Origin of the sequence: Pseudomonas sp. 10S4, from assembly GCF_034344865.1 — a bacterium.
Lineage (GTDB): Bacteria > Pseudomonadota > Gammaproteobacteria > Pseudomonadales > Pseudomonadaceae > Aquipseudomonas.
On record NZ_CP133774.1, the window covers coordinates 3449709 to 3506036 of the forward strand.

53 protein-coding genes, 1 tRNA gene, 4 pseudogenes and 1 riboswitch (2 of these 59 running past the window's edge) are annotated in these 56328 nt (G+C 56.6%); of the genes and pseudogenes, 32 read left to right on the plus strand and 26 right to left on the minus strand.

Going from position 1 to position 56328, the window contains the following annotated elements; translation table 11 throughout:
• The 6 genes from RHM58_RS15980 to RHM58_RS16005 all read left to right on the plus strand — a co-directional run.
• A protein-coding gene (locus tag RHM58_RS15980; RefSeq protein WP_322270729.1) for a hypothetical protein crosses the window boundary here: on the plus strand, positions 1-699 show its 3' portion. 30 nt of this gene lie to the left of the window's left edge; 699 of the gene's 729 nt are visible here — the last part of the coding sequence; its start codon lies beyond the left edge, outside the window; the stop codon is at positions 697-699.
• A 6-nt stretch (positions 700-705) separates the two neighbouring features.
• Positions 706-1122 carry a fosfomycin resistance glutathione transferase gene (fos, locus tag RHM58_RS15985; RefSeq protein WP_322270730.1) on the plus strand — a complete coding sequence of 139 codons (417 nt, stop codon included), beginning with the start codon at positions 706-708 and terminating at the stop codon, positions 1120-1122.
• A gap of 65 nt (positions 1123-1187) precedes the next feature.
• Positions 1188-1826 carry a LysE family translocator gene (locus RHM58_RS15990; protein ID WP_201201413.1) on the plus strand — a complete coding sequence of 213 codons (639 nt, stop codon included), beginning with the start codon at positions 1188-1190 and terminating at the stop codon, positions 1824-1826.
• 90 nt (positions 1827-1916) lie between these two features.
• Entirely contained in the window at positions 1917-3266 is a 1350-nt protein-coding gene (locus tag RHM58_RS15995; protein WP_201201421.1) for a sensor domain-containing diguanylate cyclase, read from the plus strand.
• A 116-nt stretch (positions 3267-3382) separates the two neighbouring features.
• Positions 3383-3541, plus strand: coding sequence for a KGG domain-containing protein (locus RHM58_RS16000; RefSeq protein ID WP_082356627.1), 159 nt, complete (start codon positions 3383-3385; stop codon positions 3539-3541).
• Positions 3542-3615: 74 nt separating this feature from the next.
• On the plus strand, positions 3616-4119 hold the full coding sequence (locus RHM58_RS16005; RefSeq protein WP_201195290.1) for a DUF4142 domain-containing protein: 504 nt from the start codon (positions 3616-3618) through the stop codon (positions 4117-4119).
• Between the two features lie 48 nt (positions 4120-4167).
• On the opposite strand, the gene RHM58_RS16010 is transcribed toward RHM58_RS16005, so the two are convergent.
• The gene (locus tag RHM58_RS16010) at positions 4168-4578 is read right to left on the minus strand and encodes a low affinity iron permease family protein (RefSeq protein ID WP_322270731.1); all 411 of its coding nucleotides are present in this window, start codon (positions 4576-4578) and stop codon (positions 4168-4170) included.
• Between the two features lie 301 nt (positions 4579-4879).
• Between RHM58_RS16010 and RHM58_RS16015 the strand changes: the two genes are divergently transcribed.
• The gene (locus RHM58_RS16015) at positions 4880-5965 is read left to right on the plus strand and encodes a type I restriction endonuclease (protein ID WP_322270732.1); all 1086 of its coding nucleotides are present in this window, start codon (positions 4880-4882) and stop codon (positions 5963-5965) included.
• A gap of 51 nt (positions 5966-6016) precedes the next feature.
• Here RHM58_RS16015 and RHM58_RS16020 read toward each other — a convergent pair whose 3' ends face one another.
• A complete protein-coding gene (locus RHM58_RS16020; RefSeq protein ID WP_322270852.1) occupies positions 6017-6556 on the minus strand; it encodes an AidA/PixA family protein in 540 nt (179 codons plus the stop codon).
• A gap of 123 nt (positions 6557-6679) precedes the next feature.
• On the minus strand, positions 6680-7183 hold the full coding sequence (locus RHM58_RS16025; protein ID WP_201201424.1) for an inclusion body family protein: 504 nt from the start codon (positions 7181-7183) through the stop codon (positions 6680-6682).
• A gap of 427 nt (positions 7184-7610) precedes the next feature.
• On the opposite strand from RHM58_RS16025, the gene RHM58_RS16030 reads away from it, so the two are divergent.
• Positions 7611-7940, plus strand: coding sequence for a hypothetical protein (locus RHM58_RS16030; protein WP_322270733.1), 330 nt, complete (start codon positions 7611-7613; stop codon positions 7938-7940).
• 96 nt (positions 7941-8036) lie between these two features.
• Positions 8037-8807, plus strand: a complete 771-nt coding sequence (tam, locus tag RHM58_RS16035) for a trans-aconitate 2-methyltransferase (protein WP_322270734.1) — start codon at positions 8037-8039, stop codon at positions 8805-8807.
• A gap of 238 nt (positions 8808-9045) precedes the next feature.
• On the opposite strand, the gene RHM58_RS16040 is transcribed toward tam, so the two are convergent.
• The gene (locus RHM58_RS16040; protein ID WP_322270735.1) at positions 9046-9774 is read right to left on the minus strand and encodes a class I SAM-dependent methyltransferase; all 729 of its coding nucleotides are present in this window, start codon (positions 9772-9774) and stop codon (positions 9046-9048) included.
• 392 nt (positions 9775-10166) lie between these two features.
• Entirely contained in the window at positions 10167-10430 is a 264-nt protein-coding gene (locus RHM58_RS16045; RefSeq protein ID WP_322270736.1) for a short-chain dehydrogenase, read from the minus strand.
• A gap of 498 nt (positions 10431-10928) precedes the next feature.
• On the opposite strand from RHM58_RS16045, the gene RHM58_RS16050 reads away from it, so the two are divergent.
• Positions 10929-11387: a hypothetical protein gene (locus tag RHM58_RS16050; protein WP_322270737.1), complete on the plus strand. Its 459-nt coding sequence runs from the start codon at positions 10929-10931 to the stop codon at positions 11385-11387.
• Between the two features lie 105 nt (positions 11388-11492).
• On the opposite strand, the gene RHM58_RS16055 is transcribed toward RHM58_RS16050, so the two are convergent.
• The 12 genes and pseudogenes from RHM58_RS16055 to RHM58_RS16110 all read right to left on the minus strand — a co-directional run bounded on the left by RHM58_RS16055 (position 11493) and on the right by RHM58_RS16110 (position 25450).
• Positions 11493-11566 (minus strand) — tRNA-Gly (locus RHM58_RS16055).
• A gap of 180 nt (positions 11567-11746) precedes the next feature.
• Positions 11747-12631: an alpha/beta fold hydrolase gene (locus tag RHM58_RS16060; protein ID WP_201201449.1), complete on the minus strand. Its 885-nt coding sequence runs from the start codon at positions 12629-12631 to the stop codon at positions 11747-11749.
• 311 nt (positions 12632-12942) lie between these two features.
• Positions 12943-13635, minus strand: a complete 693-nt coding sequence (locus tag RHM58_RS16065; RefSeq protein WP_201201450.1) for a pseudouridine synthase — start codon at positions 13633-13635, stop codon at positions 12943-12945.
• A gap of 33 nt (positions 13636-13668) precedes the next feature.
• Positions 13669-13896 (minus strand): cysteine-rich CWC family protein, encoded by a 228-nt coding sequence (locus RHM58_RS16070; protein ID WP_201201452.1) that lies wholly within the window; start codon positions 13894-13896, stop codon positions 13669-13671.
• 10 nt (positions 13897-13906) lie between these two features.
• The gene (locus tag RHM58_RS16075; protein WP_322270738.1) at positions 13907-15394 is read right to left on the minus strand and encodes a sensor domain-containing diguanylate cyclase; all 1488 of its coding nucleotides are present in this window, start codon (positions 15392-15394) and stop codon (positions 13907-13909) included.
• A gap of 205 nt (positions 15395-15599) precedes the next feature.
• Positions 15600-17378 carry an allophanate hydrolase gene (atzF, locus tag RHM58_RS16080; RefSeq protein WP_201256417.1) on the minus strand — a complete coding sequence of 593 codons (1779 nt, stop codon included), beginning with the start codon at positions 17376-17378 and terminating at the stop codon, positions 15600-15602.
• A 24-nt stretch (positions 17379-17402) separates the two neighbouring features.
• Positions 17403-21040, minus strand: a pseudogene (uca, locus tag RHM58_RS16085) (urea carboxylase).
• 331 nt (positions 21041-21371) lie between these two features.
• The gene (locus RHM58_RS16090) at positions 21372-22013 is read right to left on the minus strand and encodes an urea amidolyase associated protein UAAP2 (RefSeq protein WP_201255625.1); all 642 of its coding nucleotides are present in this window, start codon (positions 22011-22013) and stop codon (positions 21372-21374) included.
• Between the two features lie 11 nt (positions 22014-22024).
• Complete coding sequence (locus RHM58_RS16095) at positions 22025-22750, minus strand: urea amidolyase associated protein UAAP1 (protein ID WP_201255626.1); 726 nt, start codon at positions 22748-22750, stop codon at positions 22025-22027.
• A 13-nt stretch (positions 22751-22763) separates the two neighbouring features.
• Entirely contained in the window at positions 22764-23552 is a 789-nt protein-coding gene (locus tag RHM58_RS16100; RefSeq protein ID WP_322270739.1) for an ABC transporter ATP-binding protein, read from the minus strand.
• On the minus strand, positions 23549-24364 hold the full coding sequence (locus RHM58_RS16105; RefSeq protein WP_322270740.1) for an ABC transporter permease: 816 nt from the start codon (positions 24362-24364) through the stop codon (positions 23549-23551). The genes RHM58_RS16100 and RHM58_RS16105 overlap by 4 nt, the downstream gene beginning before the upstream one ends.
• A gap of 17 nt (positions 24365-24381) precedes the next feature.
• Positions 24382-25450 (minus strand): annotated as a pseudogene (locus RHM58_RS16110) (putative urea ABC transporter substrate-binding protein).
• Between the two features lie 62 nt (positions 25451-25512).
• A riboswitch (guanidine-I (ykkC/yxkD leader) is annotated at positions 25513-25613 on the minus strand.
• A gap of 282 nt (positions 25614-25895) precedes the next feature.
• Here RHM58_RS16110 and RHM58_RS16115 point away from each other — a divergent pair.
• From RHM58_RS16115 to RHM58_RS16175, 13 genes are all read left to right on the plus strand, one after another.
• Entirely contained in the window at positions 25896-26171 is a 276-nt protein-coding gene (locus RHM58_RS16115) for a hypothetical protein (protein WP_201255630.1), read from the plus strand.
• A 210-nt stretch (positions 26172-26381) separates the two neighbouring features.
• Positions 26382-26786: a hypothetical protein gene (locus RHM58_RS16120; RefSeq protein WP_201255631.1), complete on the plus strand. Its 405-nt coding sequence runs from the start codon at positions 26382-26384 to the stop codon at positions 26784-26786.
• A gap of 188 nt (positions 26787-26974) precedes the next feature.
• Positions 26975-28204 (plus strand): glycosyltransferase family 4 protein, encoded by a 1230-nt coding sequence (locus RHM58_RS16125; protein ID WP_322270741.1) that lies wholly within the window; start codon positions 26975-26977, stop codon positions 28202-28204.
• Between the two features lie 20 nt (positions 28205-28224).
• A complete protein-coding gene (locus RHM58_RS16130) occupies positions 28225-29082 on the plus strand; it encodes a hypothetical protein (protein ID WP_322270742.1) in 858 nt (285 codons plus the stop codon).
• A gap of 18 nt (positions 29083-29100) precedes the next feature.
• Positions 29101-29430: a glycosyltransferase gene (locus RHM58_RS16135; protein WP_322270743.1), complete on the plus strand. Its 330-nt coding sequence runs from the start codon at positions 29101-29103 to the stop codon at positions 29428-29430.
• Positions 29431-30383: 953 nt separating this feature from the next.
• A complete protein-coding gene (locus RHM58_RS16140; RefSeq protein ID WP_416195328.1) occupies positions 30384-30641 on the plus strand; it encodes a glycosyltransferase in 258 nt (85 codons plus the stop codon).
• A gap of 37 nt (positions 30642-30678) precedes the next feature.
• Complete coding sequence (locus RHM58_RS16145; protein WP_322270744.1) at positions 30679-31020, plus strand: hypothetical protein; 342 nt, start codon at positions 30679-30681, stop codon at positions 31018-31020.
• A gap of 578 nt (positions 31021-31598) precedes the next feature.
• A complete protein-coding gene (locus tag RHM58_RS16150; RefSeq protein WP_322270854.1) occupies positions 31599-31868 on the plus strand; it encodes a glycosyltransferase in 270 nt (89 codons plus the stop codon).
• Positions 31869-31905: 37 nt separating this feature from the next.
• The gene (locus RHM58_RS16155; protein WP_322270745.1) at positions 31906-32763 is read left to right on the plus strand and encodes a hypothetical protein; all 858 of its coding nucleotides are present in this window, start codon (positions 31906-31908) and stop codon (positions 32761-32763) included.
• A gap of 2 nt (positions 32764-32765) precedes the next feature.
• A complete protein-coding gene (locus tag RHM58_RS16160; protein WP_322270746.1) occupies positions 32766-35042 on the plus strand; it encodes a hypothetical protein in 2277 nt (758 codons plus the stop codon).
• The gene (locus RHM58_RS16165) at positions 35009-36346 is read left to right on the plus strand and encodes a calcium-binding protein (RefSeq protein ID WP_322270747.1); all 1338 of its coding nucleotides are present in this window, start codon (positions 35009-35011) and stop codon (positions 36344-36346) included. Before RHM58_RS16160 ends, RHM58_RS16165 begins: the two co-directional genes overlap by 34 nt.
• Positions 36343-37419, plus strand: coding sequence for a calcium-binding protein (locus RHM58_RS16170; protein WP_322270748.1), 1077 nt, complete (start codon positions 36343-36345; stop codon positions 37417-37419). Before RHM58_RS16165 ends, RHM58_RS16170 begins: the two co-directional genes overlap by 4 nt.
• A 12-nt stretch (positions 37420-37431) precedes the next feature.
• Positions 37432-38361 (plus strand): hypothetical protein, encoded by a 930-nt coding sequence (locus RHM58_RS16175; RefSeq protein WP_322270749.1) that lies wholly within the window; start codon positions 37432-37434, stop codon positions 38359-38361.
• An 81-nt stretch (positions 38362-38442) separates the two neighbouring features.
• On the opposite strand, the gene RHM58_RS16180 is transcribed toward RHM58_RS16175, so the two are convergent.
• A complete protein-coding gene (locus RHM58_RS16180; RefSeq protein ID WP_201201457.1) occupies positions 38443-39555 on the minus strand; it encodes an enoyl-CoA hydratase/isomerase family protein in 1113 nt (370 codons plus the stop codon).
• A 132-nt stretch (positions 39556-39687) separates the two neighbouring features.
• Between RHM58_RS16180 and ung the strand changes: the two genes are divergently transcribed.
• Positions 39688-40380, plus strand: coding sequence for a uracil-DNA glycosylase (ung, locus tag RHM58_RS16185; protein ID WP_201201459.1), 693 nt, complete (start codon positions 39688-39690; stop codon positions 40378-40380).
• 181 nt (positions 40381-40561) lie between these two features.
• Here ung and RHM58_RS16190 read toward each other — a convergent pair whose 3' ends face one another.
• The 5 genes and pseudogenes from RHM58_RS16190 to RHM58_RS16210 form a co-directional block, all read right to left on the minus strand.
• A complete protein-coding gene (locus tag RHM58_RS16190) occupies positions 40562-41599 on the minus strand; it encodes an AbrB family transcriptional regulator (protein WP_201201461.1) in 1038 nt (345 codons plus the stop codon).
• Positions 41592-43105: pseudogene (locus RHM58_RS16195) on the minus strand (tripartite tricarboxylate transporter permease). The gene RHM58_RS16190 and the pseudogene RHM58_RS16195 overlap by 8 nt, the downstream one beginning before the upstream one ends.
• 1 nt (position 43106) lies before the next feature.
• Positions 43107-43565, minus strand: coding sequence for a tripartite tricarboxylate transporter TctB family protein (locus RHM58_RS16200; RefSeq protein ID WP_201201465.1), 459 nt, complete (start codon positions 43563-43565; stop codon positions 43107-43109).
• A 59-nt stretch (positions 43566-43624) separates the two neighbouring features.
• Positions 43625-44602, minus strand: coding sequence for a Bug family tripartite tricarboxylate transporter substrate binding protein (locus RHM58_RS16205; protein ID WP_201201472.1), 978 nt, complete (start codon positions 44600-44602; stop codon positions 43625-43627).
• An 86-nt stretch (positions 44603-44688) separates the two neighbouring features.
• Positions 44689-45981 (minus strand): OprD family porin, encoded by a 1293-nt coding sequence (locus RHM58_RS16210; protein ID WP_201255636.1) that lies wholly within the window; start codon positions 45979-45981, stop codon positions 44689-44691.
• Between the two features lie 235 nt (positions 45982-46216).
• Between RHM58_RS16210 and RHM58_RS16215 the strand changes: the two genes are divergently transcribed.
• Together RHM58_RS16215 and RHM58_RS16220 are read left to right on the plus strand one after the other, a co-directional pair.
• Positions 46217-46888: a response regulator gene (locus RHM58_RS16215; protein ID WP_054046730.1), complete on the plus strand. Its 672-nt coding sequence runs from the start codon at positions 46217-46219 to the stop codon at positions 46886-46888.
• Positions 46881-48269, plus strand: a complete 1389-nt coding sequence (locus tag RHM58_RS16220) for a sensor histidine kinase (RefSeq protein WP_201255637.1) — start codon at positions 46881-46883, stop codon at positions 48267-48269. Before RHM58_RS16215 ends, RHM58_RS16220 begins: the two co-directional genes overlap by 8 nt.
• A gap of 177 nt (positions 48270-48446) precedes the next feature.
• Here RHM58_RS16220 and RHM58_RS16225 read toward each other — a convergent pair whose 3' ends face one another.
• Entirely contained in the window at positions 48447-49268 is an 822-nt protein-coding gene (locus tag RHM58_RS16225) for an HDOD domain-containing protein (RefSeq protein WP_201201478.1), read from the minus strand.
• 36 nt (positions 49269-49304) lie between these two features.
• A complete protein-coding gene (locus RHM58_RS16230) occupies positions 49305-50246 on the minus strand; it encodes a YgfZ/GcvT domain-containing protein (protein WP_322270750.1) in 942 nt (313 codons plus the stop codon).
• Between the two features lie 149 nt (positions 50247-50395).
• On the opposite strand from RHM58_RS16230, the gene RHM58_RS16235 reads away from it, so the two are divergent.
• Positions 50396-50650, plus strand: a complete 255-nt coding sequence (locus RHM58_RS16235; protein WP_007944081.1) for a succinate dehydrogenase assembly factor 2 — start codon at positions 50396-50398, stop codon at positions 50648-50650.
• Positions 50634-51086 (plus strand): protein YgfX, encoded by a 453-nt coding sequence (locus tag RHM58_RS16240; RefSeq protein WP_201201482.1) that lies wholly within the window; start codon positions 50634-50636, stop codon positions 51084-51086. The genes RHM58_RS16235 and RHM58_RS16240 overlap by 17 nt, the downstream gene beginning before the upstream one ends.
• Here RHM58_RS16240 and nadB read toward each other — a convergent pair.
• On the minus strand, positions 51055-52671 hold the full coding sequence (nadB, locus tag RHM58_RS16245) for an L-aspartate oxidase (protein WP_201201483.1): 1617 nt from the start codon (positions 52669-52671) through the stop codon (positions 51055-51057). The genes RHM58_RS16240 and nadB overlap by 32 nt on opposite strands.
• 555 nt (positions 52672-53226) lie before the next feature.
• On the opposite strand from nadB, the gene rpoE reads away from it, so the two are divergent.
• The 4 genes and pseudogenes from rpoE to RHM58_RS16265 all read left to right on the plus strand — a co-directional run.
• The gene (gene rpoE / locus RHM58_RS16250; protein WP_007944079.1) at positions 53227-53808 is read left to right on the plus strand and encodes an RNA polymerase sigma factor RpoE; all 582 of its coding nucleotides are present in this window, start codon (positions 53227-53229) and stop codon (positions 53806-53808) included.
• 30 nt (positions 53809-53838) lie between these two features.
• Entirely contained in the window at positions 53839-54426 is a 588-nt protein-coding gene (locus RHM58_RS16255) for a sigma-E factor negative regulatory protein (protein ID WP_322270751.1), read from the plus strand.
• 8 nt (positions 54427-54434) lie between these two features.
• On the plus strand, positions 54435-55394 hold the full coding sequence (locus RHM58_RS16260) for a MucB/RseB C-terminal domain-containing protein (protein ID WP_201201489.1): 960 nt from the start codon (positions 54435-54437) through the stop codon (positions 55392-55394).
• A 246-nt stretch (positions 55395-55640) separates the two neighbouring features.
• Positions 55641-56328 (plus strand): annotated as a pseudogene (locus RHM58_RS16265) (DegQ family serine endoprotease); it runs 738 nt beyond the window's last position.

Sequence of the window (56328 nt, forward strand, 5' to 3'; positions counted from 1 at the left end):
ATGGTCGTTCTCGGCTTCATGACTGCTGCCGGACAGGTGCAAGCAGGTTGCGAGGATGCACCTTTCGGCACGCAATCGTTCACCATTTGCAAAGTCTGGCCGGCGTATGACGACCAGACGATTGTCGCAACATCGACATTTAAGCCCGATTCCGCCGATGCCAACAATGATGGCGGTAATGTCGATCTCGAGTTGGGGCTCATCCAGTCTTCCAGCTCGAAACGCCTGGCCAGCTACCGTAAAAAAGACGCCTATTATTCGGACGCTGTGGCGTATGAAGGGCTGGCGATTGATACGGCGCGCTACAAGTTGACGCCGGACGATCGCGCGTTTGGCATTCGCTCGAATTTTGAACACAGCTCAAGCGTCGCCCCGTACCACAAAACCGAACTGGCGCTGTATCTCAAGCAGGGCGATACATTGCGTCCAGTGTTGGAAGGGCTGGTCATTTCCACGGGCCGGGGCGAGTGGGACGGTCACTGCGCGGGACAGGGCGAGGAAACTCAAAGAACCGTCGATATCGGCAAAACACTGCATAACGGCTTTGCGGATCTTGTGGTCAGTTCAACGGTGACGGTGACTGAAAACTTCGTCGTTGGTGAAGAGTGTCAGGACACGTCTAAAACGTCGAAAACAACCCGTGTCACCCTGAGCTACGACGGTAAACACTACGTCGTGCCAGAAGCACTCAAAGGTTAATCCCCCATGCTCACCGGCCTCAACCACCTGACCCTTGCCGTCACCGACCTGAACCGCAGCGTGGCGTTCTACCAAGGCTTGCTGCAACTGCGCCTCGACGCGAGTTGGGACGCCGGCGCCTATCTCTCGCTGCCGGGTCTGTGGTTGTGCCTGTCACTCGATCCACTGCGCAAACCCGAACCCGCCGCTGACTACACCCATTACGCGTTCACCGTCAGTGCGGCGGACTTCCCTGTGTTCGTTGAAAAGCTGCGCTCGGCCCAGGTTCAGGAATGGCGCGACAACCGCAGCGAAGGTGCGTCGTTCTACTTCCTCGACCCGGACGGCCACAAGCTTGAAGTCCATGTCGGTGACCTGGCCTCACGCCTGGCAGCCTGTCGACAGCGCCCATATGCCGGAATGAAGTTCTTCGACGATCAGTAAGTCGATCCCCGAAAACCTGAGATAGACTTGCGTCCATTCGCCCAAACGCTTCAACAGGACTCCCCATGACTCCATCGCTGCTAATGGCCGTGCTCGCTTCCGGTTTTATCTACGGCATCACACCCGGGCCGGGCGTGCTGGCGGTGTTCGGGATTGGCGCGGCCCGTGGTCGGCGCGCGGGGGCGGGGTTCTTGTGCGGGCATTTGCTCGGGGATGTGGTTTGGTGCAGCACCGCGTTGATCGCGATTGTCGGCGCCCGGGAAATCGGCAGTACCGCGTTCGATGTGTTGGGCGTGCTCAGCGGCCTGTATTTGTTCTGGCTCGGCCTGCGCGCGGTTCGCGCTCGTCGCAGCAGCGCCGAAGCACCGCAAGGGCCGGCGCGGCAGCCGTTCTGGCACGGTATTTTGTTTGGCCTGACCAATCCGAAAGCCTATCCGGTGGCGGTGGCGACCTTCACCGCGCTGTTGTCCAGCCGCGCCGAATTGCTCCATTGGTCGATGCTGCCGTGGCTGATTGCCCTGAGCTTTGTGGGCGGATTGCTGGCGTACGCTATCCTCATTGGCATTGTCGGTGCGCGGCGGGTGCGCACCTTGTATCAACGCCATGAACTGTTGATCACCCGGTTGTGCGGGGTGATGTTTATCGGTTTCGCCATCAATGCCCTCGCGCATGCATTGCCGGGGTTGGTGACGAACAAGGCTTGAGGCTGATTGCAGGGAGGCGTCAGTGACACAGTCATAACGGTCAAGGACGGTTTTTTTATCGCTGCATTCTCCGGACACGCTCCCTGCACCATGGCCACCAGAAATTCCGCGCCTTTGGCGAGTTACATTGACCTGTTGCTGGACGCCGTTTGTGCGGTGGATAAACAAGGTCGCTTTGTATTTGTCAGTGCAGCCTGCGAGCGTATTTTCGGTTACACCCCTGACGAACTGATCGGCCAGCCGATGATCGACCTGGTGCACCCCGCCGACCGTCAGCGCACCCTCGATGCCGCGCGGGAAATCATGGGCGGCGAGCCCAAGCTCAACTTCGAAAACCGTTACCTGCGCAAGGACGGCCGCGTGGCGCATATCCTCTGGTCGGCACGTTGGTCGGAAGTCGATCAACTGCGCATCGCCGTGGCCCGGGACATCACCGAACGCAAACAGGCCGAGTCACGACAAGCGGCGTTGTATGCGATTTCCGAAGCAGCCCATGCAGCGGAAGATTTGCTGGCGCTGTTCAAACGCATCCACTCGATCATCGGCGAATGGTTGCCGGCGCTGAATTTCTCCGTCGCGCTGTACGACGAACACTGTGCGCAGCTGAACTTTCCCTATCACGTCGACGACCGCGAACATCAGCCCGAACTGCCGGGCACCGTCACCGGACGCTTGTGCGCCGAGGTGATTCGCAGCGGTCAGCCGATCCTGTTGACGCCGGACCAGGATGACCCACCCGAGGGCTTCGAAGTGTTGGTGGCGGGGCAGGACTCACCGTGCTGGCTCGGCGTGCCACTGAACTCGCAAAACGGCACCATCGGCGCGCTGATCGTCAAAAGCGTGGCCGGTGGCGAGCGCTACACCGAGCAAGACAAAGAACTGCTGCAATACGTCTGCGCCCAAGTGGCGACTGCCATCGAACGCAAGCAATTGCACGCGCGGCTGCAGCGCATGGCCCAGTACGATCAACTGACCCAGTTGCCGAACCGCGAATTACTCCGCGACCGGCTCAAGGCGTCGCTGGCGCGGGCCCGTTTGGAGGGCGGACGGATGGCGTTGCTGTACGTTGATCTCGACCGTTTCAAACAGGTCAACGACACCCACGGCCATGCGGTCGGCGACATGCTGCTGCAAGCGGTGGCCAATCGGCTCAAGGGTTGCGTGCGCGATAGCGACACGGTGGCACGCATCGGCGGGGATGAGTTCGTGGTGCTGCTGCACAGCATTCATGCGGCCGAAGACGCCGCCAGCGTCGCCGCAAAAATCCGTCAGGTGCTGGTGCAGCCTTTGCGCCTGGACGGCCACAGCCTGAACATCGAACCCAGCATCGGTGCAGCGCTCTATCCCGAGCACGGCACAGAAGAAAAGCAGTTGTTCCGCTACGCCGATGAGGCCATGTACGCAGTCAAACGCCTGCGTCACCCGCCGCTTGAGGTCTGAACGTTCGCTGCCGTTCGTCGCAGCATCCCCAGCTTTTCTAAACCTTTGGGCGGATCTGAATTCAGATTCTTTGCGAGTGTTTGCTCGCCGAAATCATCACCAAGAGGAAGAGAATCATGCCTACTTCAAGAAACTCGAACTCGGGAAACTTCGCCAACGATCGAACGAAGGCATCTGAAGCCGGTCGCAAAGGTGGGAAAACCACCACCACGACTGTCGAGAAAGACCCTGCGAAAACCGATATGGGCCGCAAAGGTGGTCAGAAGTCTCGGTAGTGGTGAAGGATGTTTTGATTGAGCGGCGGGGGCGAAAGCCCCCGTTTGAATTTTTTCAGAAGGAGGGCGCGACCATGAGCCGGATGGCCACCCATTTACGCAACGCCAGTTTTGCCACGCTACTGGGCCTGTGTGCCACCAGCGCCTTTGCGCAGTCGCCTGCCGACTTCATCAACGATGCGTCCGCCAAAGGCATGGCCGACATCGAAGCCAGCCGTCTGGCGCATCAGAAAACTGAATCCAAAGAGGTTAAGGACTACACCATCGTGGTCATCAACGACCTGACCACCGCCAACCAGCACCTGGCGAAAATCGCCAAGAAGCTCGACCTGCCGGTGGCGCCTCGCGAGGACGTGATCGACAAGTCCAAAGCGCTGATTCCGCAAGTTAAGGAAGACGCGGCCTTCGATCAGGCTTATGTCGCCAGTCAGGTGAAAACCACCCAAGAAGCCATCGCGCAGATCCAGCAAGAAGCGCAGACCACCGACGTGCCGGAAATCAAAGCGTTTGCCGAAGAAACCCTGCCAAAACTGCAAAACCACCTGCAGATGGCCAAGGCGTTGCAAGCCAGCCGCTAGGCTGTTCATGTGTTTCGCGAGTGGCCTGAGCCACTCGCGAATACTCATTTAGCACTGATCCAGATTTGGTTTGCGTTTGTCATCGGCAGCCGCGCTTTCCAGCGAAATCGTCTCGTTCTCGCCAATCGCCCGATACATCGCCCTGAGTTCTTCCAGTTCCTTGAGGCTCTTGCCATCCAGTCCGAGCATCGCGTTCTGGGCGTCGGTGGTGGCGCGCAGCAGCTCATCAATCTTTAGATGCAAAATATCGTTGTCGCGGTTCTGGGTGTTTTGAATCACAAACACCATCAGGAACGTGATGATCGTCGTCGACGTATTGATGATCAGCTGCCAGGTATCGTTGTAATGAAACATCGGCCCGGTCATCGCCCAAATAACGATCAGCGCCACCGCGACCACAAACGTCTTCGGACTGCCTGCCCACATCGAAAGAGCCTGAGACATTTTTGCGAATTTCATTGCCGTTTTCCTTATAGAGGATGCGTCTGAATTTCAGACAGCGACGGCTTGTTGAAATTTCTTTTTACAATTCAATCGAAGTGAACGCTAAAAGATCGCAGCCTTCGGCAGCTCCGTGGAATGCGATTGGCGTAGGAGCTGCCGAAGGCTGCGATCTTGATGGTCTGGAGGAGGATTGTCCCTCGCCCACGACGCTGTTCCTGAACGGAATCTTTCTTTGTGCCGGTTTGTGTCTAGTATCAATGGCAGTCAAATCGCCAGCATGCGAAATCACGGATCGAAACCAAGTAAGAGGCTACTCATGGAATTCTTTGAAAAGTTAACAAGCCTAGCTGCCAAAGTTCGTTTGCAAAGCGCTGCAATCAAGACCGAAGAGGCGACCAAGAACGCCTTTGTGATGCCCTTTATCAGCACAGTGCTTGGCTACGATGTCTTCGATCCGACCGAAGTAACGCCTGAGTTCGTGTGCGATATCGGAACGAAAAAGGGCGAGAAAATTGACTACGCGATCATGAAGGAGGGCGAAGTTCAGATTCTGATCGAGTGCAAAAAAATCGGCGAGCCACTGCACATCAATCATGCCTCTCAGCTCTTCCGTTATTTCCATGTCACCAGTGCCCGCATCTCTATCCTGACCAACGGCCAGGTCTACAAGTTCTTCACCGACCTGGATGCGCCGAACAAGATGGACGAGAAGCCGTTTCTCGAACTTGATCTGCTGGATATCGATGAGTACTCCGTTCCTGAACTGGTCAAACTCACCAAGTCTGCATTCGATGTCGATTCGATCATCAGCGCTGCCGGTGAGCTGAAGTACGTCAGCCAAATCAAAAAGGTCATTGCCGCGCAGGTCATCAAGCCGGATGACGACTTTGTGAAAGTGTTCGCGTCCCGCGTGTACGACGGGGTGATTACGCAAAAAGTCCGTGAACAGTTTCATGAACTGACGAGAAAAGCGGTTGTGCAGTTCCTGAATGACCAAATCAATGACCGGCTCAAATCGGCCATGAGTGGTGTCATTCAACCTGCGTTGGCTTCTCTACCAGTTTCCTCCAGCGGCGCTGAACAGCCTGATGTGCGAGATGAGTCAGAGGACAAGGTTTTGACAACACTGGAGGAACTCGAGGGCTATCACATCGTCCGTGCCGTGGTTCGTTCTGTTGTAGATGCCAAGCGGATCGTTCAACGAGACACCCAGAGTTATTTCGGCATTTTGCTCGACGACAACAACCGCAAACCGATTTGCCGCCTCCATTTCAATCGCTCACAAAAATACATCGGGATCTTCGACGAAGAGAAAAATGAAACCCGGCATCCAATCGGTTCGATCGACGATATCTACAACTATTCGGATCATTTGAAAAAGACAGTCGGCTATTACGATTAACACAGCGCACAAAAAAACCGGCCCTTTAGGCCGGTTTTTTATGGGATCCGTTCAAGCAGAAAGCTTCGCTTCAACCTTCCAGCTGAAATACCCCACCACCTCGCAACTCTTGTCGACCAGCATGAAGCTCAGTTCGCAGTCGGCTACACCCGGGCTCAGTTGCGAGCACTCCCAATAGTGATCGTCGGCCTGGTGGCTGCCCGGTTGGGTCGGGTTTGTAGCGTCAGGGGCCGGTACGGTGAGGCCGGCGTGCACCACCAGTTTCGGTGGTGAAAGTGCTTGGGTATCGCCCACGGCCATGTCGTAGAACACCACGCTGTGCTCAGCGATCAGGCTTACGGTTCTACCGCGGATATGAAAGGTTTTTCCGTTGCTGGCAGTCAGGGTTAATTGGCTGTCATTTTTAATACTTTGTGCTGCGTGCACCCCATTGATGACAACGATAAATCCATCGCTGATAGTCGTCGGGTTTTCGGCCTCCAGACTAGGAGTTGGGTACTTGGCGAGCAGCGATTCGGCATCGACGACCAGCAGAACATTGTTGGCCGTCGCGACACTGGATGAAGGCGATTTGATCGGTTCGGAAGTCATCATGGATTCCTTTCATGATGTTGGCACAAGACGGCAGCCGCTTCGGTTCATGCAAGACATCCTGTTCCCGACGAAACGGCAACGATTTGGGAAGGCCCCTTGTTGCCAAGGGGCCAGCCTTCGTCAGTTGCTGATGGTGATGAACGGATCCCACGAGCAGCAGCCGACGATTTTGCAGTCGCGATCAACGATCAGGAAATGGAAGTGATAGGTCACGCTACCGCACGAAAGTGTTTCCGAAGACCAGTAATGGTTATCGACTTTCTGGCAGCTCGGCACCGATGGGTTGCTGGTGTTAGGGACGGCGACGCAGGCCGTAGCCTTGCGTGGCGAAGGCGGGGTGATCAACTCGTTGCCGACGTTGCCAATGAACTTGTAGAAAATCACAGCCTTCTCGAAGCTTTGTGACAGGCTGGTTTCACGCCAGCGAATCATATCGCCCACGCTGGCTTTCACGTTGAGCTCGCCACCGGCCTGGCCATTTATCACGTTGTCCCGGTTTGTCACCATGTACACATGATTAACGTCGATCATCGTTGGCGAAGCGGGGTTTTTGCTGATGTTCGGATAGTTTTTCAGAATGGTTTCAGTGTCGATAGTGACCAGCACATCCGTGAATCGAGACATAGTAAAGCTCCTTGTTCATAGTGAGTGCCTGGCATCTTTCCAGGCGCGACAACGCTTGCTTGCCTTGCGGCCGTTGTTGAAACACTACGGGCGGAACCCACCGATCTCGGGGCATGAACTGGCCTTGCTCCCTGCGTGTAAATTGACAGGTCGGGTTCCTTCCGACTGGCCGCGAGTAGGACTATAGATGCGATATGTAGGCTGTCAAAATTGCTTTACCAATCGCTCGACGAACGGTCGATTTGGTTATGACTTCCGATGATTTGGCGATTAAAAAGCTGCCTTCTAATCCTCAGGGTTTTGCAGAGGTGAATCGAATCGAGTTCAGGCAATAGACAGATAGGACCTGTTACAAAATCAATTAGCCAGGCAGGAGCATGGCTGTAACAGGGGGCATTTTTTTGCTGGTTCACTCGATGGAGGCAGCATGTTGATACGTTATATGGCGTTGTTGGCGGTGGTTGTCGCCGCTTCTGGTTGCGTGCAAGAGCGGGTCGTTCATGACCGGCGCCCGGTGCAACGCGAATACGTAGAAGTCGTCGCGCCGCAGCCGCCACCGGAGCGCGTTATTGAAGTCGAGCCAGTGGGGCGGCAGGGTTACGTTTGGTCTCACGGCTACTGGCGTTGGGACGGTGGGCGTTATGTCGCCGTTCATGGCCATTGGGAGCCGGAACGTCGGGGTTATCGCTATGTGCATCCGCATTGGGAACAGCATCGCGATGGCTGGCACTGGCAGCAGGGCGGTTGGGTCAACTGACGATACATAAGTCGGATTGGGCAGATGCATCGGTCGGAGTATTGTAGCCAACCGGTTGTCTGCCCAGGCCTGACAACGTACCGCCAGGAGAACGCAATGAGTTGGTCCGCCAAACAATACGTCGCTTTTGAAGATGAACGCACCCGCCCGGCCCGCGACCTGCTCGCGGCCATCCCGCCCATAGACGCGCGCTCGGCCATCGACATCGGCTGCGGCCCTGGCAACTCAACCGAGCTGCTGGTTGAACGCTTCGGCAATGCCATCGTGCGTGGTGTGGACAGTTCGGCCGACATGATCGAAGCCGCCCGCAAGCGCCTGCCTGAAGTGCAGTTCGATACCGTAGACATCGGAACCTGGAACGATAGCGGCCCGTTCGACGTGATCTTCGCCAACGCGGTGTTGCAGTGGCTGCCCGATCACGCAACGTTACTGCCGTCGTTGGCCTCTCGATTGACCAAGGGCGGCAGCCTGGCCATCCAGATGCCCGACAACCTCAACGAACCGTCCCATCGCCTGATGCGCGAAGTCGCCGCCAATGGCCCGTGGGCCAGCAAACTGGCGGACGCCGCCGGGCAACGCACGGAAATGGCCAGTGCCAGCGCTTACTACTCGATGCTGCGGCCGCACTGCAAGCGCGTCGATGTGTGGCGCACGACCTACCACCATCCGCTGGCGGGCGGTGCTTCGGGCGTGGTGGAGTGGTTCAAGGGCAGTGGGTTGCGGCCGTTTCTCGATCCGCTGGATGAGGGCGAGCGGGCGCAGTATCTGAAGCAATATCTGGCGGCGATTGAACAGGCTTATCCAGCGTTGGAGGATGGGACCGTGTTGTTGCCGTTTCCGCGGTTGTTCATTGTTGCGACCCTGTGAGGGCTGAATGAAAAGGGGCAGGCGACTGCAAATGAATAGGGTGTGGTGAACACAAAACCTGTGGCGAGGGGGCTTGCCCCCGTTGGGTCGCGAAGCGGCCCCAAAACCAGCAACCGAGATGTAACGGGTTCACCGCATGCGATGATTTCACGACTGCTTCGCAGCCGAGCGGGGCAAGCCCCCTCGCCACAGGTTGAGTCACGCTTAACTGACAGGCGTTAGCCATAGGGTTCCGATTTCAGCGCTCAACCCCCACCAGCATCATCATCGGCCGCTCACGCTCCTCAGCCAGCGCCAGCTGCGCGGCGACCTGCGCATCACTCGGCCCCCATTCATTGACATGCCGAATCGCGAACCCCGCCGCAATCAATGTATTCAACAAAGTCCCCACCGTTCGGTGCTGCTTGATCACGCCTTTAGCCAGCCAATGAGTCACCCGCTCGCCTTCCAGTTGATAACTGTCCAGCGGCCAACGCTTGCGACCTTCACCATCAATCAACCACCCCGGATTACGCGGTGCCATGAAGATCGGATGCTCAATGGAAAACACAAAGCGCGAACCGGGCTTCAGGGCCGCGTGGATATTGGCGAACAGCCCCGGAAGATCCTTGATGTAGTGCAGCGCCAGAGAGCTGTAGGCCAGATCGAAACTTCCCTTGGGCAAGTCGAGATGTTCAAGGTCGGCGCGGGCGTATTGGATGTTGGCGGCAGAAGTCGTGTTGCGCGCCTGTTCCAGCATCTTCTCCGACACATCGAGACCGAGCACGCTTTCAGCACCTTGCTCACTGGCCCAACGGCTGAACCAGCCGTAACCGCAGCCTAGGTCCACCACCTTCAAGCCTTTCATCGGCGGCAGCATGGACTGAAGCGCTGGCCATTCCGGCGCGGCGTTTAGTCCGCCAATGGAACGGCCCATCTGGCTATAGCCCTGGAAAAATTCCGGATCGTCGTAAATGTTTTGCGTCATGTTCGGGGTGCTCTGTTGAGTTCGTCACGGGCCGCACCGGTGGTTTCCCTCGAAGAGTTGTGGCGCGTATTCATTGATGGCCGCGCAGGGGGAGGGTGGTTGGCGATGGGGGAGATGCTAGCGGGTTGGGCGAGGCGGGGAAATGGGATGTGCGTTATGGATGTGTAAGCGCAGTCCGACCATTCAGGGGTATGCCAGTCACTTAGGCGTGACACTGAACCTGTGGCGAGGGAGCTTGCTCCCGCTGGGCTGCGAAGCGGCCCCAAAGATGGAACTGCTACGCAGTTCAACGGGAGCAAGCTCCCTCGCCACAGTGATACGTCGCTCGTGCTATCGCTAGCAGGCTATGAGCTCAAAGGGCGCCCCGAAAGGCGCCCGATCTAACGTCAGAACTATTCCGCATCCAGCCGTCGAGCAATCACGTCCAGCACATCGTAACCATCGCGCAAGGGCACGCAGCAGAGCAATGCAAAATCGCTGAGGATCACCGAATCAGACGTGATGTCGCCTCGCATCGCGAGATTTTCAAGAAGCTGCGTCACAGCCCGGATTCTGTAACTGGCCGTGCTGAGCAGGGAGTGCAGCGGTTGAGTGGTGTTGACGAACAGGGAAGGTAAATCGTCGGCGTTGCTGGTTAAAGCCATGTATTCGTTCATAAATAATCACCATGTAGTTAAAAGGCCGCTACCACTCAATTTGTCGCCAAACAAATGGGTGGCAGCTGTACGCGGGTTGGCGAACCGGACATGGTAAAACCGGCAGATCCTAAGATCTCCCACGCACAGCTACCAAAAAACAGGCAGCTAAGTGCGCCCAGAAGCGCTCCGAAATTGCATAGGAAGCTTCTGCACCATGTCGCCGAGTCGCCAAACCCGACACGCCATTTTGGCGTTGGGTGACTATAGGCTTCATGGTGAAAACGCAGCAATGCGCAAGTCTACGGACAATTCCTAGAGTAGTGTAGGACGTTGCTTTTTTGAAAAAAACGACTGAGAAAGAGGGAGCGGAGTAGGGGAGGAGGGTGCGAACCGTGAGTAAAAAATTACAGAGTTTTATAAAGACCTGAGCATTCTATTCACTGGCGTGGAGAGCTCTCAAACGCTTCACCCACCCAGGTCCAGCGGTGCATATTCAGGATTCAATTGAGTAACGCTATGAAGATTGAATTTCTAACAAAAATCTACCTTGGAGTGGCCCTGCTGATGTTTTCCACGGCAGTCCTTGCCGAGTCCTGTGAAACGATCCTTGCGGCACTCAAGGAGGAGCGTCACTTAACGCAAATAAAACAGGCAGTAGATAAACAAAATACTGAATATCGAGATGGCCCGAATATCACGCTGTCCGTAAATTGCGCGCTCGGTAAGCCAAATGTGTACGTATTGTGGGACGGCCCAAATCCCGATCAGCAGTTCTATGAGTTGGTCGGTCGCGTTGGCAGTCTGGTTTCGTCGCGATCTGCGGCTGACGTCGTTAAGTTTTCGAAGCAATGCCATCAGCAGGCAATCAAGGATAGTGGAGAGATCGCATCGGTTGAACAGAGAGGGTTGGCGATTGAATGCCAGGCGTTTGCCCGAGACGGTGGCGGAACGAATATCTCGGTGTTTGCTGAGTAACGCTCCCCAAATCCCAGACACAAAAAAACCGGCCACTTGGACCGGTTTTTTTCTGTCTCTACATCCCCCGTCAAAAAAACCTTCAACGTGAGACCAAAATTCGATTGGAGCGGGTGAAGGGAATCGAACCCTCGTTATCAGCTTGGGAAGCTGGAGTAATGCCATTATACGACACCCGCTCAGAGCGGCTGACTTTGTACCAGATGTGCGCGCGGATTTGAAGTTTTTCTTTATGTGCGCTGCATTTAGCATGGGTGACACGCAGGCATGGACCGTGTGGCGGTCGTTCGCGGGCAAGCCTCGCTCCTACAGGAATGCGTTAGCTCTGTAGGGCGGGGCTTGCTCGCGATGACGTTGTTTCAGATTGCCAGTGCATGTTGGTCCTGGACGTAGTGGTAACGCGGTCGGCTGGTGTGTTGCGCCGGTTTCAGGAAGCCCAGCAGTGCGTTTTGGCTGTCTCGGCAGGCGGCTTTGTGTTCCATGTCGAGAAAGTGCCCGGTGGCTTGCAAGGTGCTGAAGGTGGCGTGTTGCACGTGGTTGGCGAATAGCCGGGCGCCTTCGGCGGCGGTGTATTCGTCCCATTCGCCGTTCATGAACAGCACCGGCACGTTGATTTTTTCGGCAGCCTTGAGGAAGCACTGGCGGTCGCTGTGCAGCAGGTCGCTGATGTGGAAGTGCATCTGCCCGTATTCGTGTTCAGCCAGGCTGCTCACGTGGCGATAGTTGAAGCGCTTGAACAGCGACGGCAAGTGTTTGCCGATGGTGCTGTTCACCAGGTTGCCGACCCGGTCGCCGTCCCGGCTGCCGAGGTAATCGACGCCGCGTTCCAGGTAGTCGCGCATGTGCTCGTTGATCTCCGGGGAGAACGAGCTGATCACGGCTTTTTCAATGCGCCGTGGCTGGTGGGCGAGGGCGACCAGGGTCGCGGCGCCACCCCAGGAAAACGACAGCACGTGTTCAGCGGCGAAGTGGTCGATCAGCTCCAGCAAGATCTGCCCTTCGACTTCCTTGGTCAGCAATTTCTCATGCAGGTTGTGGGCTTTTGACTTGCCCGCGTAGGGCTGGTCGTAGCAAACCACGTTGAACTGCGGGTGTAGGTTTTTCACGGTCTGAGCAAACGACGCAGTCGTGGCCATCGAGCCGTTGACGAGAATAATGGTCTTCTCTGCGGCGTCTGCGCGATAGAACTCCGTGTAAACCCGATACTGACCCTGTATATCCAGCACAGCGATTTCTGGCCTCATGTCATAAGACTCCTGGGCAAGCGGGTATGCGCGCAAATGAGATTGCACGAGATTTGTGACAGTAGGCATACGCCTGGAATTTGGAGCCCATGTCGATCCATTGAAGGCCGGTCGACGGGTTTTATTATTGGCGGGCAATCTGCCGGTGGAATGCAGAACCTGAGGGTTCTTGGCCGGCAAAAGATTTCTTAGAGGTATGTTGTGACTCGTCGGTCACATTTCGGCCGACGTCCTGATTCAAGCAGGGGTCACGCTATCGCGCAAGTGTCATTGGTAAATTGTTCGACAACTTCTGCTGAGCGGTCGCCTGCTTAGATCAATTGGATCTCTTCGGTGCGCAACGCACGGTACTCGCCCGGTTTTAGCGCGTTATCGAGCAGCAGCGGGCCCATGCTTTCGCGGTGCAGGTGCAGCACCTTGTTGTCAAAGTGGCCGAACATGCGCTTCACCTGGTGATACCGGCCTTCGACGATGCCCAGCCGCGCGGACTTTGGCCCCAGCAGGACCAGTTCAGCGGGTTGGGTGGTGAGATCCTCGAAGGCGAAATACAGACCCTCGGTGAACTTGATCGCATACTCCGGGCCAATGTCCTGTTCGGTCTCGACGTAATAGACCTTCGGTAGTTTGGTCTGGGGTTGGGTCAGGCGGCGCGACCAGCTGCCGTCGTTGGTGATGATCATCAGGCCGGTGGTGTTGAAGTCCAGGCGACCGGCGATGTGCAGGTCGTCCTTGTCCGGCTCATGGATCAGGTCGAGCACAGTCGGGTGTTGCGGATCGCGGGTGGCGCTGACGCAGCCGGGCGGCTTGTTCAGCATGAAGTAGCGCGCCGGTTTACCGACTTGCAGCACTTCATCGTCGACTTCCACGCGACTGAACTCCAGCACCTCGGCATGCGGGTCGCTGACGACTTTTGCGTCGATCCGCACGCGTTTTTCCACCAGCAACAGACGAACCTGCTTACGGTTGAAGCGCGGCAGGTTGCTGAGGAAACGGTCGACACGCATGGCTAGACGTCGGAGGGAAAAGGGCCGCGCATCTTACGTGATCGGCCGGGCCGCTGCTTGCAACTGCACCTCGACCTGCGCGCAGCGTGGGCACAGGCAGGAAATATCGCGCAACTCGGCCGGCAGCGCTTCGAGTACCGCCGGGTCGATGCTCACGCCGTAGCACCAGCAGGCGCGGTCGGCGGTTCGCGGGTTGGCCAGGCTGCAGTCGTTGGGGGCGCCGCAGGCCGGGCAGAGGTCAGGTTTCTTATTCAGCTTCATATTCAGCTTCTTATTCATAAGCGGAGTGAGGCATTTCCACGCAGGTGCGGTTGCGGCCGGCTTGTTTGGCCCGGTACATCGCATGATCGGCCCGGGACAGCAGCGTGTGCAAGGTTTCATCCGGTTGCAGGGTGGTCAGGCCGATGCTCACCGTCAGTTGCAGCTCCTTGCCGTTGTAGGCATAACGCTGTTTTTGCACATGCTGACGGATTTTCTCGGCGATTTTCTGACCGGTCTCACCGTCGGTGTCCTTGAGCAGCACGATAAATTCCTCACCGCCCCAACGGCAGACGATGTCGGAATGGCGCAGGCAACTCTCCAGATCCCGGGCGAAACCGATCAGCACCTGATCGCCGGCCAAGTGGCCGTAGGTGTCGTTCAATACTTTGAAATGGTCCAGGTCCAGCAGCAACGCGGTCAGCGGTTTCGGTTCGCGCCGGGCTTCGTGCATCGCTTGTGCGGCCAGCAGGTCGAAGCCCCGGCGGTTGGGCAGTTCGGTCAGGCTGTCGAGGGTGGCTTGAGCCTGAATTTTGCTCTGATAGCGATGGATCACCCGGTTGAGCAGGGCCAGCACAATCAGCGTGACGACCAGGCAGATCAGCAGGTTGAGGTACAGCGATTGGCGGATTTCGCTGAGGGCGCCGTCTTCGCGTTTGTCGACGAACAGGTACCAGTTCAGCTCGGGAATGAATCGCACGTTGAGGAAATGGCCCTGACCCTGGACGGAATATTCGTAGCTGCCGCTGTGGGGTTTGGGCAATTGGCTGACCAGGCCTTTCATGCTGTCGAGTTCCCCCAGGCTTTGGCCAGCCCGCGCACCTTGCGGGCCACCGTCGGCCCCCGTGAGCACCAGCCGGCCGAAGGTGTCGACGAAGTACACGCTGCGCTGATAGCGCTGCTGGTACTTGTCGATCAGCTTGATCACCGCATCGACTGTCAGACCAACGCCTGCAGCGCCGATGAACTGGTCCTTGTAGTCATAGACCTTGTAGTTGATGAAGAACGTCAGGTTGTCCTTGTTGGCCATGTCCGGATCGACGTTGATCTCGTAGGGCTCTTTCATGTCGCGAACGCGGAAGTACCAGGCGTCCCGCGGTTCGTCGGCTTTGATCTGCTTGAGTACGCCTTTGGCGTGGTAGTAGGTCAGGCTGCTATTGGAGACGAAAAACGCGGTGTAGGCGCCGTAGTGGGTCATGACCTCGTTGAGGTAGCGAGTCATCTGGTCCGGGTCGTGCTCGCCGTTTACGACCCAGTCGCGCATGAAGGTGTCGCGGGACATCATCGAGGAAATCAGGATAGGTCTGACGAGGTCTTTCTGGATTTCCGAGTAGACCGTGTCGGATGTCAGCGGCAATTCGGTGTTAACGATGTTGTCGCGGATTGACGCTCGCGAGGCGTAGTAACTGAGGAAGGACGTGGCGAGGAAACCGGCGCCCAGCAACGCAATCAGTGTGAGGACCAACGAACGTTGGGAATACAGCGGCGAGCGAAGCGGCATGGTGGTTCCGTTGGCAGTGACCCGATGGCAGCATTCTAGTGGCACTGCGCGCAAATAACTGCTCCAAATGATCGTTCCCACGCTCCACGAAAATTGCACCGTACATTGTGGGAGAGAGCTCGCTCGCGATAGCGCCAGTACATTCACCTTTGATGTCGACTGATGCATCGCCATCGCGAGCAAGCTCGCTCCCACAGGATTTGTGTCAGCCAAGGCTTTTCAGATAAGCACGCCACCCACCCAAACGACTGATATCCACCGCCCCCTCCAATCCATAACCCTCACAAATAAACCCACTCTCCCACCGCCCATCCGCGAGCTGCACTTTGCCCAACCCCAGCGGCGCCGGAATCCCGGTCAAGAACGACCCCAACTCACTGCTCGGCAATTCCCACACCTCCACCGCAATCGCCACGCCACCCTCCTTCACCCGCACCATCCCCGGACGAAACGGCGGACCGCCGGCCAAGGCATACAGTTGATAGTCCGGCGAACTGAACGTCGTCTCGACCAACCGCCCGCCGCGCTGCTTCAGTTGCCAGTTCAACGCGAGCCCCTCCAGATGCGCGCCACACACCACCAGCCTTGCGCGATCATTGCGGGCAATCACTGTCGGCGTCGGCGCAGCCAAACCTTGCAGACGCTGCAACCCATCCGCCACGCTCAACAGATACTGATCGGTAAACGCCCGGCCAAACAGCGTCACACCCCACGGCAAACCATTGCCCATGAAACCGCTGGGCACGGCGACGGCGGCGTAGTCGAGCAGGTTCATGAAGTTGGTGTAGTAGCCCAACTCCGAATTGCGCAGCACCGGCTCGGCGGCCAGTTCCGCCAACGTCACCGGGCGACCGATGGTCGGTGTCAGCACGCAATCGAGGCCTTCCAGTGCCTGGTCGCACAGCGCCTTCAAGGTTTGCAGTCGATACTGCGCGCGGAAAGTCTGCACGCCGCTCACCGCCGGGGCCTTGGCCAGCACCGCGCGAATCACCGGGAGCACCGCTTCCGGGTTTTGCTCCATCAATTCGCCGGCCACGCTGTAGCGTTCGGCCACCCACGGACCTTCATAGAGCAATCGCGCCGCTTCCAGGAATGGCGACAGATCCAACTCCACCGCTTCACCGCCCAAGACTTTGAGTTGGTCGATGGCATCGCCGAACAACAGCGGGCCTTCAGGGCAACCGAAAAACTCCAGGTCCTGGGCACGGGGCACGCCGAAACGAAACGGACGCGGCGCACCGAATGCCGAGCCATCATTCAATGACGGATTGCTGCGACTGTAGGCGTCCCGTGGATCGAGGTGCGCCGTCAGCGCCAGCAACTGACTGGCCTCCCGAGCCGTGGCGGTGAAGGTCGTGACGCAATCAAGCGTGCGACACGCCGGCACCACGCCGCCCGTGGAGATCAGTCCTTTGGTGGCTTTCAAACCGACCAGATTATTCAGCGCCGCCGGCACCCGGCCCGAGCCCGCGGTGTCCGTCCCGAGGGAAAAACTCGCCACACCCAACGCCACTGCCAACGAAGATCCGGCACTGGAACCGCCCGACGGATACTCCGGCAACACGCTGTTCGGGCAGGCGCCATAAGGTGAGCGACTGCCATTCAGCCCCGTGGCGAACTGGTCGAGATTGGTCTTGCCCAGCGGAATTGCCCCCAGCGCCAGCAACTGCTCGACGATGGTTGCCGAACGCTCCGGCACATAGGCAAACGCCGGGCACGCCGCCGTGGTCGGAATGCCTGCCAGATCGATGTTGTCCTTGATCGCGAACGGCACGCCGTACAGCGGCAGGCTGTCGACATCGCAACCGTCGAGCGCGGCGAGGTACGGCTCCAGTTCCTCGACACTGAGCAAGTGGATGAACAGGTGATAATCCGGGTTCAGCGCCGCGGCTTTGTCCCGCAGGCTCAGCAACAGTTGCCGAGGCGTGGTGTGGCGGTCGCGATAGGCGCTACGCAGGGCGTCGAGTTGCAGATTGAAGTTCATGGCTTGATCCTTTTCAAAATGAGTTCAGTCGAGGTCCAGCACCACGACCCGCTGCCCGGCGCGCACCGCCGAACCCGGTTGCACACGAATCTCGCGCACGACGCCGGCCATCGGCGCGAGCAGCGGGATTTCCATCTTCATCGACTCCAGAATCACCAGCACATCCCCGGCTGCCACGCGGCTGCCGACCTCAACCGACACCTGCCAGAGGTTGCCGGCGATGTGGCTGTCGATGCTTTGTTGACCGCAGGCCAGCGGTGCGTCTTCGGTGGCTTCGGGGATCAGTTCCTCGCTGTCGAAATGCGCTTGTCCGCTGGCGATCCAGCGTTCGCGCTCGGCGTTGAACGCGCCTTTTTGCTGATCCCGAAACGCCGCAATGCTCTCGGCTTCCTTCGCCAAAAACGCCTGGTAATCCGCCAGGTTCAACTGGCTGTGTTCGATGTTCAGCTCGAAGCGCCCGAGGGGAAAATCCCGTCGAATGCGCAGCAATTCGTCAGCGCTCACCGGGTAGAAACGGATCTGATCGAAGAACCTCAGCAACCACGGTTTGCCATCGAACGCGGCAACCTCGCGATAGCGATTCCACATCTGCAATGTGCGCCCGACAAACTGATAACCGCCGGGGCCTTCCATGCCGTACACGCACAGGTAGGCGCCACCGATGCCCACCGAATTCTCGGCAGTCCAGGTACGAGCCGGGTTGTATTTGGTGGTCACCAGCCGATGGCGCGGGTCGAGCGGGGTGGCGACCGGTGCGCCGAGGTAGACGTCACCGAGGCCCATCACCAGATAGCTGGCGTCGAACACCGTGCGCTGCACTTCGTCGAGGTTCGGCAGGTCGTTGATGCGGCGGATAAACTCCAGATTGCTCGGGCACCACGGCGCGTCTTTGCGCACGGTGGTCATGTACTTTTCGATTGCCAATTGGCACGCCGGATCGTCCCAGGACAACGGCAGATGGACGATGCGCGAAGGTACTTGCAGGTCCTTGGCGGCGCACACGGCGTCCCATTCACCGGCGATGATGCCGAGCAGATCGGCCAGCGGCAGTTGCTCCGGTTGGTAGTGCACCTGCAGTGAGCGGATGCCCGGCGTCAGGTCGATTACGCCGTGCAGGTGTTTGCTTTCCAGTGCCTGCATCAAGGCGTGGGCGCGGAAGCGCAGAACCAGATCAAGTTCAGGTGCGCCGATTTCCAAAAGCAGATGAGTGTCGCCCGACAACCTCGCGACTAGCCTCGTATCTGACTGCCCGATATCCAATACCACAGGCGACTCAACCCCCTGTGGGAGCGGGCTTGCTCGCGAAGAGGGCGTGTCAGTCGGTGTTAATGTGTCTGATACACCGCTTTCGCGAGCAAGCCCGCTCCCACAGGGATCCCATTCCAAGGCAAGTGAGCGGGCCGTCTTGAGATCGACTGGGTGGAACTGAACCTTATCCCCAGCCTTAAGCTGCCCCAACTGCCAAAGATCCGCTTCTATCACCGTCACCGGGCAAACAAACCCGCCCAGGCTCGGACCATCAGGCCCAAGGATCACCGGCATATCCCCGGTAAAATCCACCGCCCCTATCGCATACGGATTGTCATGAATATTCGATGGGTGCAATCCGGCTTCACCACCATCCGCCCGTACCCATTCCGGCTTCGGCCCGATCAACCGCACGCCGGTACGGCTGGAATTGAAATGCACTTCCCACTCAGTGGCGAAGAAGATGCCGATGTAGTTTTCGGTGAAGTATTGCGGTGCACCATGCGGACCATAGATCACCCGAATCTGCCGCACCGCAGGCAACTCTGCGATTTGAGACAGTTGCCCTCCGACACTGCGATCACTCAACGCCGACACATGCAACACATCCCCGGCCCGCAGCGCTCGACCGCCATGCCCGCCGAACTGCCCGAGGGTGAAAGTGCTTTTGCTGCCCAGATAGTCCGGCACTTGCAGGCCACCGCGCAGGCACAAATAGCTACGGGCGCCGGCCCCGGCAATCGTGCCGAGGCTCAACGTAGCGCCCGCCGGGATCAGCAACGCGGTGTTCATCGGCACCGCTTCACCGTTCAACGTCAATGGAATCACCGCTCCCGTCACCGCGACCACCGCCTCGCAGTTGAAGCGCAGCAACGGTCCGCTCATGGTGATTTCCAGCGCCGCAAGGCCTTCGTCATTCCCCAGCAGACGATTGCCCAAGCGCAACGCCCGACTGTCCATCGGTCCCGACGGCGGCACGCCCACCGCCCAGTAACCGAGGCGACCTGGATAATCCTGAACGCTGGTTTGCGTGCCGGCGCTGAGCACTTCAAAGGTGTTGGCCTGATACGCCAGACCTTCCAGGCAACGAGTCCACGGCTGACCGCTGGCGAAAGGCGTATCGAGCAGAATCTGCCGCAGGTAATCGCGGTTGGTTTCTACGCCGTAGAGCAGGCTGTCACCCAGCGCTTGGTGCAGATCCGCACGCGCCTGTTCGCGGGTCGGCGCCCAACTGATGACTTTGGCGATCATCGGATCGAAGTACGGCGGGATCTCGCAACCGGCCTCGACCCACGTGTCGATGCGCAGCTTTTTCCATCGCAAACCGGGAAATTCACCGCCGTCAGCAAACCAGGACTCGGCTGGAAATCCCGGCCCGGATCTTCGGCATACAGCCGCGCCTGAATCGCATGACCGTGCGCTTTCAAGCCTCGGCTCAACTCGCTCAGCGGCGGCAAATCACCGGCCGCCAGTTCGACCATCCAGCCCACCAGGTCCACGCCCCACACCTGTTCGGTGACGCCGTGCTCCACCTGCAACCGGGTGTTCACTTCCAGAAAGTAGAAGCGCTGGTCCTCGCTGTCGAAGACAAATTCCACCGTGCCGGCACTTCGGTAATTCACTGCTTTGGCCAGTTTGATCGCCGCTGCGCACAGCTCATCGGCCATGCCTTCGGGCAGGTTCGGCGCCGGGGTTTCTTCGAGGACTTTCTGATTGCGTCGCTGCACCGAGCAGTCGCGCACGCCGAGGGCAATAACCTCGCCGCGACCATTGCCGAACACCTGCACTTCCAGGTGACGGGCGCGCTGGATGTACTTCTCGATGAACACCCCGGCGTCGCTGAAGTTGTTCTGACCGAGGCGTTTGACCGCTTCAAAGGATTCGCTCAACTCGGCAGCGCTGCGGCACACGCGCATGCCGATGCCGCCACCGCCCGCAGTGCTTTTCAGCATCACTGGATAGCCGACCTGTTCGCCGGCAATCAACGCCGCTTCGAGGCTGTCGAGCAACTCCGTGCCTTCGAGCATCGGCACGCCGTGTTGTTTGGCCAAGGCGCGGGCGGTGTGCTTGAGGCCGAACACTCGCAGCTGCTCCGGCGTCGGGCCGATGAAGGCGATGTTCGCCGCTTCACAGGCTTCGGCGAATGCGGCGTTTTCCGAGAGAAAACCGTAGCCGGGATGGATCGCCGTGGCGCCAGTGGAGTGGGCGATGGCGAGGATTTTATCCACCGCCAGATAAGTGCCGGCGGCAGCACCTTCACCGAGGCTGTGGGCTTCGTCGGCTTGCAAGATGTGCAAACTCGCGGCATCGGCTTGGGAGTAAACGGCGACGCCCTTGACCTGCAATTCACGCAGTGTGCGCAGGATGCGGCAGGCAATCGCGCCACGGTTGGCAATCAGGACTTTTTCGAACATGGCAAAACCCCCGGAGGCGATCAAGCATCAGCCTCGACCTGGGATGCGGGCCGTCCCGCAGTTTTTCGAAATGCACCCGGGCCGTCCCGGATGAACGAATTTCGCGCTTTTTGTGGCGAGGGAGCTTGCTCCCGCTCGGCTGCGTAGCAGTCGCAAAACCAGCCGCCACGGTGTCTCAGGCTCAGCCGTGTTGCCGGGTTTGGGGCCGCTTCGCGACCCAGCGGGAGCAAGCTCCCGCGCCACAAGGTTTAGCGGTGCTCTCGCTGTTGCAGGCACTGCCCGGATCGGGCCTGGCACAGGGCAAACAACCACCGCCGCAACCGCGCCATTTTCAGTTCCATACCAGTAACTCCGCAGGTGTCGGGTTGTAGGCATTGCACGGATTGTTCAATTGCGGGCAATTCGAAATCAGCACAATCACGTCCATCTCCGCCCGCAAATCAACGTATTTGCCCGGCGCCGAAATCCCGTCTTCAAAGGTCAGCCCACCGTCGGCGGTGACCGGCACGTTCATGAAGAAGTTGATGTTCGGTCCGATGTCGCCCTTACCGAGTCGCCCGTCGTGGACGCAGGCCCGCAGGTAGTTGTCGCGGCAGCTGTGCATGTAGCGTTTCTCCAACGCATAACGCACGGTGTTGCTCTCTTGGGCGCAGGCGCCGCCGAGGGTGTCGTGGCGCCCGCAAGTGTCGGCGACGAGGGTCAGCATCGGTTTGCCGAGGTTGGAATAGAGCACGCTGCCGGTGCTGAGGTAGACGCTGTTTTGCCGGCGCAGCGTGCGTTGCACGTCGTAGCGTTCCTTCGGATTGGCGACGCTGTAGAACAAGGTATCGACCGCTTGATTGCCTTCCAGGTCGAGGATGCGCAAGGTCTGGCCGGCCTTGACCTCCATCAGCCAGGGTTCCCCGGCGGGGATGGTGGCGCGGTAGATCGCAGTTTCTGGCAGCTGATGAGTGGTAGCGATGGCGAGTGACATGGCAGCGATCCTCAGGCGAACAAACGGTCGGTGTTGATAAAGCCGCGCTCGTTTTCCGGGCGCGAGGTGCGGCAATGTTCGGCGACACTGGCGTCTGCGTTCATCCAGCTCAGCTTCAGTGGTTTCGGCGCGTAGTCCGGCGACGGGTCCATCGGATGTTGCAGCGCGGTGAGCACCACCAGCGTGTCCATCGGCGCATACAGCTCGATGTAGTCGCCAGCCTTGGAATTGCCTTCGACGAAGTGGAAACGCCCGGCCTCATCGACGTTCACCCGGCTGAACAGGTTGAGGGTCATCAGCAAGTCCGACAGGCCCAGACCCCACTTGCCCAGTTCCACCAGCAGGTTGTCAGTGCCGTTGCGGAAAAAGCCGTTGCGCAGCTCCTGATAACGGCCCTGGCCGTATTTTTCTGCGACTTCTTCAGCACACAAAACACCACCGAGGCTGTCACTCCAGCCGCACGTGTCGGCGGTGATCGCCGCCAGCACCCGGCCCATGTCCGAGTACAAACAATGGCCGCTGGTGAGCTTGGCGGTGTGTTGGCATTTGAGGCTGTCGGGCAGGTTCAGGCGTTCGGTTTTTTCATTGGCGTTGAGCAGCGTCAGGCTGACATTTGCACCGCCGCGCAGGTCGGTCAGGCGCAGCAATTGGCCGCGCTTCAAAACGAAGGAACGATGGCCGCCGCCAGGGAGCATTTCCTCGGCGAAGGGCGGGAACAGTCGGGTCGAATCAGTCATGTGCAAAATCCTCTTAAGCGGTGCGAAGCGTGCCTGCCAATTCAATCGGCAAGGCATCGACGGCGGCGCGATGGGCGCGGCGGTCGCTGTTCAAAGGGATGTCGTAGGTGATGCGCGCGCCATAGGCGCCGGGGGCGTGCGGGTCGATGCGGACCTTGTCGAACACCAGCAGCCGCGTGCCGAGGGTGAAGCCTTCGGACAGGTCATGGGTGACCATGAACACCGTCAGTTGCGTCTCGCGCCACAGCTCCAGCAGCAACTGATGCATGTCTTTGCGGATGCCCGGATCGAGGGCGCCGAACGGTTCGTCGAGCAGCAACACGCGCGGCTTCATGATCAACGCCTGGGCGATGGCCAGCCGTTGCTGCATGCCGCCGGAGAGCTGCGCTGGGTACTTGTCCAGCGAGTGGCCGAGGCCGACCTTGTGCAGCAACACTGAAGCCTGTTCGCGGGCGTCTTTTTTAGCGCTGCCGAACAAGCGCCCGAGCAGTGGCGAGCGCGGCAGTTCGAGGCCGAGGGCGACGTTGTCCAGCACGCTCAGGTGCGGGAACACCGAGTAGCGCTGGAACACCACGCCACGGCTTGAGTCCGGTTCGCCGGCCAGGGCTTGGCCGTCCAACAAAATCTCGCCGCGACTGGCTTTTTCCTGACCCAGCAGCAAGCGCAGGAAGGTCGACTTGCCGCAACCCGAAGCGCCGACCAAGGTGCAGAACTCACCCTCGTTGACGTTCAGGTTCAGACCTTCGAGGACGACCTGATCGGCGTACTGCTGCCAGACGTTTTTCACGGTGATGAAGCTCATGCTCGCGCTCCTTCATACCAAGGAAACGCACGCTGAGTCAGGCGCTTCAGGCCCCAATCCATCAGCCAGGCGAGCAGGGTGATCCAGACCACATACGGCAGGATCACGTCCATCGCCAGGTAACGGCGCACCAGAAAAATCCGGTAGCCGAGGCCGTCAGTGGAGGCGATCGCTTCGGCGGCGATCAGGAACAACCATGCCGAACCGAGCATCAGCCGCAGCGAAATGAGCAGGCGCGGCAGCAATTGCGGCAGGATCACTCGCAGCATCAGCGTCCAGGTCGAGGCGCCGAGGGTCTGGGCCTTGATCAGCAACTCGACGGGGATTTCCCGGGCGCGTTGTTCCAGATCCCGAGCCAGCGCCGGGGTGATGCCGATCACGATCAGCATCACTTTCGACAACTCGCCCAAGCCGAAGACGATGAACAGAATCGGCAGGATCGCCAGTGGCGGCACCATCGACAGCACCGTCAGCAATGGCGATAACGGTGCGCCGAACAACGGCAAAGTCCCGGCCGCCATGCCCAGGCATAACCCGGCCAAGGCACTGATGCCCAGTCCAATGACCAGCCGTCGCAGGCTGGAGGCGCTGTCTTGCCAGAGCACGTATTCACCGGTGCGGGTGTCGGCGACGAAGGCCAGGCGTTTGACCGCGTCGGTCATCTGCACGGCGCTCGGCAGCAGTTTGTCGTTGGGGTTGTCCGTCAGCCGCTCGGCCGAGCCTAAAAAGTAGGCGAGCAGCACCAGGGCGAACGGCAGGATCACCAACAACAGGCGACTCGGGCGATCCGGGTGACGATTGATCAGGCGCATGGCCAGGTCCTCCTTTATTACAGCTTGGAGTCAGCAGCCATCTGCACGTAGCTCGGGTCGAAGCGCAGCTTGAGGTTGCCCTTGTCGCCGCTGGTCACGCCGTTGGCGAAAGCCATACCGACGGCGCTGGTGTCCTTGGCGCCTTCACCGAGCAAGCCGTGTTGGAACGAGAACTCGGCAACTTTGCGCATGGTGTCCGGCAGTTGCTTGCTGTTAGAGAACGCCAGGGCTTCCTGCGGGGTGGCGAACAATTTGGTGGTGTCGAGTTGCGACTGGAAACCGGCCAGGTCGGTGCCCGAGGCTTTGGCCATGTGTTCCAGCGCCGCTTTGCTCGCGGCGTTTTTCGCGTTCATCAACTCGACCACTTCGAACCAGGCACCGGTGAGTGCTTTGCCCAGGGCCGGGTTGTCTTTGAGGGTGGCGCTGTTGACCACCATCATGTCCATGATTTCGCCAGGCACCTGGCTTGAGTTGAAGACTTCGGTCACGCCGGGTTTGGCCTTGATGTCCGAGAGCATCGGGTTCCAGGTGGTGACGGCTTTGACTTGATCGGTATTGAAGGCCGCCGAGATGTCGGCGTCGGAGGTGTTGACCACTTTCAGGTCTTTCTCGGTGAGATCGACTGAATCGAGGGCGCGGGCCAGCAGGTAATGGGAAACCGAGAGTTCCACCAGATTGACGTCCATGCCCTTGAGGTCGGCGACTTTCTTGCCTTCGCCCTTGAGCACAATGCCGTCGTTGCCGTTCGAGAAGTCGCTGACGATCAGCGCGGTGCTGTCGACGCCACCGGCCGCCGGAATGGTCAGCGCGTCCATGTTGGTCATGGTGCAGCCATCGAACTGGCCGGCGGTGTATTGATTGATCGACTCGACGTAGTCGTTGAGGCTGCACCACATCGATTTTGATGCCGTACTTTTTCGCCCATTTGTCGACGATGCCTTGGCTGCCGGCGTATTCCCAGGGCATCCAACCGGCATAGATAGTCCAGCAAACGCTGAAGTGGTCTTTTTGTGCGGCTTGGGACGAGACGCTCACGAGGGCGGCGAACGCAGCGGCGAGCAGGGCGGGTAAACGTAGTCGGGACATGGGATGGTTCTCCAGTTGATGATGGGCGGACAGGAAGGCAGCAGCACCGTAAACGGTGGCTTGTCTCCCGGGCTTTTGTCCCGCCGTGTAACCTCAACTGGAGGTCGCCAACTCTCGGACCAGCCACTCGCCTAAGCGAGCCGGAACCCTAGTCAGCCATTGCAAATTGTGGTGCCGCGAACCTGTGATGACTCCTGCACGCTTTTACTAAAGCGAGAGCCGTGCCAAGTCGGCGTAAGCCTTCTAGTCGGGGCATTGCGGGTTTTGTGCCCGTGGCTGCAGGTGCCGTGGCGCATTGTGATGGTGCGGCTGCGCACTGTTATGGGACGGGTTGGCCGCTGATCTGAAGGTTGGCGCCAAGGCGCACTTGTCGAGGGTTTTCGAGTCAAAGCTTATGTAGGCCGGCCTGTGCCGACTGCCGCCGTTGGTCTTCCAGGAGGCCGCCATGTTCCGTCGAAAAACGCTTCTTCGATGCCTGCTCAGCGCATCGATCGGATTGGGTCTATCAGCTTGTTATTACTACCCGGCACCTGCTGCGGTATACACCGACCCTTACTACTCACCCGGTTATTACTCGCCCTACTACTACGGTGGCTATTACTCGCCCTGGTACTTCGGCGGTTACTACGGTCCACGTTTTTACGGTGGTTACCACGCCTATTACCACGGTGGCTACGGCTCTCGTTATTCCCGCGGCGGATACCACTACGGGCACCATTAATCAGCGGATGAATACGGCGGCGTCTCCGGTTTTCTGGAGGCGCCGTTTTTTATGGGCGGATGAAAAACCTCTCATCGGCGACTTGTATCAATGTGTTTCATAAACGCACCAGATTCCGAAATCGATGTCTGATCTTTCGACAGTCGCCAATAATGAGCTGTCGCCTGCCAGCGTCGCTGGTGTGGCTCACTCGCGGTCCAGGAGGCCGCTATGTATCGCCGAATTCTTATGCTGGTCGTGTTGAGTTTGTCCCTTGGTGCATGCGCTCCCTATTCCTACGGAGATGGAGGATCCAGCTACTACAGCTCAGAGGTCTACACGTCCCCCGCGCCGGCTTACTACTCGGGCGGTGGCAGCTATTACGCAGCCCCACGCTACTATCAGCCAGCACCGCGTTACTACCAACCGGCCCCTCGTTACTATTCGGCGCCGCGTTATTACCAGGCGCAACCGCGCTACTACCAGTCCCAGAACCGTGGCTGGCAAGGGCATGACCGAGGTGGTTGGGACGGCCACAATCGCGGCAATTGGGACAATGACCGCCGTGGTCATGATGGTCGAGGAGACCACCGAGGTGGACGTGGCGATCACGACGGTCGCGATGGCCACCGTTAAGCAGCTACAAAAAAGCGGCGCATTAAGCGCCGCTTTTTTTGCCCGGGTAAATTGCACCTTCTCCTAGGAAGTTCTCGGAACCCTCCTACAGTTTTATTTCTGCGTATTTGTTAGCGTTTGTATATTCATATTGATGTTGAAAAATCTCAATTTAATGGAGGTATCTAAGGAAGGACACCGGCTGGATCATGGATTTACTTATTGTTCATCAAAACTTTCCCGGTCAGTTTCGACATGTTGCGTTGGCGGCGTTGAATCGACCGGGTATCACCGTTACCGCGATAGGGCGAGACACCGCTCCCGGCATTTCTGGCATAAAGCTGTTTCGTTATAGACCTGTGAGAAAAACATCGAGTTTAGCTCATCCCTATTTGTATAAATATGAAGAGGCGATAGTTGATGGGCAGCAAGTTTTTAGAATATTGATGAAGCTTAAGCAGGAAGGTTATCGCCCGGATGTGATTCTCGCTCATCCAGGATGGGGTGAAACACTGTTCGCCAAGGATGTGTATCCAGATTCTCCTCTGATTCATTTTTGTGAATATTATTATCATTCAAAGAAAACGGATATGGATTTTGATCCGGAGTTTCCGTGTGCCACTGGTGCTGCTTCAAGCCTTCGCCCGCTGAATTCAATGCACCTTTTGAATCTTGAACAATGCGATGTTGGAATTGCGCCTACCCATTGGCAGCGAAGCCTGTTTCCCTTGAGTTATCAATCTAAAATTCACGTTATTCATGAGGGTATTCCTTTTCAATTGCCTGACGCTGTACAGGTCAACTCTGTGACGCTACCCAGTGGGTATGTGATAAGTGCAGGCCAACCCATCGTGACGTATGTTGCCCGGAATCTTGAGCCCTATCGTGGGTTTCATAGTTTCATGAGATCCATTCCTTATATTCAGGCCCAGTGTCCGAACGCCAACATCGTGATAGTGGGAGGCGATGGCGTAAGTTATGGGCGAAAGCCCGTAGGGTATGAAAGTTGGCGCAGCAAAATGATGGCTGAGTTGGATGTTGATCTGTCAAATATTCATTTTACGGGCAGACTGCCTTATGAAACTTATAGAGCTGTTCTGCAACTTTCAGTGGTACATGTTTATTTGACGTATCCCTTCGTGTTGTCTTGGTCGATGTTAGAGGCGATGGCATCTGGGTGTGTCGTGATCGGGTCCGATACCGCACCGGTTAAGGAGGTGGTTATTGACGGAGTCAATGGGTTGCTGGTGGACTTTTTTGACAGTAAGGAGATTGCGCGAAAAGTGTGCGGTGTTTTGAAGTCAGGCGGAGACTTTGGCTTGATTAGAGACTCAGCGAGATCGACGGCAATCAGGTTCGATATCAAACATGGGGTGAAGGCGTATTTTGATATTTTTGACCGTGCGATCTCAGGCTGTTACTCAATACAAACTGTTTGATCATTTGAAAAGGAGTTTAAATGTTTGAGATTTTTCATAAATGTAAGAGTTGGTGGTTTAAGAAGTTACTGAAGTACGGCCTGCTTTTGAGTTTTTGCTATTGGTTGGTGGGTTTTTACCTTGAATGGGAGGAAATGGCGGAATATCGGGAGCGTAGCCGCAAGGAGTCAGAAGCATGCAGTAAAAAAATTGGCGATTTGGATCATATTCCAATTTTCGGTGGAAGCTTTATTGATAGAGCTCGGTTAACTGGACTTCGCCTGAGTACTACCGTGTGGAAAGGGCAATGTGTTGCACATCTACTAGAGGGGGCTTTTTGGTGGACGGGGAATGAGCTTCGCCCAGTCAATGTGGAGAAAATGATAGAACCGGAACCCCACTGGGGACATTTCTACGTGACGGCCAAGTTGTATACCAGAAAGGCATCCACTGGGCCATATGCGGTGGGACGTAAGACTACTGATTGGCCTAAGGGGCTCATCGTAAAACTGAAAAATTATCCGGGGTTAGAGCTCTGGCTTAATGCTCTGCCTCCTAGTGCTGAGAATTATTTCTCAGTTAAAAATTTCATAATTCGTGATTGGCGCCGAGGTGACGGAACACCGCGTGAGATAGCGTGTGACGGCTTAGGCTCGCGATCGAGAATAGTTTTAGACAGTGGGGTGGGTCGGGCCGATCTTCTGAAGTTTAATAAAACACAATTGGAAAATGTAGATTTTGGTGATTTAACAGTCCGTTGCACGGTTGAATTGCATGATTTCGATTTTGCAGGAGGGTCTGCTCGTGTAGGGACCTCGACTAAATCGTTACTGGGTGCGCCCAAAGCACTTCAGATGATTAATGAATATCTTTCGAATTCCATAATTACAGGGAAGTAATAATGAGCTACGTTTTTAATGATTCATGTTTATTTGACGTACCTCTTCGTGTTGTCTTGGTCGATGTTAGAGGCGATGGCGTCTGGGTGTGTCGTGATCGGGTCCGATACCGCACCGGTTAAGGAGGTGATTGTTGATGGAGTAAACGGCTTGCTGGTGGATTTTTTTGACAGTGAGGAGATTGCGCGAAAATTTTGCAGTGTTTTGAGGTCGTGCGAGGATTTTAGTTTGATTAGAGAGGCAGCGAGATCGACTGCGATCAGATTCGATATCAAATATGGGGTGAAGGGCTATTTTGATATTTTTGATCGTGCGATTTCAGGCTGTTACTCAACACAAACTGTTTGATCATTTGAAAAGGAGTTTAAATGTTTAAGATTTTTCGTAAACGTAAGAGTTGGGGTTTAAGAAGTTACTGAAGTACGGCCTGCTTTTGAGTTTTTGCTATTGGTTGGTGGGTTTTTACCTTGAATGGGAGGAAATGGCGGAATATCGGGAGCGTAGCCGCAAGGAGTCAGAAGCATGCAGTAAAAAAAATTGGCGATTTGGATCATATTCCAATTTTCGGTGGAAGCTTTATTGATAGAGCTCGGTTAACTGGACTTCGCCTGAGTACTACCGTGTGGAAAGGGCAATGTGTTGCACATCTACTAGAGGGGGCTTTTTGGTGGACGGGGACTGAGCTTCGCCCAGTCAATGTGGAGAAAATGATAGAACCGGAACCCCACTGGGGACATTTCTACGTGACGGCCAAGTTGTATACCAGAAAGGCATCCACTGGGCCATATGCGGTGGGACGTAAGACTACTGATTGGCCTAAGGGGCTCATCGTAAAACTGAAAAATTATCCGGGGTTAGAGCTCTGGCTTAATGCTCTGCCTCCTAGTGCTGAGAATTATCACTCAGTTACAAATTTTATAATTCGCGATTGGCGCCGAGGTGATGGAACACCGCGGGTGATCGCATGTGACGGCTTGGGCTATTCATGGGAAAGGACTTTAAAAAGTGGAGTGGGACGGGACGATCTTTTGAAGTTTAATAGGACGCAATTGGAAAATATAGATTTTGGTCGTTTAACAATCCATTGCACGGTCGGACTGCATGACTTCGAATTTTCAGGTGGAGTTGCTCGTGTAGGGACAGGGACTGAATCGTTACTGGGTGCACCCAAAGCGCTACAGATGATTAATGAATATCTTTCGAATTCCATAATTACAAGGAAGTAATAATGAGCTACGTTTTTAATGATTCATGTTTATTTGACGTACCCCTTCGTGTTGTCTTGGTCGATGTTAGAGGCGATGGCGTCTGGGTGTGTGGTGATCGGGTCCGATACCGCACCGGTTAAGGAGGTGGTTATTGACGGAGTCAATGGGTTGCTGGTGGACTTTTTTGACAGTAAGGAGATTTCGCGAAAAGTGTGCGGTGTTTTGAAGTCAGGCGGAGACTTTGGCTTGATTAGAGACTCAGCTAGATCGACGGCAATCAGGTTCGATATCAAACATGGGGTGAAGGCGTATTTTGATATTTTTGACCGTGCGATTTCAGATTGTTGCTAAAAAACAAACTGTATGATCATTTAAAAGGGAGCTTTAAATGCTTAAGTTTTTTCGCAAAGGTATGTCTAGGTGGTGTGGGAAGATACTGAAATACGGATTGTTTTTGGCTTTTTGCTATTGGTCTGTAGGGTTCTACATTGAATGGGAGGAAATGGCGGAATACCGGGAGCGCAGCCGCAAGGAGTCAGAAGCATGCAGTAAAAAAATTGGCGATTTGGATCATATTCCAATTTTCGGTGGAAGCTTTATTGATAGAGCTCGGTTAACTGGATTACGCCTAGGTACTTCCGTGAGGAATGGGCAATGTGTTGCAGATCTACTAGAGGGGGCTTTTGGTGGACGGGGACTGAACTTCGCCCAGTCTATGTGGAGAAAATGATAGAACCGGACCCCCACTGGGGACACTTCTATGTGACGGCCAGGTTGTATACAAGAAAGGCATCCACTGGGCCATATGCTGTGGGGCGTAAGACGACCGACTGGCCTAGGGGGCTTATTGTAAAACTGAAAAATTATCCGGGGTTGGAGCTATGGCTTAATGCTGTGCCTCCTAGCGCGGAAAATTACTTCTCAGTTAAAAATTTCATAATTCGTGATTGGCGCCGAGGTGACGGAACACCGCGTGAGATAGCGTGTGACGGCCTGGGCTCTTCAAGGGAAAGGACTTTAAAAGGTGGAGTGACTCGGGCAGAACTTTTGAAATTTACCAAAACACAATTGGAAAATGTAGATTTTGGTCGTTTAACAGTCCATTGCACGGTCGGATTGCATGATTTCGATTTTGCAGGTGGGGACGCCCGTGTAGGAACAGGGACTGAATCGTTACAGGGTGCACCCATAGCGCTTCAGATGATTAATGAATACCTTTCGAATTCCATAATTACAGGGAAGTAATAATGAGCTACGTTTTTAACGATTCATGTTTATTTGACGTACCCCTTCGTGTTGTCTTGGTCGATGTTAGAGGCGATGGCGTCTGGGTGTGTCGTGATCGGGTCCGATACCGCACCGATTAAGGAGGTGGTTATTGACGGAGTCAATGAGTTGCTGGTGGACTTTTTTGACAGTAAGGAGATTTCGCGAAAAGTGTGCGGTGTTTTGAAGTCAGGCGGAGACTTTGGCTTGATTAGAGACTCAGCTAGATCGACGGCAATCAGGTTCGATATCAAACATGGGGTGAAGGCGTATTTTGATATTTTTGACCGTGCGATTTCAGATTGTTGCTAAAAAACAAACTGTATGATCATTTAAAAGGGAGCTTTAAATGCTTAAGTTTTTTCGCAAAGGTATGTCTAGGTGGTGTGGGAAGATACTGAAGTACGGATTGTTTTTGGCTTTTTGCTATTGGTCTGTAGGGTTCTACATTGAATGGGAGGAAATGGCGGAATACCGGGAGCGTAGCCGCAAGGAGTCAGAAGCATGCAGTAAAAAAATTGGCGATTTGGATCATATTCCAATTTTCGGTGGAAGCTTTATTGATAGAGCTCGGTTAACTGGATTACGCCTAGGTACTTCCGTGAGGAATGGGCAATGTGTTGCAGATCTACTAGAGGGGGGCTTTTGGTGGACGGGGACTGAACTTCGCCCAGTCTATGTGGAGAAAATGATAGAACCGGAACCCCACTGGGGACATTTCTATGTGACGGCCAGGTTGTATACAAGAAAGGCATCCACTGGGTCATATGCTGTGGGGTATAAAACTACCGATTGGCCTAGAGGGCTTATTGTAAAACTAAAAAATTATCCAGGCTTGGAGCTCTGGCTTAATGCGCTGCCTCCTAGTACTGAGAATTATTTTTCAGTTAAGGATTTTGTGATTAGTGATTGGCGCCGAGGTGACGGAACACCACGTGCAATAGCGTGTGATGGCCTGGACTCTCCATGGGAGCATATTTTAAAAAGTGGAGTGAGTCGTGCCGATCTTTTGAAGTTTAATAAAACACAATTGGAAAATGTAGATTTTGGTGATTTAACAGTCCATTGCACGGTCGGATTGCATGATTTCGATTTTGCAGGAGGGGCTGCTCGTGTAGGGACCTCGACTAAATCGTTATTGGGTGCACCCGAAGCGCTTCAGAAGATTAATGAATATCTTTCTAACTCCATAATTACAGGGAAGTAATAATGAGCTACGTTTTTAATGATTCAGAGAAAAGAAGAATTTTCGATGCTGTCAGTGTATGTGATGGGATGACGCTTGGGCTGAATAGAGAGTCATATGAACCGGTCGCGATAGAGGGGCGAAATTGCGCGCCGTTTTACCAGGCTCTATCAGATATTATTGGCGTGAAGCTTTCTGGAAGAATTATTTTTGATAGCGAAGTCGAGCTAACTCTAAAGAGTGCCAAACTCTGGTTGGATGTGGCGATTGATGCAAATGGAGGGCGTGGTGCCTACTCTGCTTTGATTCGTGCTTATACGGTACACCAAGGTCAATTGAGACTGAATGAAACGTTCAGTGCGGGGTTTATACAGCGGTCATCTAATGGAGTGGCAATCAATTTCGTAAACTCTCTAATACACGGATCACCAATAGATCATTTAGATCCATGGACGGTACCATTAATTCATCAAATCGCTTCCATTGATGCAAGAGCCGTTGGTGAAATATTGTTCATGCCGAAGATCGGCGACTTGGACACTGCTTCAATTCAAAATTCAGGATGGTCAGGAACAATCGCGTTTAGTCTGTTGGGCGGGGAATCGCCTTATGAAACCTGGAGGTTGATCTCCGCAGGAGACCCAGAGTCAGAAATCAAAGGCAATCACACAAAAGCAAAAGTCAATAGACTCGACGATTTCAAGAATATCCTGTTTGCCATAGACTCATACAATGTGGCCATTAAAGCGGTAATCAAGAACTTCGGCTGGAATACGTTGGCCAGCTTGTTCTCTCTCGTACCAGAGCAGATCAATGTGGCACTCAGTAGTGGTAGCGTTAATCCATTAATTCAGTATGTGGTCAAAGGTACACCTATTTCGCCTGCAGTTGATTTGATCTTGAGATATGGCATTAACGCCTTCTTTGATATGTTCAGGCGCACATACGAAGGTGATATCGTTGTAGTGTCGACTACGGATGAAACATTTGCCGAAAATGCTTATACATTTTTTTCGAAGTTTTCATCGGTTCAATCCCAAAGCATCGTAGCCAAGACCATTGGGGAATACGGCAGCACTTCCCAGTGGGCAGTATTAGCCGCCAAGGAAACTCCGGTAGGGCAAGCGTTACGCAACTCTCTTAACTGTCTCAGTGAAATAGTTATAGAAAGAGAAGAGGGTTTTCCTGGGCTAGAACTGGAACTCTACGACACGAAAACTGGCGAAGGTTTTATCACCGAACAATGGCTTGTTGACCGCGCGGATATGTTAGGTCGCTTGATAGCCAGGACCAACGGATCATTCGGAGAAAACACGATTCAGGCCCATTCCTACTCGGATCTTGCATCAGGCAAACAAGCGCCTATGGCTACCGGGGTTTCAAATCCTCTGGTTATGTTTGGGGATGATGGAGGCCGTTCGCTCAGCGGCGGACCCAATAGCGACCATCTTTATGGTGGCGCGGGTAATGACACGGTCATCGGCCTCGAAGGAAATGATTACATTGAAGGTGGTCAGGGGCGTGATTCGTTAACGGGTGGAGATGGCAGAGACGCGCTGCATGGCATGTCTGGGGATGATGTATTAATAGGCGGTCAAGGTAACGATATCCTGATTGGCGGCTTGGGCAGCGATCAGTATGAATTTACGAGTGGCGACGGCGTCGATCAGATTGTCGATTTTGACATTGATGGCCAAATTCTTATAAACGGTCTACCTATTCCTGCCCTTAAACGGAGTGGCCCTCTGAGCAATACCTGGATGACTGAAAATGGAGCCATTACTTTAACCCTCATCGAAGAACTTTCTGAGAAAACGCTTCATATCAAATACGGTCGGAATGATCAGGTTTTCATCAAGCACTTCACGCCAGGCATGTTGGGCATCCAACTCCTGGATTATGAAGGCCAAGACTTTTCAAGTCCCGATCTAACCGTCGTGGGCGACTGGAAAGCAAAAGACGCCGACCCCACTGTTCCCGGTGATCAGCTCGCTTATGATGAATTGGGCAACGTTATCGTGCGCAAGGTGAAGCAGAGAAATAAGGCAGATGTGCTTCATGGATCGCCGAACGACGACGTCCTCATCGGTCTGGGTGGTTCCGATCAGTTATTCGGTAAAGCCGGAAATGACCGGTTGTTTGCAGATCAGCAGTTAACAATCGAACAAGCGATGGCTGCTGGAGCTGATCCCGGCAAGACAAGTCGTGGCGATTGGCTTGATGGGGGCAGGGTGAGGATCTACTCGTGGGCACTGGGGCCCGAGACGTGCTGCTCGGTGGTGACGGAGCAGATACGCTAATTGGCGGAGCCGGCGACGACAACTTGTCCGGTGATGATGTGACCGGGATGCTGGAAAAAACCTGGAATTTCAAAAGGGTTGACGTCCCCATTGGTGACGGTGTCGTTAGCAGGCGTAACGTCTTTGCCCGTGCCTCTCTCAGCGCTCCTGCGGAAGGTGGCAATGACATTCTTTTTGGTCAGGGTGGTAGTGACTTTATCACTGGCGGCTGGGGCGATGATTTACTCGATGGTGGAACTGAAAACGATGTTTTGAGTGGCGACGGGGGGAACGACACTCTTCACGGTGGCAGCGATAACGACATTTTGCTGGGAGACAACCTGGATTGGGGAGGCGGTCTGCAAAGTCGGCACCACGGCAACGATTTGTTGGATGGTGGCGACGGTGATGATGCCCTGGCCGGTAATGGTGGTAGCGATGTGTTGTACGGCGGTCCCGGTAACGATGACCTGACGGGCGATGATTTTGTATTGCAGGGCGTTGAGGGTAACGCCGCGAATTATTTCGGTAGTGATTTTCTGGATGGTGGGGCGGGTAACGACACGCTTCAAGGTGGTGGTGCCGACGATTCACTTTATGGTGGTGCAGGTAATGATGTTCTATCCGGTGATTATGTCGACCATCCGATTCGGTACCACGGGAATGATTTTCTAGATGGTGGTAGTGGTGATGACACACTTCGAGGCATGGGTGGTTCCGACACTCTAATTGGCGGACAAGGGGCAGACGCCCTGGATGGAGATGAGCACAACCTTGCGTCGGGAGGAACAAATGATGACTACATTCAAGGAGATACGGGAAACGATACGATCTGGGGAGGCTTAGGCGCCGATACACTTTATGGCGGTGCTGATGATGACTTTTTAATAGGCGATTATGAGCAAACACCGGAAGCGGAACAGGGAGCGGATTATCTTGATGGTGGTTCAGGAAACGACACGCTGATAGGTGGTGGTGGAAACGACACACTATATGGCGGGGGAGGTGTCGATTATCTTCGCGGCGGATTTGGTAATAATGTTTTTAGCGGAGGCACTGGCAACGATTATCTTGAAGGTCAAGACGGCGATGATACTTTCAATTTTAGTGTCGGAGATGGCCTTGATGTAATTGCAGATGCTGGTGGAAACAACATCATAAAATTCGGGCCAGGGTTTACCCTTGGTAACTTAAAAGCTGAAATTACTGTTATTGATGTCGGCCGGGTATTACGACTGTCGAATGGTTTGAGCGATGCAGTTTTTCTACGGGATCATGAAAATGGAAGAATTCGTCATTTAGGTTTGCTGACGGAACTGTTTTGAGTTTTCAGGATGTTATGAAGATAGAGCAGGGTCTGATAGGTGTCGGCGAGTTAACTCCGGTAAAAGTTACACTGGGAGATAGCACAAACAAAGAGGACGACGAGTTGACAGGTCCGGCTATTGTTGTCGAACAGCCTGATGTTCATGATAAGTCTAACGGGGCGACGGGTGAAAGCAACGTCGCGAAGGAGGTTCTACGTCCAGAAACTATCAGCGGTAAGGTGTGGGAGGAGGAGTTTCTTAAGAAGTTTAAGGAACGGCGCGCTGCACGTAGATTGGCAGCGGGGTTTGTGCTAAATAGCCAGGGTGCTTGGGTTGCTATCTATACTACTGATGATGAGTTTAGCTACAGCGAACGAACTGATTTAATTGATGATAGCTTCCACACAGGAGTGCTCTCGGAAACTACTCCGCAGTCGATTAGCTCTATTTTTGGTAGAGCCGTTTTCACCGATAGATCTTTAAGTTCTACTCCCCGTTCTGATTACAGGCCTGTCGTGGACGGGTTGAAATATTCATCGACGCAAAAACCGCAATACCATTCATCCGGCTCAAGCTATAGCGGGTTCTCTTTAAAAACGGGTGATATTGTCGTAGAGGATAAGGACGACTCAGGTGGTATTAAGGGTTGGAATGTTTATCCGGCAGGCAGTTTTAACAGTAATGAAATCACCTACAAGAAATTTACCTGGGAGGCGGTGACTGACAAGGTGTGGCATCAAATCGTTCAAGGCGACGACACAGGTGGCAGGGTAAATCTTGAAGTTGGAAATATTTTTTATGGCGGTGCGGGAGATGATTTGATAGTCACTTATAAGAATTCCGTGGTTAACTATGGTTCCTATGAAGATAGTATTCCCGGGGCGTTTCTTTCAGGCGGGGCAGGAAACGATACGTTGCTAGGGGCCGAGGGTGCAGATTATTTAGTGAGTGGTTCAGGAGAAGATTGGCTTTATGGCGAAAGCGGTCCAGACACTTATATAATCGGAACTCATGCTGGGGCGACGACCATTATTGCGGATATAGTAAGCCCTGTTTTTCGCCGTTCGGAAGTTGGAGCCGCAGGGTGGTAAGCCGAGTTCGGGTTGGTCGATACAGATACTGTTATGCTTCCGGAAGGCGTTGCCCTGAAGCAATTGCAATTAAGCTGGGGCGCCGCATTAATTGAGGCGGTGAATATAGAGTTGGCGCCGAACACGCCACGCGGCACCTATCGTAATCCGCCTCGTGGGCAAATGCTGTACTCAACGCTTGATATCTCTTGGGGCAAAGATCAAAAGGTTCGTATTGTTTTGCCGAATGCCAGTGATCTGGATGGTTCTGGTGTCGAGCTTATAAAGTTTGCAGATGGGTCGAGCGTTAGCCTGGAAGGTCTTGTAGCCAATAGTAAGCTAGCTCCTGCTCCTGATATTTATCGCCATGGTGTCCTGATCAATAGTTCTCGGGTGGTAACTTCTGCTCGGGATAACAAATTACTCCCTCTCGTTGGTGGGCGAGGTAATGATACTTTGAGTGGCGCTGGTGAAATACGCGGTATGCGGGGAGATGACTATATCTCGGGCGGTGTAGGAGATGATGTTTTGTGGGGCGGCCTGGGTGACGATACTTTGTCCGGCGGCGCAGGTAATGATATCTACAAATATGACGGGTTGGGCAGAGATGTCATTGTCAATACATATGGAGGTGTTGATGGTGTCGATTTTTCAAAGTTTGGTGTATCTATCAATCAGCTGAAATTTCATCGAGATAATGATGATCTGGTCATTGTGGTTAATTATGGCGCGTCTCCAAAAATTCGTATTTCTAATCACTTCCTCGGCGGAGATGCTGCTATAGGTTTTGTAAGAGTTCAAGGGGCGGATCGAGTGGTTCAAGACTACGCCGCGAGCCAAATAATCGACCTTCTGCATCCTTCACCCCCGCTGAGAGACGTTGAAGACATACTGTTGCGTAATGACGATGCTGCGATGCAGGCGATGGTAGAAATAATTAAGTTTTATCAACTTCAAGGTTGATCAAACCCCCAGTACCGAGTGCGAAGATGGCTTGCCCGCGATAGCCATCATGAAATGGTTGTCGCGGGCAACGCCCGGATTTTAGTACTCCGACAAATCCGCCAACGGATGCCGTCCTTCCCAAACCTTATGAAAATGCGCCTCCACCACCGCATCCGGCACATTGTTGATATCCGGCCAGTGCCAGTGCGGCTTCTGATCCTTGTCGATCAGCCGCGCCCGCACCCCTTCACTGAATTCCGGGTGACGGCAGCAGTTGAGGCTCAGGGTGTATTCCATCTGAAAGACTTCAGCCAATGACAGATGCCGGGCCCGGGCGATTTGTTCCCAGACCAGATGAGCGGTCAGGGGCGAGCCCTCAGTCATGGTCTTCGCCGCGCGGCTGAGCAGCGGATCGGTGTGACCCCGCAAATGGCTGATTGCCTTCCAGGCACAGCGCACATCGCTGACATCCAGCAGTTCGTCGATCTGCTGGCGACGCGGCAGCCATTGCGCTTCAGGCGACTGCGCGACGGCTTCCTGTTGCAATGCCTTGAGCAGGCTGTTGAGTTGCATCGAGGTCTGTTCCTGCCAGTTCAATTGCAGCAAGCCTTCGACCAGTTCTTCCTGCTGTTCTTCAAGCAGGAACCGGTCCGCCAGATCCAGATCGATCGCATCACGGGCATTCATGTGCGCGCCGGTCAGGCCGAGGAACAACCCGAGCTTGCCGGGCAGTCGTGACAGAAACCAACTGGCGCCGACATCCGGGTACAAGCCGATGCTGATCTCCGGCATCGCCAGGCGGCTGGTTGGCGTGACAATCCGGATGCTCGCCCCTTGCAGCAGTCCCATGCCGCCGCCGAGCACGTAACCGTGACCCCAGCAGATCAGCGGTTTTGGATAGGTGTGCAGCATGAAGTCCAGGCGATATTCCGCGGCGAAGAATTGCGCGGCCAGCGGTGGTACTTCGCCGGGATGGTTGCGGCAGGCTTCGACCAGGCTGCGTACTTCGCCACCGGCACAGAAGGCTTTGGCGCCGTTGCCCCGCAACAGCACGCAGACGATTTGTGGCTCCTTGGCCCAAGCGTCCAGTTGATCGCGCAGGGCATTGATCATCGGCAGGGACAAGGCATTCAGCGACTTTTCGGCGTCCAGGCTGGCGATGCCGATGCGCGCGCCGTCGGTGCCGGTAAGTTCTTCGAAGTGCAAATTCATCGTGACCTCGATCGGGAATTTGAGCGTTCAGTATGATCGCAAAGTAGGAAAGTGCCGGATCTGCGTCAGATCAATTGACAAGGAGGTTGGGGTTTCCTAGGGTTCGCCCCATTGTTTTTGCCGGGTATGACCATGACTGCTGACGACCGTATCAAACTCGAACCGAGCTGGAAGGAGGCACTGCGTGCTGAATTCGACCAGCCCTACATGGCAGAGTTGCGCTCATTCCTGCAACAGGAGCGCGCGGCCGGCAAGGAAATTTATCCGCCTGGTCCGATGATCTTCAATGCGCTCAACTCCACGCCGCTGGACAAGGTCAAGGTCGTGATCCTCGGGCAGGACCCCTATCACGGCCCCGGCCAGGCCCATGGCTTGTGCTTCTCGGTGCAACCGGGCGTGCCGGCGCCGCCGTCGCTGGTGAACATCTATAAAGAGTTGAAACGCGATCTGAACATCGACATCCCGAGCCACGGCTGCCTGCAAAGCTGGGCCGATCAGGGCGTGTTGATGATCAACACCACCATGACCGTCGAGCGCGCCAACGCCAATGCGCACAAGGACAAGGGCTGGCAGTTTTTCACCGATCGGATCATTGAAGTGGTCAGCGAACATCAGCCGCATCTGGTGTTCATGCTGTGGGGCGCGCATGCCCAGGGCAAGCAGAAGCTGATTGATGCTACGAAGCATCTGGTGCTGACGTCGGTGCATCCTTCGCCGCTGTCCGCTTATCGCGGCTTCCTCGGTTGCGGACACTTCAGCCGGACCAACAAGTTTCTGGAGCAGAATGGCGAAACGCCGATCGAGTGGCGGTTGCCGCCGGTTTGATGGGATGACCGTGAGGGCTTTTGTGGCGAGGGAGCTTGCTGTGGCGAGGGGGCTTTCCCCCGTTGGGTCGAGCAGCGGCCCTGCTTTTTGCCAAACACCGCATTTACAGGTTTTACGACTGCTTCGCAGCCGAACGGGGGCAAGCCCCTCGCCACAGTCATCACCTGTCACTGGGGCGGTGTCAGGGCTGCTCCGGTTGCCGATTCCAATACTTGAACAACGGTTCCGCCAGAAACAACACAAACAACAACCGCATCACCTGCATCGCGGTTACCAAGGGCACCGACAATTGCAGGGTCTCCGCGGTCAAACTCATTTCTGCAATCCCGCCGGGCATCATGCCCAACGTCAGCGAACGCAGATCCAGGTGGGTCAACGCACTCAACCCCAGCGCCGCCGCCGTGGCGATCAACATGGTCAACACCGTGCCGATCAACGTCCGTCCCATAAATGACGGAGCGCGCCGGAAGAATTGCCGATTGAAGTGACATCCCAAGCCGCTGCCAATCAACCATTGGCCGATCTGGCTACCGCCGTTAGGCAAACCGATGTGCAGATCCCAACTGATACTCACCGCCGCACTCACCAGCAACGGCCCGAACAGCCACGGATTGGGTTGTCGTAAACGCTGCCAGACCCAAGCGAGCAGGGCGCCCGCCGGAAACAACACCGCCAGCCAACGCCAATCGACGGCCGTGGCATGGGCGATCGGCGCTCCGTCCCCGAGCAAATACTTGAACGCCGCCGGCACACACAGCACCACCACCAGTACCCGTAAACTCTGCCCCGCCGCGACCCGGCTGAGCACCGCGCCATTGCGCGCGCCGAGGTTGACCATCTCGCCGGAGCCTCCCGGCATGCTGGAAAAGAACGCGGTGGCGCGATCCTCACCGGTGCGCCGCATCAACCAGACCCCGACCACGGCGGACAGGCTGGTGACCAGCGCCCCAAAGAAGATCAAACCGAAATGACTCAGGACCTGCTCCATCACCACCGGGGTGAAGTGCAGGCCGATACCGATGCCGACGATCCACTGACCGCACTTGCGCCCGCCAGGGATTTCCGCCAATTGCCAGGGTGTCAGGCAGCGCACCAGGATGATCGCCAGCAACGAGCCGACCATCCACGGCAGCGGCCAGCCGATCTGGCTGGCGAGGTAACCGCCAAGCAGACCGACCAGCGGTGTTCCCCACCAGGTTTTGAAGGGACGATCAGACATCGGCAATGGTGCGCCGGGCGACCGAACGTTTGCGCCAGATCCGGATGACCGGCATCAGCAACATGATTGCGGTCAGCACCCAGCAGCCGAAGGTGATCGGGCTGGACCAGAGAATCTCCAGCGCGCCGTTGGAAATCGACAGCGCACGACGCAGGTTCTGCTCCATCAAGCCGCCGAGGATGAACCCCAGCAGGACCGGCGACAGCGGAAAGTCCATCTTGCGCAGGATGTAACCGAAGATACCGATGCCGATCATCAGGAACAGGTCGAACGTGGTGGCGTGCACCGCGTAGACGCCGATCCCGGTAATGATCGCGATCACCGGCACCAGCGCCCAGTTCGGCACGGCGAGGATGCGGGTGAAGATGCGGATCATCGGGATGTTGAGGATCACCAGCATGATGTTGGCGACGAACAACGAAGCGATCAGGCCCCAGACGATGTCCGGTTGTTGCTGGAACAGCAGCGGCCCCGGCGTGATGTTGTACAGCGACAGCGCGCCAATCATCACCGCCGTGGTGCCCGAACCCGGAACGCCGAGGGTCAGCATCGGCACCAGTGCGCCGCAGGCTGCGCCGCCGATGGCCGTTTCAGGTGCCGCGAGGCCACGCATGTCGCCTTGGCCGAAGGTGCCTTTGGCGCCGGCGATGCGTTTCTCGGTCATGTAGGCCACGGCGCTGGCGAGCGTCGCACCGGCACCCGGCAACACGCCCATGATGAAACCCAACACGCCGCAACGAATGTTCACCACGAATACAGCTGACGCTTCTTTGAAGTTGAACATCATGCGGCCGGTGGCTTTCACCGCTTCCTGACCGTGGTGGGTTTTTCCAGCAGCAGGAGGATTTCACTGATGGAGAACAGGCCCAGCACCAACACGACGAATTGAATGCCGTCGGTCAGGTGGATGTTGTCCCCGGTGAAACGGTACACGCCGCTGTTGGCATCGATCCCGACGCTCGACAGGAACAGACCGATCAACGCTGCGATAAAAGTTTTCAGCGGCCGATCACCGGCCATGCCGCCCAGGCAGACAATCGCGAATACCATCAGTACAAAGTATTCGGCGGGTCCGAAGGCAATCGCCCATTTCGCCAGCAGCGGGGCGAACAGCACCATGCCGCAGGTGGCGATAAATGCGCCGATGAACGAACTCCACGCCGACAGCGACAGCGCTACACCGGCCAGGCCTTTGCGGGCCATCGGGTAACCGTCGAGGGTGGTCATGACGGTGGAGGCTTCGCCAGGAATGTTCAGCAAAATCGAGCTGATCCGGCCGCCGTATTCGCAACCCAGGTACACCGCCGCCAGCAAGATCAGTGCTGATTCCGGTGGCAGACCGAGGGCGAATGCGATCGGGATCAACAGCGCCACCCCGTTGATCGGGCCCAGGCCCGGCAACAGGCCAACCACGGTGCCGATGAGTGTGCCGCACAGCGCGGTCACCAGGTTGTACGGGGTCAGCGCAACGCCAAATCCCTGACCCAAATAGCCAAGAGTATCCATATCAGTTCTCCAGAACGTCGAGCACGCCCAAGGGCAGTGGCACGTCCATCAACTTGTCGAACAGCAGATAAAGACCGATCGCCATCAGGCTGATGATCACCGTGCTGGGCAACCAGCGGCCGCCATATAAGCGCGCCATCGGGATCCCAATCAGGATGCTCGCGACAATGAAACCAAGCGGTTCGAAGGTGCCCGCGAACACCAGCAACAGCACCACGCAGATACCGATTTTGGTCAGGGTCTCGCGGTCCATCGGCGGTTCGTCAGGGTTGTGCTTGATCGGTGCGGGGCGAAACACCATATACAACAGCGCCAGGCCCATCAGCCCGAGCATCAACAGCGGGAAGGCCCGAGGCCCCACCGGTTCGTAGGAAAAAGCCGCTTGATACGGCCACGCCATCAGCGCCAGGCCAATACAGGCCAGCAACAGCACCGAAGCAAAAATGCGTTGTAAGAGCATGGGAAACTCCTGTGCCGCAGTCCCGCGCAAACGGGGCCGCAGCCGCTAGACAGAGGCGATCACTGGATCAGGCCGAACTCTTTGGCCAGCACTTTGTAGTCAGCCACCTGTTTCTTCACGTAGGTGTCCAGCTCCGGGCCGGTCATGGCGAACGGGAACAGTTCACGCTGATCTCGCAGCTTGGCGAAGTCTTCGGACGCCAGCAGTTTGTCGAAGGCGTTTTTCCACCAGGCGTAGTCTTCGTCGCTGACCTTTGGCCCGAGGTAGAAACCGCGAACCACCGGCCAGACGATGTCGTAGCCTTGCTCTTTGGCGGTCGGGATGTCCTTCATTTCCGGCTCGTCCAGACGTTTGTCGGCGAATACCGCTAGCAGACGCATGTCACCGCTCTGGATGTGCGGCATGGAGTCGGAGATGTCGGTGCTGCCGACTTGGATGTGGCCGCCGAGCAGGGCAGTGGCGATTTCACCGCCGCCTTCGAGGGCCACATAACGTAGGTCACGTGGGTTGATCCCGGCGGCCTTGGCGATCAGCGCGGTTTGCATCCAGTCCTGGCTGCCGACGGTGCCGCCGGAGCCGATCACCACTTTGCTCGGATCTTTCTTCAGCGCCTGAACGAGATCGTCCAGATTCTTGTAAGGCGAGTCGCTTTTCACCGCGATGGCGCCGTAGCTGGTGCCGACAGCGGCCAACCAGCGAACGTTGGTCTCATCGAAACGCCCGAACTTGCCTTGGGCCAGGTTCAGTAACGAACCGCTGGACCACGCCACCAGCGTGCCGGCATCGCCCGGACGCTGAGCGACCACCGCGTTGTACGCCACCGCGCCGACGCCGCCGGGCATGTAGGTCACGCGCATCGGTTTGGTCAGGATTTTTTCGTTGATCAGCGCGCTTTGCGCCAGTTTGCAGGTCAGGTCGAAACCACCGCCGGGGGAGGCTGGGGCGATACATTCCGGGCGCTTCGGCTCGGCCATCAGTTGGCCGGCGAACAGCAGGGCGCTGGCGGTGAGAGCAACTTTACGCAGTGACAAATTCATTGGGTTCTCCACAGATTTTTTGTTGTATGGATGTGTGTAGGAGTTGCCGAAGGCTCCGATCTTTTAGCCTTCGGCGGTTCAATCAATTACCAAAGTGCAACGCTATAGCTCACCAGCAGACGCACTTCATCGGCATCGCGAGCGGAGTAGTTGGAACGGTAGGTGGCATTACGCAGGCGCACGGCGACGTCCTTTAGCGCGCCGCTTTGTACTACATATTTGATCTCGGTGTTGCGCTCCCACTCTTTGCCTTCTTCACCGTTCTTGAGCTTGATGTTGTCACCGCTCAGGTAACGGCTCATGAAACTCAGGCCGGGAACGCCCAGTTTGGCGAAGTCAAAGTCGTAGCGCGCTTGCCAGGAATGCTCTTCGGCGCCGGCGAAGTCGTTGATCTGCACGAAGTTGACCAGGTACGGGTCGCTGCCATCGACATACGGGAAGGCACTGTCGCCGGACATGTGCTGATAACCGGCGCTGAATTTATGCCCGCTCAAGGCATAGCTCACCAGGCCGTTGAGGGATTTGTTGTCGATCTTGCCGCCACGGGCCGCGCCCTGGTCGTTACTGATGGCCAGTCGCAGGTCGGTGCCGAACGTGCCGGGGCCGAACGGTTGCGAGGCGACCACGCCGAGGAAGTGCTGGTTGTAGACTTCATCGAGTTGCGCGAAGTGGTAGCTGCCGGTGATTTTGTCGGTGAACTTGTAATCCACGCCGCCAAAGTCGAAGTGCTTGCCAGCGGCTGTGCCGGCAAAACGGCTGTTCTTGTTGTTGAGGGCAATGTCCTCGAAATCGGTGCTGTCGCGGTCTTTGGCTTTATCCAGTCGACCACCGGTGAAGGTCAGGTTCTTGACCTCTTTGGAGGTCAGCATTCCGCCTTCAAAGGTCTGCGGCAGGATGCGCCCGTCGTTGGGCTTGAGGATCGGCAGCTCCGGGATCAGACTGCCGATTTTCAGTTCGGTGGCGGAGATCTTCACTTTGCCGGTCAGGCCAAGTTTGGAGTACTCATTGGCCGCGCGACCGTCATCGTGGGTCGGCAACAGGCCGGTGCCGGTGCGGTCGGGACTCGAATCGAGCTTGACCCCCAGCATGCCCAGCGCATCGACACCAAACCCCACGGTGCCGTCGGTGTAACCCGATTGCAGATTGAGGATGAACCCCTGGGCCCATTCGTCACGCTTGGATTGCTGGGCACTGGTGCCATCGCGAAAGTCGCGGTTGAAATACATGTTGCGGGTTTCAAGTGTTGCCTTACTGTCTTCGAAGAAGGCAGCCTGGCTCAACGGCGAAAAGCCGGCGAAGGCGGCGGCACTGGCAAGGGCGGTCTGGCTGAGGCGGGAAAAACGAACAGGCGGGCGAGCCTGAAGCTGCATGGACAGCATCGTGAAGTACTCCGTTATTGTTCTTATTGGCGAAAACGCTTCGAGGCGTTTTTCGTATCGCTGTGTGGCAGCAGCGACGGACAGTCGAAACGGTCCGTGGCTGGACTCTAACGGGCCAACCTTTCGCTAACCTTTCAGCTGACTTTCACGGATTTCGGGCTTCACAGCAGCGGTTGCGGCTGTAAACTCCGCGCCAAAGAATGGCGTCGACCATCCCTGAACGAGGTAAAAATCCATGCGTGTCCTGCTCGTCGAAGACCATCTGCAGCTCGCCGAAAGTGTCGCCCAGGCGCTCAAGAGCACCGGGTTGACCGTGGATGTTTTGCACGATGGCGTGGCGGCCGACCTGGCCTTGAGCAGCGAGGAATACGCCATGGCGATCCTCGATGTCGGCCTGCCGCGCATGGATGGTTTTGAAGTGCTGGCGCGTCTGCGGGCCCGGGGTAAAAATCTGCCGGTGCTGATGCTGACCGCCCGCAGCGACGTCAAGGATCGGGTCCATGGCCTGAACCTTGGTGCAGACGATTACCTCGCCAAACCGTTCGAACTGACCGAACTCGAAGCTCGGGTCAAAGCCTTGCTGCGGCGCAGCGTTTTAGGCGGTGAGCGGCAGCAGCGCTGCGGCGTGCTGGCCTATGATCTGGACACCCGGCGCTTCACCCTCGGCGAAGAATTGCTGACCCTGACTTCTCGCGAACAAGCCGTGCTCGAAGCGCTGATCGCCCGTCCTGGCCGGGTGATGAGCAAGGAACAACTGGCTTCCCAGGTATTTGGCCTGGACGAAGAGGCCAGCCCCGACGCCATCGAAATCTACGTCCACCGTTTGCGCAAGAAACTCGATGGCCAACCGGTGGCAATCGTGACCTTCCGCGGCCTCGGCTACTTGTTGGAAAGCCGCGATGCATAAGCCCAGCAGCCTGCGCTGGCGGTTGCTGTGGAACCTGGCGCTGTTGCTGGTGGTGTTGATGTTGGCCAGTGGTTTGAGCGCGTATTGGAACGGTCGCGAAGCCGCCGACACCGCTTATGACCGCACCTTGCTGGCTTCGGCGCGGACCATTGCCGCCGGCTTGTCCCAGCGTGATGGCAGCCTCAGCGCGAACGTGCCTTACGTCGCCCTCGATACTTTCGCTTACGACAGTGCCGGGCGAATTTATTACCAGGTCAACGACATCCATCAAAAGCTGATCTCCGGCTACGAAAACCTCCCCGGACCGCCGCCGGGAACGCCGCGCACCGACGACTACCCGGCGCTGGCGCGTTTCTACAACGCCACTTACCAAGGGCAGAACGTGCGGGTGGTGAGCCTGCTTAAAGCGGTGATCGAACCGAACATGAACGGCATGGCGGAAATCCGCGTGGCGGAGACCGATGAAGCGCGGGTGCGCATGGCCCGCAGCCTCGCGGCGGATACCTTGCTGCGGCTCGGCATGTTGGCGATTGGCGCACTGATGATCGTCTGGTTTGCGGTCAGCGCGGCGTTGCGCCCATTAGAGCGTTTGCGCACCGCAGTGGAAGAGCGCCAGTCCGATGATCTGCGGCCGTTGCCGCTGGTGGAAGTGCAGCGTGAGTTGTGGCCGCTGGTGCGCGCACTCAATCACTTTACCGAACGCTTGCGCGGGCAGTTCGAGCGTCAGGCGCAGTTCATTGCCGATGCGGCCCATGAACTGCGTACACCGCTGGCGGCGCTCAAGGCACGACTGGAATTGGGCTTGCGCGCCAGCGAACCGGAAACCTGGCGCAGCACCCTGGAAACCGCGGCCCAAGGAACGGATCGCCTGACGCATTTGGCCAATCAGTTGCTTTCCCTGGCTCGGGTCGAAAACGGCGCACGGGCGATTGCCGAGGGCGGCGCCCAGTTGCTGGACCTGAGCCAATTGGCCCGGGAACTGGGCATGGCGATGGCCCCGCTGGCCCACGCACGCGGCGTGGCGCTGGCGCTGGAGGCGGACGAGCCGGTGTGGCTGCGCGGTGAGCCGACGTTGTTGAACGAATTGCTGAGCAACCTGGTGGATAACGCATTGGCCCACACACCGCCCGGTGGCAATGTGATCCTTCGCGTGACGGCGCCGGCGGTGCTGGAGGTCGAGGACGATGGCCCCGGGATTCCCCTTGAAGAGCGCGATCGGGTATTTGAGCGCTTTTATCGGCGAAACCAGCAGGTCGCGGGATCAGGGTTGGGCTTGGCGATTGTCGGTGAGATCTGCCGCGCGCACTTGGCGCAGATCAGCCTGCATGACGGGGAGGCCGCGGGGTTGAAGGTTCGGGTGAGTTTTATTGCGGGGGAGTAAACACCAGACCTGTTGCCCCGGAGCTTTTGTGGCGAGGGAGCTTGCTCCCGTTGGGCTGCGAAGCAGCCCCAAAACCTGCAACCTGATTTCTTCTGACACACCGCATGCGTAGGGTTTACGACTGCTACGCAGCCGAACGGGAGCAAGCTCCCTCGCCACAATTATTCGTGTTCACAATCAGTAGAACATCGACCGCGATTCTTCCAGATCCCTGCACATCGCCTCATTCTCGGGATCAATCCCCAGCTTCTTGAACGACGGAACACTGAGCACGTCGATGCGGGCCAGCGGGTGGTCGCTGTCCTTGTGGCAATACAGGCTGGCGATCTGTACCAGGTCGACATAATCGACCCGCCCGGAATCGCGTTTGAAATCCAGGTACTGCCCCGGCAACTTCACCAACATCTCCGGAAATTCCCAGACGCTGAGCAGCTTGTCGCCGAGCAACGGATGAATGCGGTCGATCACATGGTTGAGACTGACCGGGTCCGAGAGCAGCTCATAGTGGTCTTCGGCGTACGTCAGGATCGGCAGTACACCAATTTGATGCACCAACCCGCCCAGCGCAGCCTGATCCGGTTTGAGCTGGGTGTAACTGCGGCACAGTGCATAACTGACCCCGGCGATTTCCAGGCTTTTGCGCCAGACATCGCGCATCTTCTGTTCCACCACTTCAGAACGGGCGTGGAAAATCTGTTCCATCACCAGACCGATGGCCAGGTTGCTGCTGTAGTTCACGCCCAGCCGGGTGATGGCCGTGTGCAGGTCGGTGACTTCCTGGGTTGCACGCAGCAACGGGCTGTTGACCACTTTGATCAGGCGCGCCGACAGCGCGGTATCGCGGCCGATTACTTTACTCAGGGTGCTTACGCTGATTTCCGGATCTTCAGCGGCCTTGCGAATTTGCAGGGCCACTTCCGGTAATGTTGGCAGAACCAGGTCATCGTTATCGATGGCCTCAACCAAATCCTGTTGGACCTTATCCGCCAGCTCGCTCATTTCTGTTCTCTAGGGTCTTGCAAAAAAATACTGCTGTTAACGCTGGATTTCTTTATCGCGATCCAGCGCGTAGGGCAGGTCGAGCAAGTGCAGGGCAGGGCCTTCTAGCGCTGCCAAGTGAATGTCGCCGCCCTCTGCTGCTTCGGCTTGCAGCACGGCCAGGAGTTCAATATTTTGTTCGCCGCGCGCGGCAATCACCACTTCACCAATAGAGCTGCCGTGGGTCGGGGAAAACAGTTGTGTGCCGGGTTCCGGCAATTCAATGCCATCCTGTTGCAAGCGGTACAGCCGGCGCTTGAGTTTGCCCAGGTACTGCATACGCGCGACGATTTCCTGGCCGGTGTAGCAGCCTTTCTTGAAACTCACGCCGCCAACGGCTTGCAGGTTGAGCATCTGTGGGATGAACAGCTCGCGAGTACTCGGCATGACCTGGCCGATCCCTGCGCGGACCTGGCCCAGCAGCCATTGATTCAGATCGCCTTCGGCCAGCAGGGCGGACAGCTTGCCCTTGATGGCATCGGCTTGATCGGCGGCGGTCCAGAGTTCGGCGCGTCCAGGTGAAACACGAATCGCGATCAGGCCGTCGTTGCGCGCAACGCTGTCGGTGTCGGCCGGCAGCTCAAGACCCAGGCTGCTCAGTGCCGCATCGCCATGATCGAGGCCGAAACGCACCCAGGCAGCGCTTTCATCGGTCAGTTTGGATTTTGAGAACACTGCGTACTTTTTCAGGTCCGCCAGTTGCGGCTCCAGCAGCTCGGTGGCCATGGCCAGGAGAACGCCGTCGCCTTCCAGCAGAATGCGGAAACTCGACTGCATCCGGCCTTTCTGGGTGCAACGGGCGCCGAGGCTGGCCTGGGTGTCGCTCAGGTAGTTGAGGTTGCAGGTCAATTGGCCCTGCAGGAATTTGCCGGCATCCGCGCCGCGGACCGCGAGAACGCCTTCGTGTGACAGGGTGCAGAAAAAAGCAGAATCGGCCATGGGTCATCGCAGGGTAAAGAGTCTGGGAGACATCATAAGGGGACGCCCATGAAATGGGTAGTTCACAAAAGCTCGAGAGGGGCCGACCAAAGCCGACTGTTCGACCGGGCGCGGGGCTGTATACTTGCCGCCTATTTGAGGAGCGCTCCATGGTCGAAGATGTTGAACTGAATCGCCTCTACTGGCACAGCCGCCGCGGCATGCTTGAGCTTGACGTATTGCTGGTGCCGTTCGTGAAAGAGGTCTATCCGCATCTCAATGATGTCGACCGCGATTGCTACCGCAAGCTGCTCGAATGCGAAGATCAGGACATGTTCGGTTGGTTCATGGAACGCGCCGAATCGGAAGATCCGGAGCTTCAGCGCATGGTTCGCATGATCCTGGATCGTGTCCAGCCCAAGTAATGCGTTCGAATGCCGCTGGCATGCCTCACGGCAGTTGCTGGCGGCGTATCTTCTGGCCCAGCTGTTCGCGCTGGGTGCGTTGTTTCTTCTCTCTATACCGCTCTGGGCCAGTTCGCTCGGTGTTTTGCTGTGCCTGGCACACGGCTTTTGGGTATTGCCACGGCAGATTTTGCTGACGCACCCGCAGGCATATTGTGGCTTGCGCCGGGACGCTGATGGTTGGCAGTTGTGGAATCAGGCTCAGGGTTGGCAATCGGTCCAGCTAAGGCCGGACAGTCTGGCGCTACCGTTGGTCGTAATACTGCGGTTTCGTCTGCGCGGCAAGCGTCGGGTCAGGACAATTTGTGTGCCTCATGATTCGCAGGCGGCGGATCTGCACCGACGCCTGCGGGTTCGGCTCAGGTTCAGTCGGCGTAGGTGGGCGGCACCAGAATAGTGTCCAGTGCCTCAGGCAACATGTTCGGGTAGTCGAGGGTGTAATGCAGACCGCGACTTTCCTTGCGCTCCATCGCTGACTGGATCATCAGTTCCGCAACTTGGGCCAAGTTGCGCAACTCGATCAAATCCCGGCTGACTTTATAGTTGCTGTAGAACTCGTCGATTTCGTCCAATAGCAGCCGCACACGGTGCTGTGCCCGTTGCAAGCGCTTGTTGGTGCGCACGATGCCCACGTAGTCCCACATGAAACGCCGCAATTCGTCCCAGTTGTGCGCAATGATCACGTCTTCGTCGGAGTCGGTCACCTGGCTCGCATCCCAGACGGGAAGGGCGGTCGGAATCGACACCTGAGGCAACTGCTCGAGAATGTCCGCCGCCGCCGAGCGCGCGTAGACGAAACACTCCAGCAACGAGTTGCTGGCCATGCGGTTGGCACCGTGCAGCCCGGTGAAGCTGGTCTCGCCAATGGCATACAGGCCGGGCACATCGGTGCGGCCTTGTTGATCGACCATCACGCCGCCGCAGGTGTAGTGCGCCGCCGGAACCACCGGGATCGGTTGCTTGGTGATGTCGATGGAAAACTCGAGGCAGCGTTCGTACATCGTCGGGAAGTGGGTCTTGATGAACGCTTCGGGCTTGTGGCTGATGTCCAGATAGACGCAATCGATGCCCAGGCGCTTCATCTCGTGGTCGATGGCCCTGGCGACGATGTCACGTGGCGCCAGTTCGGCGCGCGGGTCGAAGCGCTGCATGAAGCGTTCGCCGTTGGGCAGCTTCAGGTGCGCACCTTCGCCGCGCAGGGCTTCGGTGATCAGGAAACTCTTGGCCTGTGGGTGATACAGGCACGTGGGGTGGAACTGGTTGAACTCCAGGTTCGCCACCCGGCAGCCCGAACGCCAGGCCATGGCAATGCCATCCCCGCAAGCGCCGTCGGGATTGCTGGTATAGAGATAGACCTTTGCGGCGCCACCGGAAGCGAGGATCACGAAGCGGGCGGCGTAGGTGTCGACTTCACCGGTGGTGCGGTTGAGTACGTAGGCACCGAGGCAACGGTCGCCTTCCAGGCCCAGGCGTTTTTCGGTGATCAGATCGACTGCGACCCGTTGTTCCAGCAGTTCGATGTTCGGCCGTTGTCGGGCCTGGAACAGTAAGGTTCTGAAGATCGCCGCACCGGTGGCATCGGCTGCGTGGATGATGCGCCGATGGCTGTGGCCGCCTTCGCGGGTCAGGTGAAACTCGAAACCGCCGTCCTCCGTGCCAGACTCTTCATCGCGGGTAAACGGAACGCCCTGGTCGATCAGCCACTGGATGGCTTCTTTACTGTGCTCGACGGTAAACCGCACGGCGTCTTCATGGCACAGGCCGCCGCCGGCATTGAGCGTGTCATCGACGTGGGACTCGACGGTGTCGGTATCATCCAGCACGGCAGCGACACCGCCCTGGGCCCAGAAAGTCGAGCCATTGGCGAGGTCGCCTTTGCTCAGTACGGCGATGCGCAGATGACCGGGCAAGGTCAGCGCAAGGCTCAAACCGGCAGCGCCGCTGCCAATGACCAGAACATCGTGTTGAAACTGTTGGCTCATTTCAGGATTCCGCTCAAAGCGACCCGGGTCGGGGTTGGCGCAAGACACCTGGATCGGCGAGTCAGGCAGCCACACAGCCCACTAGTATATAGAGGGGGAGCGGCACAATAGCCGGGCCTACATGGCATTGTGAAACTACTGTGACGGAAAAGACCGGACGCTTCGTCGGAAGTTTTTTTCACCGGTTCGGCGACAAGGCGACTGTATCGAGGATTTAACAGTCTTTTTCGCTTCGCAGTCGCACAATGTCGGTTGCACGCAGCTATAAATATTTGGAACTTTTGCCAAAGGCCCAAGATCAATAGCTGGTTGCCTGAATCAAGGGACAGTGTCGGCTTCAGAGCGGGACCTGCTGTTTGGTCCTTGCCGGCGAATCCGATGACAAGATTATTCGCGCAGCCGGGTTATCCCGAGCTGCGCTTTTCGTGCGTGCCAAATCAGAGCCCGCAGGAAACTTGCTTGAAGGGGAGAACTTTTGCGAAAAGCCCGAGTCTATGTTTGCAAGTCTGGTCGTTTAGTTATGCAAGCCTCCTTCGAGCTTATCGAGGAGTGTTCATGCTAACCCAGGAAGAGGATCAGCAGCTGGTCGAGCGCGTCCAACGCGGCGACAAGCGAGCTTTCGATCTGCTAGTGCTGAAATACCAGCACAAAATTCTCGGGTTGATCGTGCGTTTCGTGCACGACACCCATGAAGCCCAGGATGTCGCACAGGAAGCCTTTATCAAGGCGTACCGTGCACTTGGTAATTTCCGCGGAGACAGCGCGTTTTATACGTGGCTTTACCGCATCGCCATCAACACGGCGAAAAACTATTTGGTTTCACGCGGCCGCCGGCCGCCGGATAGCGATGTCAGTTCTGAAGACGCAGAGTTCTACGATGGCGATCATGGCCTCAAGGATCTCGAGTCGCCAGAACGCGCATTGCTGCGGGATGAGATCGAAGGCACCGTCCATCGAACCATCCAGCAACTGCCAGAAGATTTGCGTACGGCTTTAACTTTACGTGAATTCGATGGTCTGAGTTACGAGGACATTGCGGCGGTTATGCAGTGTCCGGTGGGTACCGTGCGTTCCCGGATTTTCCGGGCTCGGGAAGCCATTGATAAAGCCCTGCAGCCGTTGTTGCAGGAAAACTGAGACAGCGGCGACAGCCAAGAGAGGAACGCCATGAGTCGTGAAGCCCTGCAGGAATCGCTGTCCGCAGTGATGGATAACGAAGCGGATGAGCTGGAGTTGCGTCGGGTACTGAATGCCTTTGACGATGTTGAAACCCGCGATACCTGGGCTCGTTACCAGATCGCTCGGGCAGTCATGCATAAGGATCTGCTGCTTCCACGTCTGGACATCGCTGCGGCAGTTTCTGCTGCGCTGGAAGACGAAGCCGTCCCGGCCAAGGCATCTCGCGGTCCATGGCGCAGCCTGGGTCGTCTGGCCGTTGCTGCTTCGGTGACCATCGCCGTACTGGCAGGTGTTCGTCTGTACAACCAGGACGAAATTGCTGGCGTCGAACTGGCTCAGCAATCCAATCAGCCTGCTCTGGCCGTTCCTCAGGTCAAGGGCCCAGCTGTATTGGCAGGCTACAGTGAGAGCTCGGAAGCCACTGGCCCTATGGCCAACGGCGTATTGCAAGGTCAGCCGGGCTGGCACGATCAGCGTCTGCCAAGTTACTTGCGCCAACATGCTCAACAGGCTGCCTTGAAAGGCACTGAAAGTGCTCTGCCTTATGCTCGTGCAGCAAGCCTGGAAAACCGTTAAGGAGGATCATGCGCGCCATACCTCTACTTACGCTTCTGCTTGGTGGCTGGTTTGTTGTTCCAGCCCACGCTGATGAAGCCCAAGACTGGTTGACCCGTCTGGGCCAGGCCGAGCAAACGCAAAGCTTCCACGGTACTTTTGTTTACGAGCGTAACGGTAGTTTTTCTACCCATAACATCTGGCACCGCGTCCAGGATGGCAAGGTCCGCGAGCGTTTACTCCAGCTCGACGGCTCGGCACAGGAAGTCGTGCGCATTGATGGGCATACTCAATGCGTCAGCGGCACCCTGATAGCGGGGCTGGGGGAGTCTCCCAAATCTGCTGCTCGTGCACTCGATCCACAAAAGCTCAAGAATTGGTACGACCTTGCCGTCATCGGTAAGTCGCGTGTGGCTGGGCGTGCGGCGGTGATCGTTTCACTGACGCCGCGTGACCAGCATCGTTACGGTTTCGAGTTACATCTGGACAAGGAGACCGGCTTGCCCCTCAAGTCATTGCTGCTAAATGACAAGGGTCAGTTGCTCGAGCGATTCCAGTTCACGCAACTGGATACCGCCGATGTCCCATCAGACAAAGATTTGCAGGCAGGTCCTGATTGCAAGACAGTCTCCCTGGAACCTGACAAGGCAGAGGCGCTTAAAACCGCCGAGGTCTGGCATTCGGACTGGTTACCGCCTGGTTTCGAACTCAGTAGCAGTTCTTCGCGCAAAGACCCTGAGACCAAAACTCAGGTCAGTAGCTTGATGTATGACGATGGCTTGGCCCGCTTCTCGGTGTTTCTTGAGCCGTTGAACGGCGCTACTGTCACCGATACGCGTACCCAGTTGGGTCCAACCGTAGCGGTTTCCCGACGCTTGACTACGCCTCAGGGCGAGATCATGGTGACCGTGGTCGGTGAGATCCCTATCGGTACCGCCGAACGCATTGCGCTGTCCATGCGCTCCGATGCTACTGCGGCCAAACAGTGAGCTGAATTGTGATGCTCATGGATCGGCAATTTGATTGTGCGAGAGGCCAGCGATGCCCATTCCACCATTGAGATGTCGAAATGTTTGGTGAACATTTCAATTTGCAAATCCCCCTGAATTTTTCTATAGGTCAGAGCCTCACGGCTCTGGCCTTGTTTGTTGTTCCCGGAACAAAAATACCGGCGTATCGTTCCCGGTGTTCCTTGCTCCATATCGCTTAACCATGCTCGTCGTAACGGGAGCCGTATGTCGATACCACGCTTGAAGTCTTACCTCTCCATTTTTGCCACCGTGCTGGTGCTCGGTCAGGCGGTCTCTGCTCAAGCGGCCGAATTGCCTGACTTCACGCAACTGGTTGAACAGGCCTCGCCTGCGGTGGTGAACATCAGTACCACGCAGAAACTGCCTGATCGCAAAGTGTCCAGCCAGATGCCGGATCTTGAAGGCCTGCCGCCAGCGCTGCGCGAGTTCTTTGAGCGCGGCATGCCGCAACAACGTTCGCCTCGCGGCGATCGTCAGCGCGAAGCGCAGTCCCTGGGGTCGGGTTTTATCATCTCGCCTGATGGCTACATCCTGACCAACAACCACGTCATCGCCGATGCGCGACGAAATTCTTGTCCGCCTGGCCGACCGCAGTGAGTTGAAAGCCAAACTGATCGGCACCGACCCGCGTTCCGACGTGGCGTTGCTGAAAATCGAGGGCAAGGACCTGCCGGTTCTCAAACTCGGCAAATCCCAGGACCTGAAGGCTGGCCAATGGGTTGTCGCCATCGGTTCGCCGTTCGGCTTTGACCACACCGTGACCCAAGGCATTGTCAGCGCCATCGGTCGCAGCCTGCCGAACGAAAACTATGTCCCGTTCATCCAGACCGACGTGCCGATCAACCCGGGTAACTCCGGTGGCCCGCTGTTTAATCTGAACGGTGAAGTGGTC

What these genes read in the sequence shown, in the direction of transcription:
- fos (WP_322270730.1), top strand. Translation starts at nt 706, where the DNA reads ATGCTCACCGGCCTCAACCACCTGACCCTTGCCGTCACCGACCTGAAC.
- RHM58_RS15990 (WP_201201413.1), top strand. Translation starts at nt 1,188, where the DNA reads ATGACTCCATCGCTGCTAATGGCCGTGCTCGCTTCCGGTTTTATCTAC.
- RHM58_RS15995 (WP_201201421.1), top strand. Translation starts at nt 1,917, where the DNA reads ATGGCCACCAGAAATTCCGCGCCTTTGGCGAGTTACATTGACCTGTTG.
- RHM58_RS16000 (WP_082356627.1), top strand. Translation starts at nt 3,383, where the DNA reads ATGCCTACTTCAAGAAACTCGAACTCGGGAAACTTCGCCAACGATCGA.
- RHM58_RS16005 (WP_201195290.1), top strand. Translation starts at nt 3,616, where the DNA reads ATGAGCCGGATGGCCACCCATTTACGCAACGCCAGTTTTGCCACGCTA.
- RHM58_RS16010 (WP_322270731.1), bottom strand. Translation starts at nt 4,578, where the DNA reads ATGAAATTCGCAAAAATGTCTCAGGCTCTTTCGATGTGGGCAGGCAGT.
- RHM58_RS16015 (WP_322270732.1), top strand. Translation starts at nt 4,880, where the DNA reads ATGGAATTCTTTGAAAAGTTAACAAGCCTAGCTGCCAAAGTTCGTTTG.
- RHM58_RS16020 (WP_322270852.1), bottom strand. Translation starts at nt 6,556, where the DNA reads ATGACTTCCGAACCGATCAAATCGCCTTCATCCAGTGTCGCGACGGCC.
- RHM58_RS16025 (WP_201201424.1), bottom strand. Translation starts at nt 7,183, where the DNA reads ATGTCTCGATTCACGGATGTGCTGGTCACTATCGACACTGAAACCATT.
- RHM58_RS16030 (WP_322270733.1), top strand. Translation starts at nt 7,611, where the DNA reads ATGTTGATACGTTATATGGCGTTGTTGGCGGTGGTTGTCGCCGCTTCT.
- tam (WP_322270734.1), top strand. Translation starts at nt 8,037, where the DNA reads ATGAGTTGGTCCGCCAAACAATACGTCGCTTTTGAAGATGAACGCACC.
- RHM58_RS16040 (WP_322270735.1), bottom strand. Translation starts at nt 9,774, where the DNA reads ATGACGCAAAACATTTACGACGATCCGGAATTTTTCCAGGGCTATAGC.
- RHM58_RS16045 (WP_322270736.1), bottom strand. Translation starts at nt 10,430, where the DNA reads ATGAACGAATACATGGCTTTAACCAGCAACGCCGACGATTTACCTTCC.
- RHM58_RS16050 (WP_322270737.1), top strand. Translation starts at nt 10,929, where the DNA reads ATGAAGATTGAATTTCTAACAAAAATCTACCTTGGAGTGGCCCTGCTG.
- RHM58_RS16060 (WP_201201449.1), bottom strand. Translation starts at nt 12,631, where the DNA reads ATGAGGCCAGAAATCGCTGTGCTGGATATACAGGGTCAGTATCGGGTT.
- RHM58_RS16065 (WP_201201450.1), bottom strand. Translation starts at nt 13,635, where the DNA reads ATGCGTGTCGACCGTTTCCTCAGCAACCTGCCGCGCTTCAACCGTAAG.
- RHM58_RS16070 (WP_201201452.1), bottom strand. Translation starts at nt 13,896, where the DNA reads ATGAAGCTGAATAAGAAACCTGACCTCTGCCCGGCCTGCGGCGCCCCC.
- RHM58_RS16075 (WP_322270738.1), bottom strand. Translation starts at nt 15,394, where the DNA reads ATGCCGCTTCGCTCGCCGCTGTATTCCCAACGTTCGTTGGTCCTCACA.
- atzF (WP_201256417.1), bottom strand. Translation starts at nt 17,378, where the DNA reads ATGAACTTCAATCTGCAACTCGACGCCCTGCGTAGCGCCTATCGCGAC.
- RHM58_RS16090 (WP_201255625.1), bottom strand. Translation starts at nt 22,013, where the DNA reads ATGTCACTCGCCATCGCTACCACTCATCAGCTGCCAGAAACTGCGATC.
- RHM58_RS16095 (WP_201255626.1), bottom strand. Translation starts at nt 22,750, where the DNA reads ATGACTGATTCGACCCGACTGTTCCCGCCCTTCGCCGAGGAAATGCTC.
- RHM58_RS16100 (WP_322270739.1), bottom strand. Translation starts at nt 23,552, where the DNA reads ATGAGCTTCATCACCGTGAAAAACGTCTGGCAGCAGTACGCCGATCAG.
- RHM58_RS16105 (WP_322270740.1), bottom strand. Translation starts at nt 24,364, where the DNA reads ATGCGCCTGATCAATCGTCACCCGGATCGCCCGAGTCGCCTGTTGTTG.
- RHM58_RS16115 (WP_201255630.1), top strand. Translation starts at nt 25,896, where the DNA reads ATGTTCCGTCGAAAAACGCTTCTTCGATGCCTGCTCAGCGCATCGATC.
- RHM58_RS16120 (WP_201255631.1), top strand. Translation starts at nt 26,382, where the DNA reads ATGTATCGCCGAATTCTTATGCTGGTCGTGTTGAGTTTGTCCCTTGGT.
- RHM58_RS16125 (WP_322270741.1), top strand. Translation starts at nt 26,975, where the DNA reads ATGGATTTACTTATTGTTCATCAAAACTTTCCCGGTCAGTTTCGACAT.
- RHM58_RS16130 (WP_322270742.1), top strand. Translation starts at nt 28,225, where the DNA reads ATGTTTGAGATTTTTCATAAATGTAAGAGTTGGTGGTTTAAGAAGTTA.
- RHM58_RS16135 (WP_322270743.1), top strand. Translation starts at nt 29,101, where the DNA reads ATGATTCATGTTTATTTGACGTACCTCTTCGTGTTGTCTTGGTCGATG.
- RHM58_RS16140 (WP_416195328.1), top strand. Translation starts at nt 30,384, where the DNA reads ATGGCGTCTGGGTGTGTGGTGATCGGGTCCGATACCGCACCGGTTAAG.
- RHM58_RS16145 (WP_322270744.1), top strand. Translation starts at nt 30,679, where the DNA reads ATGCTTAAGTTTTTTCGCAAAGGTATGTCTAGGTGGTGTGGGAAGATA.
- RHM58_RS16150 (WP_322270854.1), top strand. Translation starts at nt 31,599, where the DNA reads ATGTTAGAGGCGATGGCGTCTGGGTGTGTCGTGATCGGGTCCGATACC.
- RHM58_RS16155 (WP_322270745.1), top strand. Translation starts at nt 31,906, where the DNA reads ATGCTTAAGTTTTTTCGCAAAGGTATGTCTAGGTGGTGTGGGAAGATA.
- RHM58_RS16160 (WP_322270746.1), top strand. Translation starts at nt 32,766, where the DNA reads ATGAGCTACGTTTTTAATGATTCAGAGAAAAGAAGAATTTTCGATGCT.
- RHM58_RS16180 (WP_201201457.1), bottom strand. Translation starts at nt 39,555, where the DNA reads ATGAATTTGCACTTCGAAGAACTTACCGGCACCGACGGCGCGCGCATC.
- ung (WP_201201459.1), top strand. Translation starts at nt 39,688, where the DNA reads ATGACTGCTGACGACCGTATCAAACTCGAACCGAGCTGGAAGGAGGCA.
- RHM58_RS16190 (WP_201201461.1), bottom strand. Translation starts at nt 41,599, where the DNA reads ATGTCTGATCGTCCCTTCAAAACCTGGTGGGGAACACCGCTGGTCGGT.
- RHM58_RS16200 (WP_201201465.1), bottom strand. Translation starts at nt 43,565, where the DNA reads ATGCTCTTACAACGCATTTTTGCTTCGGTGCTGTTGCTGGCCTGTATT.
- RHM58_RS16205 (WP_201201472.1), bottom strand. Translation starts at nt 44,602, where the DNA reads ATGAATTTGTCACTGCGTAAAGTTGCTCTCACCGCCAGCGCCCTGCTG.
- RHM58_RS16210 (WP_201255636.1), bottom strand. Translation starts at nt 45,981, where the DNA reads ATGCTGTCCATGCAGCTTCAGGCTCGCCCGCCTGTTCGTTTTTCCCGC.
- RHM58_RS16215 (WP_054046730.1), top strand. Translation starts at nt 46,217, where the DNA reads ATGCGTGTCCTGCTCGTCGAAGACCATCTGCAGCTCGCCGAAAGTGTC.
- RHM58_RS16220 (WP_201255637.1), top strand. Translation starts at nt 46,881, where the DNA reads ATGCATAAGCCCAGCAGCCTGCGCTGGCGGTTGCTGTGGAACCTGGCG.
- RHM58_RS16225 (WP_201201478.1), bottom strand. Translation starts at nt 49,268, where the DNA reads ATGAGCGAGCTGGCGGATAAGGTCCAACAGGATTTGGTTGAGGCCATC.
- RHM58_RS16230 (WP_322270750.1), bottom strand. Translation starts at nt 50,246, where the DNA reads ATGGCCGATTCTGCTTTTTTCTGCACCCTGTCACACGAAGGCGTTCTC.
- RHM58_RS16235 (WP_007944081.1), top strand. Translation starts at nt 50,396, where the DNA reads ATGGTCGAAGATGTTGAACTGAATCGCCTCTACTGGCACAGCCGCCGC.
- nadB (WP_201201483.1), bottom strand. Translation starts at nt 52,671, where the DNA reads ATGAGCCAACAGTTTCAACACGATGTTCTGGTCATTGGCAGCGGCGCT.
- rpoE (WP_007944079.1), top strand. Translation starts at nt 53,227, where the DNA reads ATGCTAACCCAGGAAGAGGATCAGCAGCTGGTCGAGCGCGTCCAACGC.
- RHM58_RS16255 (WP_322270751.1), top strand. Translation starts at nt 53,839, where the DNA reads ATGAGTCGTGAAGCCCTGCAGGAATCGCTGTCCGCAGTGATGGATAAC.
- RHM58_RS16260 (WP_201201489.1), top strand. Translation starts at nt 54,435, where the DNA reads ATGCGCGCCATACCTCTACTTACGCTTCTGCTTGGTGGCTGGTTTGTT.